54 protein-coding genes and 3 tRNA genes (2 of these 57 running past the window's edge) are annotated in these 57,671 nt (G+C 35.2%); 24 read left to right on the top strand and 33 right to left on the bottom strand.

Annotation, left to right across the window (positions count from 1 at the left end; all coding sequences use genetic code 11):
• The 3 genes from FYJ80_RS01080 to FYJ80_RS01070 form a co-directional block, all read right to left on the bottom strand.
• Positions 1 to 247, bottom strand: the 5' portion of a protein-coding gene (locus tag FYJ80_RS01080) for a tripartite tricarboxylate transporter TctB family protein (RefSeq protein WP_154424274.1). The gene continues 221 nt to the left of window position 1, outside the view; only the first 247 of its 468 coding nucleotides appear in the window; the start codon lies at positions 245 to 247; its stop codon lies beyond the left edge, outside the window.
• 65 nt (positions 248 to 312) lie between these two features.
• Positions 313 to 1,272: a tripartite tricarboxylate transporter substrate binding protein gene (locus tag FYJ80_RS01075; protein WP_154424273.1), complete on the bottom strand. Its 960-nt coding sequence runs from the start codon at positions 1,270 to 1,272 to the stop codon at positions 313 to 315.
• 23 nt (positions 1,273 to 1,295) lie between these two features.
• A complete protein-coding gene (locus FYJ80_RS01070) occupies positions 1,296 to 2,342 on the bottom strand; it encodes a Gfo/Idh/MocA family protein (RefSeq protein ID WP_154424272.1) in 1,047 nt (348 codons plus the stop codon).
• Between the two features lie 140 nt (positions 2,343 to 2,482).
• On the opposite strand from FYJ80_RS01070, the gene FYJ80_RS01065 reads away from it, so the two are divergent.
• Positions 2,483 to 3,682 (top strand): ROK family transcriptional regulator, encoded by a 1,200-nt coding sequence (locus FYJ80_RS01065; protein ID WP_154424271.1) that lies wholly within the window; start codon positions 2,483 to 2,485, stop codon positions 3,680 to 3,682.
• A gap of 51 nt (positions 3,683 to 3,733) precedes the next feature.
• On the opposite strand, the gene FYJ80_RS01060 is transcribed toward FYJ80_RS01065, so the two are convergent.
• Entirely contained in the window at positions 3,734 to 5,344 is a 1,611-nt protein-coding gene (locus tag FYJ80_RS01060) for a class I SAM-dependent methyltransferase (protein ID WP_206360898.1), read from the bottom strand.
• Positions 5,345 to 5,387: 43 nt separating this feature from the next.
• On the opposite strand from FYJ80_RS01060, the gene FYJ80_RS01055 reads away from it, so the two are divergent.
• From FYJ80_RS01055 to FYJ80_RS01045, 3 genes are all read left to right on the top strand, one after another.
• Complete coding sequence (locus tag FYJ80_RS01055) at positions 5,388 to 5,858, top strand: hypothetical protein (RefSeq protein WP_154424269.1); 471 nt, start codon at positions 5,388 to 5,390, stop codon at positions 5,856 to 5,858.
• Positions 5,845 to 7,194 carry a phosphomannomutase/phosphoglucomutase gene (locus tag FYJ80_RS01050; RefSeq protein WP_154424268.1) on the top strand — a complete coding sequence of 450 codons (1,350 nt, stop codon included), beginning with the start codon at positions 5,845 to 5,847 and terminating at the stop codon, positions 7,192 to 7,194. The genes FYJ80_RS01055 and FYJ80_RS01050 overlap by 14 nt, the downstream gene beginning before the upstream one ends.
• 126 nt (positions 7,195 to 7,320) lie before the next feature.
• Positions 7,321 to 8,454, top strand: a complete 1,134-nt coding sequence (locus FYJ80_RS01045) for an RNA-guided endonuclease InsQ/TnpB family protein (protein ID WP_206360897.1) — start codon at positions 7,321 to 7,323, stop codon at positions 8,452 to 8,454.
• Between the two features lies 1 nt (position 8,455).
• Here the strand turns inward: FYJ80_RS01045 and FYJ80_RS01040 are convergent, their stop codons facing one another.
• Positions 8,456 to 9,751: a uracil-xanthine permease family protein gene (locus tag FYJ80_RS01040; protein ID WP_154424266.1), complete on the bottom strand. Its 1,296-nt coding sequence runs from the start codon at positions 9,749 to 9,751 to the stop codon at positions 8,456 to 8,458.
• Positions 9,752 to 10,012: 261 nt separating this feature from the next.
• Between FYJ80_RS01040 and FYJ80_RS01035 the strand changes: the two genes are divergently transcribed.
• Positions 10,013 to 11,260, top strand: coding sequence for a diaminopropionate ammonia-lyase (locus FYJ80_RS01035; protein WP_154424265.1), 1,248 nt, complete (start codon positions 10,013 to 10,015; stop codon positions 11,258 to 11,260).
• 278 nt (positions 11,261 to 11,538) lie between these two features.
• Here FYJ80_RS01035 and FYJ80_RS01030 read toward each other — a convergent pair whose 3' ends face one another.
• The 4 genes from FYJ80_RS01030 to FYJ80_RS01015 all read right to left on the bottom strand — a co-directional run bounded on the left by FYJ80_RS01030 (position 11,539) and on the right by FYJ80_RS01015 (position 16,661).
• Entirely contained in the window at positions 11,539 to 13,341 is a 1,803-nt protein-coding gene (locus FYJ80_RS01030) for a bifunctional metallophosphatase/5'-nucleotidase (RefSeq protein ID WP_154424264.1), read from the bottom strand.
• A 145-nt stretch (positions 13,342 to 13,486) separates the two neighbouring features.
• Positions 13,487 to 13,559: transfer RNA gene (locus tag FYJ80_RS01025), tRNA-Asn, on the bottom strand.
• Positions 13,560 to 13,853: 294 nt separating this feature from the next.
• Entirely contained in the window at positions 13,854 to 16,310 is a 2,457-nt protein-coding gene (locus FYJ80_RS01020) for a bifunctional metallophosphatase/5'-nucleotidase (protein WP_328596670.1), read from the bottom strand.
• 180 nt (positions 16,311 to 16,490) lie between these two features.
• Complete coding sequence (locus FYJ80_RS01015) at positions 16,491 to 16,661, bottom strand: hypothetical protein (protein WP_154424263.1); 171 nt, start codon at positions 16,659 to 16,661, stop codon at positions 16,491 to 16,493.
• A gap of 267 nt (positions 16,662 to 16,928) precedes the next feature.
• Here FYJ80_RS01015 and FYJ80_RS01010 point away from each other — a divergent pair.
• Positions 16,929 to 17,001: transfer RNA gene (locus tag FYJ80_RS01010), tRNA-Thr, on the top strand.
• Between the two features lie 79 nt (positions 17,002 to 17,080).
• The gene (locus tag FYJ80_RS01005; RefSeq protein WP_154424262.1) at positions 17,081 to 18,352 is read left to right on the top strand and encodes a M18 family aminopeptidase; all 1,272 of its coding nucleotides are present in this window, start codon (positions 17,081 to 17,083) and stop codon (positions 18,350 to 18,352) included.
• On the opposite strand, the gene aroH is transcribed toward FYJ80_RS01005, so the two are convergent.
• The 5 genes from aroH to FYJ80_RS00980 all read right to left on the bottom strand — a co-directional run bounded on the left by aroH (position 18,341) and on the right by FYJ80_RS00980 (position 21,842).
• On the bottom strand, positions 18,341 to 18,709 hold the full coding sequence (gene aroH, locus FYJ80_RS01000; RefSeq protein WP_154424261.1) for a chorismate mutase: 369 nt from the start codon (positions 18,707 to 18,709) through the stop codon (positions 18,341 to 18,343). The genes FYJ80_RS01005 and aroH overlap by 12 nt on opposite strands.
• A complete protein-coding gene (locus FYJ80_RS00995) occupies positions 18,706 to 19,044 on the bottom strand; it encodes a hypothetical protein (RefSeq protein WP_154424260.1) in 339 nt (112 codons plus the stop codon). Before FYJ80_RS00995 ends, aroH begins: the two co-directional genes overlap by 4 nt.
• Positions 19,031 to 19,213, bottom strand: coding sequence for a hypothetical protein (locus FYJ80_RS00990; RefSeq protein WP_206360896.1), 183 nt, complete (start codon positions 19,211 to 19,213; stop codon positions 19,031 to 19,033). The genes FYJ80_RS00995 and FYJ80_RS00990 overlap by 14 nt, the downstream gene beginning before the upstream one ends.
• A gap of 63 nt (positions 19,214 to 19,276) precedes the next feature.
• Positions 19,277 to 20,887 (bottom strand): hypothetical protein, encoded by a 1,611-nt coding sequence (locus FYJ80_RS00985; protein WP_154424258.1) that lies wholly within the window; start codon positions 20,885 to 20,887, stop codon positions 19,277 to 19,279.
• A 337-nt stretch (positions 20,888 to 21,224) separates the two neighbouring features.
• Complete coding sequence (locus FYJ80_RS00980) at positions 21,225 to 21,842, bottom strand: thiamine diphosphokinase (RefSeq protein ID WP_206360895.1); 618 nt, start codon at positions 21,840 to 21,842, stop codon at positions 21,225 to 21,227.
• A gap of 121 nt (positions 21,843 to 21,963) precedes the next feature.
• Between FYJ80_RS00980 and FYJ80_RS00975 the strand changes: the two genes are divergently transcribed.
• Positions 21,964 to 23,271, top strand: coding sequence for a DUF1015 domain-containing protein (locus tag FYJ80_RS00975; protein WP_154424256.1), 1,308 nt, complete (start codon positions 21,964 to 21,966; stop codon positions 23,269 to 23,271).
• Here FYJ80_RS00975 and FYJ80_RS00970 read toward each other — a convergent pair.
• A complete protein-coding gene (locus tag FYJ80_RS00970) occupies positions 23,264 to 23,830 on the bottom strand; it encodes an L-threonylcarbamoyladenylate synthase (RefSeq protein WP_206360894.1) in 567 nt (188 codons plus the stop codon). The two genes, FYJ80_RS00975 and FYJ80_RS00970, sit on opposite strands and share 8 nt — an antisense overlap.
• On the bottom strand, positions 23,811 to 24,287 hold the full coding sequence (locus FYJ80_RS00965) for a hypothetical protein (RefSeq protein WP_154424254.1): 477 nt from the start codon (positions 24,285 to 24,287) through the stop codon (positions 23,811 to 23,813). Before FYJ80_RS00965 ends, FYJ80_RS00970 begins: the two co-directional genes overlap by 20 nt.
• Positions 24,288 to 24,354: 67 nt before the next feature.
• On the opposite strand from FYJ80_RS00965, the gene FYJ80_RS11665 reads away from it, so the two are divergent.
• Together FYJ80_RS11665 and FYJ80_RS00955 are read left to right on the top strand one after the other, a co-directional pair.
• Positions 24,355 to 25,635, top strand: coding sequence for a hypothetical protein (locus tag FYJ80_RS11665; protein ID WP_206360893.1), 1,281 nt, complete (start codon positions 24,355 to 24,357; stop codon positions 25,633 to 25,635).
• Between the two features lie 47 nt (positions 25,636 to 25,682).
• A complete protein-coding gene (locus FYJ80_RS00955) occupies positions 25,683 to 26,540 on the top strand; it encodes an aldose epimerase family protein (RefSeq protein WP_154424253.1) in 858 nt (285 codons plus the stop codon).
• Between the two features lie 49 nt (positions 26,541 to 26,589).
• On the opposite strand, the gene FYJ80_RS00950 is transcribed toward FYJ80_RS00955, so the two are convergent.
• Complete coding sequence (locus FYJ80_RS00950; protein WP_154424252.1) at positions 26,590 to 27,600, bottom strand: hypothetical protein; 1,011 nt, start codon at positions 27,598 to 27,600, stop codon at positions 26,590 to 26,592.
• A 58-nt stretch (positions 27,601 to 27,658) separates the two neighbouring features.
• On the opposite strand from FYJ80_RS00950, the gene FYJ80_RS00945 reads away from it, so the two are divergent.
• The 3 genes from FYJ80_RS00945 to dinB are packed head-to-tail and all read left to right on the top strand — an operon-like array spanning position 27,659 to position 31,246.
• A complete protein-coding gene (locus FYJ80_RS00945) occupies positions 27,659 to 29,098 on the top strand; it encodes a Mur ligase family protein (RefSeq protein WP_154424251.1) in 1,440 nt (479 codons plus the stop codon).
• Positions 29,095 to 30,093 (top strand): D-alanine--D-alanine ligase family protein, encoded by a 999-nt coding sequence (locus FYJ80_RS00940; protein WP_154424250.1) that lies wholly within the window; start codon positions 29,095 to 29,097, stop codon positions 30,091 to 30,093. Before FYJ80_RS00945 ends, FYJ80_RS00940 begins: the two co-directional genes overlap by 4 nt.
• Entirely contained in the window at positions 30,065 to 31,246 is a 1,182-nt protein-coding gene (dinB, locus tag FYJ80_RS00935) for a DNA polymerase IV (protein WP_154424249.1), read from the top strand. Before FYJ80_RS00940 ends, dinB begins: the two co-directional genes overlap by 29 nt.
• On the opposite strand, the gene FYJ80_RS00930 is transcribed toward dinB, so the two are convergent.
• Entirely contained in the window at positions 31,211 to 32,017 is an 807-nt protein-coding gene (locus FYJ80_RS00930; protein WP_154424248.1) for an undecaprenyl-diphosphate phosphatase, read from the bottom strand. The two genes, dinB and FYJ80_RS00930, sit on opposite strands and share 36 nt — an antisense overlap.
• 72 nt (positions 32,018 to 32,089) lie before the next feature.
• Between FYJ80_RS00930 and FYJ80_RS00925 the strand changes: the two genes are divergently transcribed.
• From FYJ80_RS00925 to FYJ80_RS00910, 4 genes are read left to right on the top strand one after another with little or no spacing between them, the layout of a single operon-like run.
• The gene (locus FYJ80_RS00925) at positions 32,090 to 32,602 is read left to right on the top strand and encodes a tRNA (cytidine(34)-2'-O)-methyltransferase (protein ID WP_154424247.1); all 513 of its coding nucleotides are present in this window, start codon (positions 32,090 to 32,092) and stop codon (positions 32,600 to 32,602) included.
• Positions 32,599 to 33,381, top strand: coding sequence for a pyrroline-5-carboxylate reductase (gene proC, locus FYJ80_RS00920; RefSeq protein ID WP_154424246.1), 783 nt, complete (start codon positions 32,599 to 32,601; stop codon positions 33,379 to 33,381). The genes FYJ80_RS00925 and proC overlap by 4 nt, the downstream gene beginning before the upstream one ends.
• Before the next feature lie 4 nt (positions 33,382 to 33,385).
• Positions 33,386 to 34,666 carry a serine--tRNA ligase gene (gene serS, locus FYJ80_RS00915; RefSeq protein WP_154424245.1) on the top strand — a complete coding sequence of 427 codons (1,281 nt, stop codon included), beginning with the start codon at positions 33,386 to 33,388 and terminating at the stop codon, positions 34,664 to 34,666.
• 5 nt (positions 34,667 to 34,671) lie between these two features.
• Positions 34,672 to 36,114, top strand: a complete 1,443-nt coding sequence (locus FYJ80_RS00910; RefSeq protein ID WP_154424244.1) for a nicotinate phosphoribosyltransferase — start codon at positions 34,672 to 34,674, stop codon at positions 36,112 to 36,114.
• Here the strand turns inward: FYJ80_RS00910 and FYJ80_RS00905 are convergent.
• The 6 genes from FYJ80_RS00905 to yqeC are packed head-to-tail and all read right to left on the bottom strand — an operon-like array spanning position 36,111 to position 42,316.
• The gene (locus FYJ80_RS00905; RefSeq protein ID WP_154424243.1) at positions 36,111 to 36,821 is read right to left on the bottom strand and encodes an N-acetylmuramoyl-L-alanine amidase family protein; all 711 of its coding nucleotides are present in this window, start codon (positions 36,819 to 36,821) and stop codon (positions 36,111 to 36,113) included. The two genes, FYJ80_RS00910 and FYJ80_RS00905, sit on opposite strands and share 4 nt — an antisense overlap.
• A complete protein-coding gene (locus tag FYJ80_RS00900) occupies positions 36,808 to 37,728 on the bottom strand; it encodes a hypothetical protein (protein ID WP_154424242.1) in 921 nt (306 codons plus the stop codon). The genes FYJ80_RS00905 and FYJ80_RS00900 overlap by 14 nt, the downstream gene beginning before the upstream one ends.
• Positions 37,712 to 38,839: a glutamate 5-kinase gene (proB, locus tag FYJ80_RS00895; RefSeq protein ID WP_154424241.1), complete on the bottom strand. Its 1,128-nt coding sequence runs from the start codon at positions 38,837 to 38,839 to the stop codon at positions 37,712 to 37,714. The genes FYJ80_RS00900 and proB overlap by 17 nt, the downstream gene beginning before the upstream one ends.
• On the bottom strand, positions 38,839 to 40,107 hold the full coding sequence (locus FYJ80_RS00890; RefSeq protein WP_154424240.1) for a glutamate-5-semialdehyde dehydrogenase: 1,269 nt from the start codon (positions 40,105 to 40,107) through the stop codon (positions 38,839 to 38,841). Before FYJ80_RS00890 ends, proB begins: the two co-directional genes overlap by 1 nt.
• 36 nt (positions 40,108 to 40,143) lie before the next feature.
• Complete coding sequence (gene yqeB / locus FYJ80_RS00885; protein WP_206360891.1) at positions 40,144 to 41,631, bottom strand: selenium-dependent molybdenum cofactor biosynthesis protein YqeB; 1,488 nt, start codon at positions 41,629 to 41,631, stop codon at positions 40,144 to 40,146.
• Positions 41,624 to 42,316: a selenium cofactor biosynthesis protein YqeC gene (gene yqeC / locus FYJ80_RS00880; RefSeq protein WP_154424238.1), complete on the bottom strand. Its 693-nt coding sequence runs from the start codon at positions 42,314 to 42,316 to the stop codon at positions 41,624 to 41,626. The genes yqeB and yqeC overlap by 8 nt, the downstream gene beginning before the upstream one ends.
• 67 nt (positions 42,317 to 42,383) lie before the next feature.
• On the opposite strand from yqeC, the gene yidD reads away from it, so the two are divergent.
• A complete protein-coding gene (yidD, locus tag FYJ80_RS00875) occupies positions 42,384 to 42,665 on the top strand; it encodes a membrane protein insertion efficiency factor YidD (RefSeq protein ID WP_235899558.1) in 282 nt (93 codons plus the stop codon).
• Here the strand turns inward: yidD and udk are convergent.
• Both udk and FYJ80_RS00865 read right to left on the bottom strand, forming a co-directional pair.
• Entirely contained in the window at positions 42,662 to 43,276 is a 615-nt protein-coding gene (gene udk, locus FYJ80_RS00870; RefSeq protein ID WP_154424237.1) for a uridine kinase, read from the bottom strand. The genes yidD and udk overlap by 4 nt on opposite strands.
• Complete coding sequence (locus tag FYJ80_RS00865) at positions 43,273 to 44,238, bottom strand: aldose epimerase family protein (protein ID WP_154424236.1); 966 nt, start codon at positions 44,236 to 44,238, stop codon at positions 43,273 to 43,275. The genes udk and FYJ80_RS00865 overlap by 4 nt, the downstream gene beginning before the upstream one ends.
• 89 nt (positions 44,239 to 44,327) lie before the next feature.
• Here FYJ80_RS00865 and FYJ80_RS00860 point away from each other — a divergent pair, with 89 nt between their 5' ends.
• The 3 genes from FYJ80_RS00860 to FYJ80_RS00850 are packed head-to-tail and all read left to right on the top strand — an operon-like array spanning position 44,328 to position 47,212.
• Positions 44,328 to 45,623, top strand: a complete 1,296-nt coding sequence (locus FYJ80_RS00860; RefSeq protein WP_154424235.1) for a TrkH family potassium uptake protein — start codon at positions 44,328 to 44,330, stop codon at positions 45,621 to 45,623.
• Positions 45,620 to 46,279: a potassium channel family protein gene (locus FYJ80_RS00855; protein ID WP_154424234.1), complete on the top strand. Its 660-nt coding sequence runs from the start codon at positions 45,620 to 45,622 to the stop codon at positions 46,277 to 46,279. Before FYJ80_RS00860 ends, FYJ80_RS00855 begins: the two co-directional genes overlap by 4 nt.
• Before the next feature lie 24 nt (positions 46,280 to 46,303).
• Positions 46,304 to 47,212 carry a CsgG/HfaB family protein gene (locus tag FYJ80_RS00850; protein ID WP_154424233.1) on the top strand — a complete coding sequence of 303 codons (909 nt, stop codon included), beginning with the start codon at positions 46,304 to 46,306 and terminating at the stop codon, positions 47,210 to 47,212.
• A gap of 52 nt (positions 47,213 to 47,264) precedes the next feature.
• Here FYJ80_RS00850 and lepA read toward each other — a convergent pair whose 3' ends face one another.
• The 7 genes from lepA to ispE form a co-directional block, all read right to left on the bottom strand.
• A complete protein-coding gene (gene lepA, locus FYJ80_RS00845; protein WP_154424232.1) occupies positions 47,265 to 49,076 on the bottom strand; it encodes a translation elongation factor 4 in 1,812 nt (603 codons plus the stop codon).
• Positions 49,077 to 49,078: 2 nt separating this feature from the next.
• Positions 49,079 to 51,061: an ATP-dependent zinc metalloprotease FtsH gene (gene ftsH / locus FYJ80_RS00840; RefSeq protein WP_154424231.1), complete on the bottom strand. Its 1,983-nt coding sequence runs from the start codon at positions 51,059 to 51,061 to the stop codon at positions 49,079 to 49,081.
• A gap of 50 nt (positions 51,062 to 51,111) precedes the next feature.
• A complete protein-coding gene (gene tilS, locus FYJ80_RS00835) occupies positions 51,112 to 52,377 on the bottom strand; it encodes a tRNA lysidine(34) synthetase TilS (RefSeq protein WP_206360890.1) in 1,266 nt (421 codons plus the stop codon).
• Positions 52,374 to 52,931, bottom strand: a complete 558-nt coding sequence (pth, locus tag FYJ80_RS00830; protein ID WP_154424229.1) for an aminoacyl-tRNA hydrolase — start codon at positions 52,929 to 52,931, stop codon at positions 52,374 to 52,376. Before pth ends, tilS begins: the two co-directional genes overlap by 4 nt.
• Positions 52,931 to 53,563, bottom strand: a complete 633-nt coding sequence (locus tag FYJ80_RS00825) for a 50S ribosomal protein L25 (RefSeq protein WP_154424228.1) — start codon at positions 53,561 to 53,563, stop codon at positions 52,931 to 52,933. The genes pth and FYJ80_RS00825 overlap by 1 nt, the downstream gene beginning before the upstream one ends.
• 146 nt (positions 53,564 to 53,709) lie before the next feature.
• Positions 53,710 to 53,781, bottom strand: a tRNA-Gln gene (locus FYJ80_RS00820).
• Positions 53,782 to 53,812: 31 nt separating this feature from the next.
• The gene (gene ispE / locus FYJ80_RS00815; protein WP_154424227.1) at positions 53,813 to 54,655 is read right to left on the bottom strand and encodes a 4-(cytidine 5'-diphospho)-2-C-methyl-D-erythritol kinase; all 843 of its coding nucleotides are present in this window, start codon (positions 54,653 to 54,655) and stop codon (positions 53,813 to 53,815) included.
• A gap of 48 nt (positions 54,656 to 54,703) precedes the next feature.
• Here ispE and FYJ80_RS00810 point away from each other — a divergent pair, with 48 nt between their 5' ends.
• The 3 genes from FYJ80_RS00810 to FYJ80_RS00800 form a co-directional block, all read left to right on the top strand.
• Positions 54,704 to 55,465: an HAD family hydrolase gene (locus FYJ80_RS00810; protein ID WP_154424226.1), complete on the top strand. Its 762-nt coding sequence runs from the start codon at positions 54,704 to 54,706 to the stop codon at positions 55,463 to 55,465.
• Positions 55,466 to 55,600: 135 nt separating this feature from the next.
• Positions 55,601 to 57,313 carry an AMP-binding protein gene (locus tag FYJ80_RS00805; protein ID WP_154424225.1) on the top strand — a complete coding sequence of 571 codons (1,713 nt, stop codon included), beginning with the start codon at positions 55,601 to 55,603 and terminating at the stop codon, positions 57,311 to 57,313.
• Positions 57,314 to 57,374: 61 nt separating this feature from the next.
• Positions 57,375 to 57,671, top strand: the beginning of a protein-coding gene (locus tag FYJ80_RS00800) for an amidohydrolase family protein (RefSeq protein WP_154424224.1). The gene runs 984 nt beyond the window's last position; the window shows 297 of its 1,281 coding nt (coding positions 1-297); the start codon lies at positions 57,375 to 57,377; its stop codon lies off the right edge, out of view.

The raw sequence follows: 57,671 nt of genomic DNA, 5'->3' as shown, positions 1-57,671 counted from the left end.
GAAGTAAAAATTTTCTATTTATCTCTTTAAATGCTATTAATGGAATTCCTTTGCATGACACAACAACACTAATTAGCTGTATAACACCTAAAATAAATAGTATTGTACAAATAAACTTTGGATAATCACCTGGACCAATACCTTTAGTAGCTCCTGGCATCTTATCTGCTGTCATATAAAGGAAAGCTGAGAGTGCAATTAAAATAATAGAGATAATAAAATCTGCAGCTTTTTTTGTATCCTTCATTGTTGTCCCCTAAAGAAAAGAGGGAAAGATGCCTCCTTCCCCCTTTACTACTTAATAGTTAATTCTTAAAGAGTTGCAGCGAGCTCAGCGAATCTCTTGTCTTCGCTCTTCATAAATGCTGTTGCCGCCTTAGAATCCTTATAAGTTACTTCAACACTTAATGATGTCATTGCATCAACAAACTGAGGATCTTCACAGCACTGCTTGAAAATATCAGCGAGCTTTTCAACGATTTCATCTGGAGTTTCCTGTGGAACTACAACTGTTCTCCACTGTGGAAGTACACAATCAACACCACATTCTTTACCTGTAGGAACCTCTGGAAATGCTGAATATCTATTTTCAGAGAATACTGCTAAGATTCTGAGCTGACCATTTTGTACGTTAGCAATACCTTCTGGAGCATTAGCCATAACACAATCAACCTCACCTGCTAAGAGACCTGTAATAGCTGGGCCACCACCAGAATATGGAACGTGTGTTAATTCAATACCAGTTTCCTTCTGGAAAATAAGAGCTGCTAAGTGGTTACCACCGTTTGCACCAGCGTTACCACAAGTTATCTTACCTGGATTAGCTTTAACGTCAGCAAGGAAATCCTGTAATGACTGGTACTTGCTATCTTCTCTTACTACGAGGTAGTTGTAAGATGAAACAACCTGACAAACTGTCTTAAATGTGTCTGCACCCTTGATAACTGTCTCTGAAAGGTGTGTCTTAGCCATTGAAGCATTGTTCCAGTGCATTACTGCATAACCATCAGCAGAAGCATCTAAGAATTCAACTGCACCTGTAATACCAGAAGCACCAGGAACATTCTTAATAATCATTGTCTGTCCATTAGCATACTTTGGGAATACATCAGCAAGAGCTCTAAATACGATGTCTCCACCACCACCTGCTGACCAACCTACTGTTGCTTCAACAGTCTTTGATGGGAAAGAAGCTGCTTCTGATGCGCCCTGTGCAAAAAGCCCAGACATCAATACTGCTGCCATTAGCAGAACCAATAAACTTTTTTTCATAATTTATCTCCTTTTAAATAATTTCAAACCTTAACGACCTTACCACTCTTAGAGCTTTCATAAATTGCTGTGATAATCTTTACAGCCTCACTAGCACTTTCAGCACTAACAGCTGGTTCTCTCTTTTCAATAATTGCTGATGCAAAATCATTAAATTGCTTCTCATGACCAAGTGTATTAATTGCCTTTGGATCACTTGCTCCGCCACCAGCCTTAGTCATATTCTCAAAGCGCTCTCTAATCTGGGCATCCTCAGGTCTTTCATTCTTAAAGCTCCAAACCTTTAAGGACTCCTCCTCAAGAACTACAGAACCCTCTGTTCCACAAATTTCAATCTTCTTTAAAAATCCTGGATAAACACTTGTTGAACCTTCAATTACTCCAAGAGCTCCATTTTTAAACTTAACTACAGCAACTCCAGTATCCTCAACCTCAATTCTTTCATGAGCAAGTGTTGCAGTAAATGCTTGAACCTCTTCAGCCTTTCCACAGAACCACTGAAGTAAGTCGATTGCATGTATTGATTGATTCATCAACGCACCACCACCATCAACCTTCCAGGTTCCTCTCCAAGCACCAGAATCATAGTACTCTTGGCTTCTAAACCACTTAACCTGTGCATCACAAAGTGTTAATCTGCCAAATCTATTTTCTTCAATTGCCTTTTTAATTAGCTGAGGTGCATCATAGAATCTTGACTGGAAAACACCTGTAACATAGACACCCTCTTTTTTTGCAGCATCTATAATCATAGCTTCTCTTTCTGGTGTTATTTCCATTGGCTTTTCGATAATTACATGTTTCTTATGCTTAATAGCAGCAAGTGCTGGCTCTAAATGATACCCAGAAGGAGTTGCAATAGTAATTGCTTCAATCTCAGAGTCTGATAAGAAGCTCTCTAAATCATCATAGGCCTTACCCTTTCCATGTCTTTCACAGAAAGCCTTAGCCTTACCCTCAACAGCATCAAATGCAGCGATAAATTCACAATTTTCATTATTTTCAATTGCAATAAAATGGGTCTCTGCAATTACACCTAATCCGATGATACCAAAACCTACTTTTTTCATCTCCTTTTGCTCCTTTAATTCTAGACTAACACATATTTCTAATTAGTCAATCAATTTTACAAAATATTTTTGCTACCTCAAAACCATCCATAAATACTTTTATTTCTTGAATATTAAGCTTTCGTAATCTAGAATTAATTATGCGGTTCGAAGATCTAGAATTTGTAAACTTTAAAAACATAATTGAAGCTATTCAAAATATAGATAGTCCCTCTAGAGCTAATGTAGCTAAGGTATTAGGGTTATCAAAAACGACTGTATCATATGTAGTTTCTAATCTAATAGAAAAAGAAATTGTAGTTGAAACTGAGGCAGAGGATAACGGAAAAAGAGGACGCCCAGGACTTGGCTTAAAATTAAATGAAAAAAGATGGAGCGCTATTGGAGCCAGCTTTGATTCAAATAGATGGAGCTATGTAAGAACAACTCTAAGTGGTAAGGTTATTTCTAAAGAGCTAGGTGAGCTAGTAGAAAACCCTACTCCTGAAACTATGATAGAATCTCTTGTTAATGAAATTAAGAAGCACATTAACGAGATTGATGATTATACACTTCCAGCTATTGGCTTAGGCTTACCTGGTATCGTTGATACAATACAAAACAAAATAATAATTGCAAACGACCTTAAGTGGCATAACCAAGTTAATATCGGCGAGATAATTGAAAATGAATTAAAGCTTAAGGTTTTCTCTGCAAATAGATTTACTGCTGCAGGTCTTGCTGAGTTTAGATATGCAAATCCTAACAATGAGAAGAATTTAATCTACATTGGACTTGGACATGGTATAAGATCTGCAATTTTTATTGATGGTCGCTTACTTCAAGGTGAAACCTTCTCTGCAGGAAGAGTTTCACACATAGTTGTTGATGAAAATGGTCCACTTTGTGACTGTGGAAAACGTGGATGCCTATTAACTGTTGCAAATAGTGAAGCGCTTGAAGCAAAAGCAAATGAATTAAGAAAAGAAAAGAAGTATCTTTCAAGTAGACTTAATAGCGAAAATATTAAAATCGATTCAGATACTATATGTCGTTTAGCAGATGAATATGATAGCTGCGCGATGGCAGCCTTAGATTCTATTGTTGTTCCTCTATCAAAGGGGCTTGGAGAGATTTGTGATATAGTTAATCCGAAAAAGCTCATTATTGGAGGACAATTAGGCTCCTCATCTCAGTATCTAGTTTCAAAGCTAAGAGAGAATATGGAATCAAAGATGAGCTTAGAGCTCCCTGGAAGCCACATTCAAGTTGAACAGGCAAAATTAAGAGAATTAGGCTCTGCCTTAGGGGCAGCTTCCTTAGTCTTAGAAAATAAGGCTGAGCTTTTATTTGAAATGTAAAAAATAGGCAATAGCAAATTGCTACTGCCTAAAACTTAATATTAAAATAAATTATTCATCATCGCGCCAGAAGAAGGTATCTTCATCTCTACTACGGCTCTTTTTAATTGAATCATAGCCATATGGCTTTACACTTCTTCTTTCACTCTTAGGATTTGACTTAGAGAAATCTCTATCATTTCTCTTGCTATCAAAGGACCTATCATCTCTACGTCTTCTATCATCATAGCCTCTATCACGACTTGGACGATCATCGAAATCTCTTCTAGGTCTATCATCCCATCTTCTATCCTGACGATTAAAGCCTCTCTCCTCATCTCTTCTTGGATATGAAGGTCTATCATCAAAGCGATTATAGGAGCGTCTATCATCATCTCTGCCCTTAGATCTTCTATCATCATAGGAATATGATCTTTTTTCATCATCTCTTCTATGATAAGACTTTCTGCCTTCATCATGATAAGAGCGTCTGTCATCATCTCTTGAGAAGGATTTCCTATTACTCCTACTATCTTCACTTCTGTTAAATCTAGGTCTATCTTCTCTTCTACTTTGTCTATCATTAGACCTTTCTTTACGGTCTACTCTTGGTGAAGACTTTCTATCCTCATCATCTTTTTCCATTGATAGAACTAATCTCTCAAAATCCTCGTCCTTGACCCTTTCCACTTTCCTTTTCCTTATAACATTATCTCTAAAGATATCAGTTGATGCATCCTGGATCTTTTCAAAAATAAATACTCTTGATTTACCACTCTTTTTAGAGGAAAAACCAATAGGTCTTACATCATCTGTAATCTCTGTGATTTTATATGCTTTTTTAAGTTTTGTCTTATCCAAAGAGAAAGTAGCCAAATTAGTGGAAAAAATCAATATCCCTTTTTGTTTTAATACCTTACTGATTTTATAAAACCAAATATTTGCATCCTTTTTTACATCAAATGGCTTTTCCATCTTATGTGAGTTAGAAAAGGATGGTGGATCAAAAATAATTAAGTCCCACTTTTTATTTTCCTCTATTGCTTTATCAATAAATACTGTTGCATCCATAGTAATAACAGGGAATGCCTTTTCACTTAAAAAACCATTATTTTTTAAGTTTTGCTTTGCTATTTCACAGTAGGTATTTGATAAATCAACACTAGTAACGCTATCAGCACCACCAGCTGCTGCATAAACAGAAAAAGAGCCAGTATAAGAAAATAAGTTTAATACACTAAGACCAAAGGCATTTTCCTTTACGAATAATCTAGTATTAACGTGGTCTAGGAATAGTCCTGTATCGATATGAGTTGTTAAATCTGTAATAAATGAAAGTCCATTTTCCTTTACACTAACAACTACACTTCTTTCATCTAATTTCTCATGTTGCTCTTTATTTTCTCTTTTCTTTCTATCCTGGAAAATTATTTTTTCTCTTTCTACATAGACCATTCTAGAAACAATATCGATTGCTTCTTCACAATTCTCATCACTCAGGTTCTCATCATAGTTAACAATTTTTGCATACTTTCCATAAAGCTCAACAGTAAGCTGCAAAGATTCAATATTTCTATCATAAATTCTTGCAACGTCACTATCGCTTTGGTTCATCCATCTTCTTGCTTCTAGTGCATTTGCCTTTAAAATCTTGGCAAAATCTTTTTTTACATACTCTTCCATAATTTTGATATAATATATCATAATTTGATTTTGGAATATTCAAATGGATAGAGAAGCAATAGAATTTATTAAAGAAAAGGAATCACAAATAGGAGCAAAGATAGGCTGGCGTACCTTTTCCACCTGGTTTGGGTCAAATAATGGAATTTTAAGAGAATACGGAGTATTCCTTTGCGCTTTTGATGATTCTTTATATTTTGAAGATTTTGAACGATTACCAACCTTTTTAGGTTATCCAATTCAAAGAAAAAAGAAAGTAGAATATGTTAGATATGATAGAACTATTAAGGCCTCTGATATCAAAGCTATTACTCTAGTAAGGAAAAGGGACGCTGAAAAAGCAATAAGAGAAAAAGCACTTAATCCTCTTCCAAAGGCCAATAAGCTTATTAGTCTTTTTGCAAAGACTGTAACTCAGGTTGAATTATCAAGTGGTGAGCTACTATATTTTGAGCTCATTAGTATTAAAGAATTTGAAAAAATAGTTAAGGAGTTAAAGAATGGGAGCATTTAAAGCCTATGATATTCGCGGTGTATATAACGTGGATTTTGACAAAAATACAGCATATAAGGTTGGTTATTTCCTACCTTCATTATTAAATGCAAGCTTCGTAGCAGTAGGACGCGATGTAAGAGTAAGCTCTGATGAGATTCACGATGCCTTAGTAAAGGGTATCACAGATAGTGGTGCAGATGTATATGATTTAGGACTTGCAACTACTCCAATGGTTTATTTTGCTACTACATTCTTAGATGCTTCAGCATCTGTACAAATTACTGCAAGCCACAACCCACCAAAGTATAATGGCTTAAAAATTAGTAGAAAGGGAGCTCTCCCAGTTGGTGGTGAAACAGGCTTAAAGGATCTTGAAAAGCTTGTTAATGAAGGTGAAGTAAAGGTTGCTGAAAAGAAGGGTCAGGTTTTTGATAGAAGTGATGTTAAGGATAGCTATGTTGAATTCCTCCGCAACAAGGTAAGTGATTTATCAAATTTAAAAATATCTATGGATTTATCCCATGGAATGGCTAACCTTGTAATAAAGGATGTTCTTAAGGAATATAATGATAATATCCACTACCTATATGATCACTTTGACGGTACCTTCCCTGCTCACGAGCCAAATCCATTAGAGGTTGAAAACTGTAAGGATTTAATGAAAGCAGTAGTAGAGGATAATTCTGATTGTGGTGTTATCTATGATGGTGATGCAGATAGAGTAATGTTTATCGATGAAAAAGGCAGATTTATCCAGCCAGATTACATTACTGCTGTAATTGGACTTTACTATAGCAAGAGTGAAAAGGGTAATGTATTACAGGATATTAGAACAAGCCGCTCAACTTCAGAGTATCTTGAGAAGCTTGGATTTAATGTTACTACTTGGAAGGTTGGACATGCATTCGCAAAATTAAAGATTAGAGAAATTAATGGTATCTTTGGTGGTGAATTAGCAGGGCACTATTACTTCAGAGATTTTGGTAATTGTGATTCAGGTGTATTAGCATCTCTATTAGTACTATCTGTAGTTTCAGATCTTAAGAGAAATAATAAAACACTTTCATCATTAATCGATGAAATAATTAAGTATCAAAATAGTGGTGAAGTAAACTTCAAGCTTGAAAACAAGGATGCTGCTATTAATGCTCTATACCAAAAATATGTAGTAGAAGAAAAAGCTAATAAGGTATTAGATTTTGATGGCTATAGAATCGAGTTTGATAGCTGGTGGTTCAATGTTAGAAAGAGTAATACTGAGCCTTATTTAAGAATTGTATTAGAAGCTCAAACAAAGGAAGAGATGGAAAAGCATCTTAAGGATATCTCTGATATTATTCATAAATTTAATTAAGCTTTATTAGGGGCACAAAATTGTGCCCCATATTTACAAATTAACCGCCAGAAAAGCCCACGCGCCTTGGCCGTGAGATGAAAGGCGTTAATGCGTAATGCCACAAAAATGTGCTATAATGATGTCATGCGGACACTGACAGTAAAACTGTACAATAGCGATGACTTCGGATACCTTAGTGATATGATAAATATTGCTGGGATTATATACAACACAGCACTGACAATTATACAGGACTACTATACCGAAACAGGGAAGCTTATGGATAAATACGAACTCCAGAAACAGCTCCGTGGTCTTCGCAACATGGATGAAAACCACCACTGGCGATATGTGGGAAGTCAGGCGGTACAGGAGATAACCGACAGGATATACAGGGCGTACCGGCTGTTTTTCACTAACAGGGAGAAGGGAGTCAAATGTTCGCCACCGCGTCGTCGCAAGGTCAAAAAGTACAAAAGCGTCACCTACAAACAGGCGGGATACAGATTCCTTACTGGCGGACGTATCAGCATAAATGGACACATCTACAGATACTGGGACTCCTATGACGGACTCCTGGAACGGATCAAAATCAAGACCGTAACGGTAAAGCGCAACATACTCGGAGAGTTTTTCGTCTACGTCACCACCGACAGCCCCGTCACCATGCTTGAAACCAGGGACGGGCGCGGTGAGGTCGGCATGGACTTCGGACTCAAGATGTTCCTTTCGCTGTCTGACGGCAGTGTGATCAGATCCCCGGAGTTTTTCAGACAGGGAGTAAACGAAGTCCGAAAAGCCAGCCGTGCCCTGAGCCGTAAGGTGATGGGAAGCAACGGATACGACCGTGCACTGAAGGCACTGTACCGCAGGCACCAGGACATCGCCAACAGGAGAAGAGACTGGTTCTGGAACCTAAGCCACGAACTCTGTTCAAGGTACGGCGTCATAGCCATAGAAGACCTTAATATCAAGGGTATGGCGAGGCTCTGGGGACGCAAGGTCCACGACTATGCGTTTTCGGAGTTTGTAGAAATCCTGGAGTGGTGTGCCCGAAAGTACGGGACCAGGGTCATCAGGATTGGACGGTACTACCCGTCGTCCCAAACCTGCTCCGCATGCGGACATGTGTGGCCGAGCACCAAAGACCTCAGTGTCCGTGAGTGGACCTGCCCGAAATGCGGGGTGTATCACGACAGGGACGTGAATGCTGCGGTGAACATACTCGCTGAGGCAAAGCGTATCATGAACCGAATGGAACAGGCGAAGGACGCCTAGACTATAAGGCGAGGCCGGACGGGTCTCGCGGGCCAGAGACGGTGTAAGACGCCCTTTGGGGTGCAACCTTCGTTACCATGGCCAGATTCCCATGGGCTTGCCCGTGGGAGTACGTCAATAGATTTATTCCCATACCAAGTGTAGCTGATAGTCCAACTATAGATGTATTTCTATAGTTCATATCCTCTGTTGCAACTAGCTTCATTCCTGTCATTGCAATCGATGCAAATACAGAGACTGTAGCTCCACCTAATACACATTGAGGAATAGTAGTTAGAAATGCACTAAACTTTGGAATTAATCCGGCTACTAATAAAAAGATTCCACAAAGTGATAGTACTCTTTTATTTACAACCTTAGTTGTTGATACTATACCAACATTTTGTGAATAGGTAGCATTTGGAAGACCTCCAAATAAAGAAGATAGAACATTAGAAACTCCAAAGCCAATAATGCCACCTCTAATTTCATCACTAGTTGGTTCTCTATCTAGTCCACCCATAGTAGTTGCATTGAAGTCTCCAATTGCCTGGACACTATTAATTACAAATAAAATTGACATTGTGATAATAGAGCTTATTTCAAATTTAATACCAAATGGTACAACTCTTAGAGGTGCAATAATTTCAGATCTCGATATTGCAGAGAAATCAACTAAACCAAAGAATAGAGAGACTATGTAGCCACAGATAATACCAATTAATATTGATGCAAGCTTAAACATTCCCTTTCCATAGTGATTAAGAGCTGTAACGATTATTAAAGTAAAAATAGCAATGCCCCAATTTGTTAAGGATCCAAAATTAGGGTTACCACTTCCACCTGCCATATAAATAATTGCTGTAGGATAGAGCGATAAGCCAATTGTAAATACTACTGTTCCTGTTATCAAAGGAGGGAAAAACTTATTAAGCTTTTTTGATGCTATACCAAATAATATTGCAACTATACCACCAACCAATTGGGCTCCAAATACATACTCAAGGCCAAAGGCAGTGCTTATTTCTATCATTACAGATAAATATGCAAAGGAAACCCCTATAATTACAGGCAATCTTGCACCACAAAATTTTGTAACACCAAATAGCTGAAGTAATGTTGAAATTGCGGCCAACACTAAGGACGACTGAATTAATACAATACTCATCTTCTCATCTAAGCCTGCAACAGAGCTAATAATAATTGCAGGAGTAACACAACCTACTATCATTGTCACTAAATGCTGAGCTGCAATAGGAATTGCATTCTTCAAAGGTGGCATTTTTCCATTTAACTCAAATAATCTGCTCGATTCCATAACAACTAGTTTACTATATATTTATGATTTTAAAAGTTTTTTCTTTAAATATTTTCTAAATCATAAATTTTAGTTTGATGTTTTTACGTCAATTTCGTTTTTTATCAAATATTATTCATAATTATTACAAAAATATTTATTTTTACATAAATTTTTTAATATATTTCTTCTGATTTCATCATTTTACTATAAATTAATTTTTGATATTGATATTTTATTTTAATATGATTATAGTATAGCGGAATTATTAAGGAGAAACACATGCACGCAGAGAAATTAGACTTCGAATATATCCTTAAATCTTATGAAAAAAAGGATACTTCATTAGCAGATAAGTTATTCAACGTAAATATTGCAAGAACAGCAAGAAACTTTCATAGACAGATTCCTACATTTAGACAGACACCACTTTATCCTCTTTCACAGCTAGCAGATATGTTAGGTGTAGAGAATATATTTATTAAAGATGAATCTCAGAGACTTGAATTAAATAGCTTCAAGGTAATGGGTGGCTCCTTTGCTATATATCGTTTCCTACAGAAAAAGCTTGGCTTATCAGATAAGGAAATGAGCTATAAATATCTTTTAAGTAAGGATTGCCATGATAAGCTAGGAACTATTACATTCGCTTCAGCAACAGATGGTAACCACGGAAAGGGTATTGCATGGGCTTCTAGAATGCTTGGACACAAATGTAATATTTACGTCCATAGAGAGACGAGTGAAGCTAGAATTAATGCTATTAAAGCCTTTGGTGCTAATGTCACAGTTGTTAATGGTAACTACGATGATGCAGTACGCCAGGTAGCAATTGATGCAGAAAAGAATGGATGGGAAATCATTAGTGATACATCTTGGCCAGGATATACAGAAATTCCAACTTGGATTATGCAGGGTTATACAACAATGCTATTAGAGGCACAGGAGCAGCTTTCTGGAATGGGATATTTCAAGCCTACTCACGTATTTGTCCAGGCAGGTGTTGGAGCCTTAGCTGCCTCAGTAATTGGCTTCTACGCTTCTCTATTTAAGGAAGATATGCCTAAATTTGTTGTAGTCGAGCCTAATAAAGCTGCATGTATCTATGAGTCAGCTAAGATTAATGATGGCAATCCTCATACAGTTACAGGAGACTTAGACACTATTATGGCAGGTTTAGCTTGTGGTGAGCCTTCTCCTATTGCATGGTCTGTATTAAAGGAGCTTGTAGATGCTTACGTTTCAGTACCTGATTATATTGCAGCACGAGGTATGAGAATTTTAGCTACACCTCTTAAGGATGACCCAATGGTTATTTCAGGTGAATCAGGGGCAGTAACACTTGGTGCTCTATATTCAATGCTTACAGAAAAAGAAATGTGTAAGGATTTAATTGAGCATCTAGGAATTGATAAGCACAGTCAAATCCTATTTATCAATACTGAAGGTAATACAGATCCTAAGCACTTTAGACAAATCATTTGGGATGGCTGTGACCCTGTTCCAAAAGAATATTGGACCCAACGTTAATAAAACAATTATATAGGCTGTTAAGTTAATTAGCAGCCTTTTTTTGTCTTTAAGTTTTCAATGCTCAACTACACTTCACTATTTTCTAAACTTCAAGAATGAGTTACCACATTAAAGTGTAATGACCTTATGATTTAGCTTATACGAAATGAAAGGAATTACAAAGATTTTGGCATTATACATTTCTTTTCTTTGCGTTCTAGCTTCTTTTTAACTGTTAAAACAAATAAACCCCTTCCAATAAAACAGGAAGGGGTATAATTAAAATTTAAATAAGATTACTCAATAATACTCCATGTTGAATCATATCCATGTGATACTTTATCGCTTGGAGAAACAACACCCATAGCCTTTACATATTCACCAATCTGTGTTGGCACAGGAGCTCTATCAGAGCCTAAGTACTGGCTAGCTGTCCAGAAGCAATCTGATTCACTCTTACCTGTTGCTTCAGCAAAGCCATAACCACCAGAGAGTCTATAGGAATTTAAAGCAACCTTAACAGAGCTAATCTCTCTTACATCAACTCCATTAATCTCTGCCTTAACAAGCTTTGAGTCATTTTCCTTAGATGGATCAATTTCATAATCAACACCGTAGAATGTATCAAGACCATAAATTGATACACCTTCTCCCATTGAAACCTTTCCATCCTTAATACTATACATATTAGCAACGCAATTCATCCAATTATAAAGCTCTTGACCTGTAAGCTCTACTGCACATAAAAGGTTGTTAGAATATCTATAGAGCTTAGAAAGCTCAAGTGTTGAAATTGTATCACCATCAGCTGGAACAAAGCTTAATTCCTTATTAGCATTTGTACCGAATACAGGAGAAGCAAATGAAACTGTTGCACCTTCAACACCTTCACTCTGCCATGTACACCAAATCTGAGCCTTATGGATGAAATCCATTAAAGCAGTTTGTGAAAGAATCATATCATTATTACTCTTTCCTTCTGCTTCAGCTTTAAAATTATTCCAACCATTATCAAAGCTACCAATTGGAGCACTTGCCCACTGATATGTTTCGTTGTACCACTCATCCATCATCTGGCTAAGAGTTTCATCTGGAGTAACACTATCAAGAGATGTAAGTGATGATTCAATACTAAGACCTGTAACCTTACCCTTCTCAAAATCAATAGTTAAAATACTCTCTGTAAGAGCCTTTCCACCACCATTTACGATTGTGACATCCTCTCCTACACTGTTCTTAGTAATTGTAATATTTGCTTGGTGATCATGACCACAAATAATCAAATCAACACCACTAGTTGCTTGTGCAGCCATTAATGTCTGACTTTCTAAGCTAAAACTATCAGCACTTCCAAGTCCACTGTGTACAGCAACAATTACGATATCAGCTTTTTCTTTATTTCTTACAACATTAACCCACTTATCAATTTCATTTGCAAGAATTCCATCTTTATTTTCTAATGAAGAGAAAGATAAGTTAGGATAGTTAGTTGCTAAATCCCAGTTAGCATTTGCAGCATTACCAAGACCAATTACTGCAACCTTTGCCTTTAAACCATCATCAAATTTAAATGTAAAGATTTCATATGGCTGATAGAATGGATCCCCTGCCTTAGCCTTGTCACCATGTACATTTAAACCATCCTCAAGAAGAGTAACATTTCCACTTAAGCAGCTAATACCTTCTTTTTCAGCAAAAAGTACTTGAGTATCTCTTTGATTTGGAAGGAAGTTAAATTCATGGTTACCCATAGTCCAAACGTCATAACCGATATATGCCATAGCACTAACCATTGGGTTAATAACATCAATCTTAAAGTTAATAGCATATTGAGCTAATAGATTGCCCTGAATTGTATCACCATTATCGATGACAAGCATGCTATCACCAAAGCTTTCTCTAACAGCTTCTACAGCTGTAGCAACTCTTGGCATTGAATTGATATCTTCCTTACCTGTTGCAACATCTTTACTTGCAGCTCTTCCGTGCATATCTGTTGTTGAAAGAACAGCAATCGAATGGCTTGTAGGCCCCATTTCAACACTTGCACATGAAAATAGCAAGATCAAAGATAAAGTTAGCAATAATAGTTTTTTCATTTAAAACTCCTTTATAGAGAAGTGTATGTAAATAAATATATAAGTTCAATTGCATATTATAGAAAGCAGTAAATATAATGAAAAAAAGTATAAATAAATTACTAAAGCTTAAAAATAAAAAACCTCGGATATTATCCGAGGCTTGCTCCCCCTGCAAGATTTGAACTTGCGACAGGCGGATTAACAGTCCGCTGCTCTACCGACTGAGCTAAAGGGGAATGCTTTTTATCAGCAACGAGTAGTAATCTACAATATTCATAAAAAAGTGTCAACATATAATTAAAAAATATTTAAAACTTTTCATGAAAAAATTTATTACTACTTTTTATTTTATTATGTTACAAATAATTAATAATAATCAACTAAATATAATTCCTTTAATATAGCTATGCTCAGGTCTATAACTAAGAGAATACTATTAATAGTGTAATTACAAACTAATAATTGTAGGAAGCTTTATATCAAAAAAGACCACTTCAGAAGAAGTGGCCTTTAATTCTAATTAAGAATTATTACTTAACTGGATATACCTTTGCGAGATAATCAGCAAATACTTCATTAAGCTGTCTACCTAACTGTACGATCTTACCGAACATTGTAAATCCGTCACCACCAGCTGCTAAGAAGTCATTTGTAGCAACTAAGTATGTCTTATTCTTGTCGATAACTTCACCATTAGGAAGAACTACTCTCTTAATTCTTGAACCTGCTGGGCTGAACTTAGAGTATACAACCTTAAGGTCTGTCTGAGTAAATCCACCATTTGTCTCTGGGAGCATTCTGTAACCGAACTCGAGAGCTTCGTAAACCTGTGCACCTGTGATTTCACATACAGCAATTGTATTTGTGAATGGGAGTACATTGTTTACATCACCGAGAGTTACCTTACCAGCCTTGATAGATGCTCTGATACCACCACCGTTAGTGATTGTGAAGTCAGCACCTGTCTCATCTGTCATTGCCTGACAAACAAGCTTAGAAAGGTTAGTCTGCTTTGTTCTTACATTAGCTCTTTCACCATCAAGGTTAACAGGAACTTCAGCAATTACAACATTGAGGATGTCGTTGAGCTGATCCTGTGCCTTAGCAATATAAGCTGAAACTTCAGGATCATCTGGAACTTCTGTAATACCAAATGACTTAGCTAAGTCACTATTAGCAGGGTCAAGAACATCAGCTGCTGTAATGAGCATTGGATATGTAGCTGTTACCTTACCATCCTTTACATGGATCTGTACGAGACCAACATTCTTAAGGTACTCACCAGCCTGTACGATTAATGTATCACCAACCTTAAGTCCTTCTGGAAGAGTTGTGTGGCTGTGACCATCAACAAAGAGGTCGATACCCTTGATGTTTTCACATACATACTTACTTGTGATACCACTTGAACCATCTTCATCAAGACCGAAGTGACCAAGTACGATTACGTAATCACAATATTCATTAGCTAAATCAACTGCATACTGAGCTGCTGCAAGTACTTCATCAGACCAGAATGTTAAGCCTTCTGTATACTTTGGATGAGCCTTAGTCTTTGTATCAGGTGTTGTGAGACCGAATACACAAACCTTGAATCCATTGAAGTCATAAATCTGATATGGCTGGAATACATTGTAACCATCTTCAGTAAGGATGTTTGCAGAAAGAACTTTTGGTCCGCCAATTGCTTCAGAAAGCTTAGCAAGCTCTTTAAGGTTCTCTGCACCATAGTTGAAGTCATGGTTACCTGGAGCTACTGCATCATAACCAATCATTGCAAGGATCTCACCAACTGTCTGGCCCTTGAACATATTAGCTAAGTTAGTTCCGTGTGTAACGTCACCAGCATCAAGTACGAGGATGTTATCTGTAATAGCCTTACCTGCTTTTACTAATGTAGCAAGCTTAGCATAACCCATACCACCATCAGCTGGAACAATTCTAGCATGAACGTCATTTGTATGAACTACAAAGAGGTCAAATTCTGTATCACCCTGAGCATTCTTTACAATTGCCTTAACGCCATATGGATATACAACCTCTGGTTCCTCAACAACTGCTGGTTCTTCTGCTACAGGCTCTTCAACTACAGGAGCTGGTTCTTCAACAGCTGGAGCAGCAAATAAGCCAGTTACATAGTCAACTAAATCACCAGCGAGCATGCTAGCAACTGCTAAAAGATCATCAAAAGAAGCATCCTTTGAGAAATAAAATTCAACACTTGAATCACCAGTAAGCTTGTATGTAACTAAATTAGCATATGCGCTATATCTGTTAGCAATAAAAGCAAAGAATGATGTTGCATCTTCATCAGTAATAAAGCTTGGGTAATCAATGAATACCTTACCGAGCTGAGCTTCATAGCGAACAGGATATCCAAATACAGAAACTGAACCTGAATATTTTGTTTCAACTGGAGCTGGCTCTTCAACTACAGGTGCTGGTTCTTCAACAACTGGAGCTTCTTCTACTGCTGGAGCAGCAAATAACTGGTTAACATATTCAAAGAGAGTATCTAATGCTAAACCACCAACTGTCTCGATATCAGCATATGATGCAGCCTTATCGAAATAAACATTTACAGTACCTGGTGCAGCAATTTCGAATACAGTACCTTGAACTAAAGCACCATACTTGTCAGCAAAATAGCTTAAGAAATCAACTACTTCTTCATCTGTAACGAATGAAGGATAGCTAATTGTAGCCTGACCTGTTACAACTTTATAAGAAATAGGATAGCCATAAACAGAAACTGATCCATAAACAGGCTGTTCTTCAACTGTTGGTTCTGGTTCTGGTTCTGGTTCTGGAGCTACTACTGGTGCTGGTTCCTCAACTACAGGAACTTCAGCTACTGGTACAGCTTCTGGAACTACAATTTCAGGTGTAACCTCTACTGGAGCAGATGTACTCTGACAACCGATAAGAGAGAGGGCAACCATAACGACAAGAACTAAAGTTGACAGTGTTTTAGTAAAACGATTCACGTGTCTTCCTCCTAACAACGAACGATTGTTTATTTTTGTTTTAAGAAAATGTTCTCTGTTACAATATAACACGAAGAGTCAAATTAAGATACGAAAAAAATATTAAAAATTAGAAAATTTTTGATACAAAAAAACCTGTCGACGTCTCGACAGGCTGAAAAATTTCATATTGCAAAAAAATTACATAAGATCTTTTGCTTTACGAGCTGTATTACCAGATTTTTCACATACAGCGTAGTGGCGAAGCTTACCATTTTCGAATACACTCTTCATCTTAATTTCACCACCCCATCTGCTGAGTAATACCTTAGCACCTTCACGGTGAGCGTTCTTAGAAACATTACCGGCCATTTTATTATTCCTCCGTAAATGACATGTCTTGCATATAATACACAAACCAAGACCCTATGTCAAATAATCTTTAAATTTAACTAAAAGGGAGAATATCATTTAAGTATTATTTATATCAAGCTCAAATTCAAAAATTTTTTTTGAGTATATTATTTGATTATATAAGAAATTAAATTAATTATGAAAATTTTTTGAAAATTTTTTTGAAAAAGTAGTTGCAATTATTTTTGATTACAGGTAGTATCTCGATTGTTCAGTTGAACAAGTGCCGACTTAGCTCAGCTGGCAGAGCAGCTGATTTGTAATCAGCCGGTCGTTGGTTCAAATCCGACAGTCGGCTAAGACCTCAGAAATGAGGTCTTTTTTTTGTATTGTCCACTCTTTAATTTTGACTTATCATTCCTCTTCAGAGGTATAATATGGAAAACTACATTCAAGATACTAAGGAATTATTAGAATTTATTAAAAATAGTCCCTCCCCTTTTCATGTTGTTTCTAATATGAAAAGAGAGCTTATTAAAGCAGGCTTTAAGGAACTAATAGAAACAAAACCATTTAATATAGAAAAGGGCTCTTCATACTTCATTACTCGTAACTCATCTTCTCTTATTGCTTTTACAATCCCAGAAAGCTTTAAAGGTTTCTCTGTAATATCTGCACATACAGATAGTCCAACCTTTAAAATAAAACCGAACCCAGAGATAGAGGCTAATGGCTATATTAAATTAAATATTGAAAAATATGGTGGAATGCTTCTTTCTCCATGGTTTGATCGCCCACTATCTGTAGCTGGTAGAGTATTTATTAACAATAATGGTTCAATTGAGGAAAAACTAATCAATATTCCAAGACCACTATTATCAATAGTTAACTTAGCTATTCATCAAAATAGAACAGCTAATGATGGAATAAAATACTCAGTTCAAAAGGAATTACTTCCAATCTTTACACAAGGTAATGATAAGAAAGCCTTTACAGATCTTATTGCTAAGGAAGCTAATTGTAAGTCAGAAGAGCTTTTAGATTGGGATTTATTCCTATATAACATGAGTGAACCTACTATTTGGGGCTTAAACAATGAATTCTTCTCTTCACCAAAGATAGATGATTTACAATGTGCTTATTCTGCATTTAAAGCAATATTAGATAGTAAGCCAAGTGATAGAATTGCTATTATCTCATTATTTGATAATGAAGAGGTCGGAAGTGGAACAAGACAAGGTGCTCTCTCTGATTTCTTAACTTCTATTATGGAAAGAATAATGTTTGCTTTACATCTTAATGAGGATGAAAAATATATAAATATCGCATCTTCATTTATGATTAGTGCAGATAACGGACATGGTGTTCATCCAAATTACTCAGATAAAAGCGATGTAACAAACCTACCAAAGCTAAATAATGGTATATTAATAAAATACTCTGCAAATCAGAAATATACTACAGATGCAGCAACAGGAGCATACCTTAAAGCATTGCTCCAAAAGAATAATATACCTTATCAAGTATTTGTAAATAATTCAGATCAGCTAGGTGGTTCTACACTAGGAAACCTATCTATTCAAAAAATTAGTATTCCTACCTGTGATATCGGAGTTGCACAACTAGCAATGCACTCACCATATGAGTGTGGTGGAACTAAAGATACCACCGCACTTTTAAAGCTTTTTAAATCCTTCTTAGCGCTTTAAATCAGGTCTAAGATTACTAGCTCTATTCAAGTAGACCATTTTAGGTTCACTTTTTCTAGGATGGTTTACTTGAATTAATACTCTAATTACTTTATCAAGCATTCCATTAATTTCAGCCTCTTGAACACAAAATAGAGGAACAGCAGAGCAAAAACCAGCCTTTCTAACAGCAGCTGCTGCATTTCTAGATTTTAAATCAGATGTTTGAGAAAAAAGTACAAAAGAAATCTCTTCTTCTGTGAGATTATTTTGTGCAAGAATCTCAGTAAATAATTCCTTTACAGCCTCATCGATTCCTGCAACACTGTCAAATTCTACAGTTGTAGCACCTCTAATTGCATAAATTGCTTCACTCATAAACTTACTCCTGTACTTACTACTTTTTCAATTAAATCAGAAAAGGTTGCTAACAAAAGTACAATCAAACATCTTAGTATAGTCAATAGAGCAGGAGAAAAAGCCAATACTTTTGTATAGAACAACTGATAAATTGAGGCAAAGATTATCCATACACCAAAGAAAATCATAGTCCAACTTATTAGTGTCATTGAATATGAAATAAAATCTAATAAAAAATTATCAACTGGTGTAATAAATGTAAAAACAAACATTAAAAAGAAAAATAGATATAGCACTAATAAATATGTATGCACTCTAGATGAAAATGCTAAAACACGTCTAAATTGAAGCATATCTATTCCCTTTTTCTTTTTTATTTATACTGACTACTCCCACGGGCAAGCCGGTGGGGTTCTGATTACCAAGAGTATCTTGTAATCGTACATCATTTTCAGACTTTGGAGTTACAAGTGTAAGCCTATTTGAATCAGGACTTTCATTATCAAGCAGTCCTACGACCACATTAGCGATAAATTTCTGCTTTTCAGCAAGGAAGTACAGTCATTCTCCCTGTTATTAATAGTTTTAACCTATTTTAATTCCACTATTCAATACTTTAATCTTATTAACCTTAATCCTTTCTATTAGTTTTTTCTCCATATTGTAGAATCTTCCAAACTCCATATTGCATTTATTTTTGTCTATGCTGTTTGTTCTATAATCGTAACAATAGAGTAAGAATGATGAATACCAATCTCTCTGCACCTCGGTACCACTACGAAGTTTATACAATCTATCAGATAGCTTCTTCTTGATATAATCATCCGCAGTATGGTCATATTGTGATGCTCTATAATTATTAGAAACCTCGATATATGTACCGCCTGTCACTTCAAATTTCTTTTGTACAGTGGTCTGAAATTTAGAAGGACACCTGTTCTTTATTGTTTTGCCAAATCTCTTTTTCTTATTGAATTTACCTTTTTCATTTTTTGTGGTTTCTTTAGCTCGCTTCATGAGCTTGCTTGCATTTTTCTCTTCAGTTACAAATGTATTAGCTAAACTACGTAAATGATTTGCATCCTCGTTTATTGCAAGTTGTCTATTTACTGCATTGATTCGACATAATTCATAATATTTGTCTTTCAGCTTTTTGTAATGATTTGAATATTTCCAATCCTTACGACCTTTTTTAATACTACCATCATCGTTATAGTTTTGAGGATTAGTAGCTCGTCTTGACCTATCCATCGCACGATGGAGTAGTCGTTCTTTCCTCTCTGATGTTTGAATACTATTGCCACGCTCTGAAAGATTTTTCAAGCCTACCTCTGTATTAGATGTATACGCAACAGTCTGTGTACCAATATCAGCACCTATAATACCTTTACCATACTTATGTCGGAGACTGCCATCCCTGTTGTATTTTGGTTTTGACTTACCTTCAATGGCCAGGTGTAAATATACCCTGTATTTGCCTCTTATTATTTTAGGTACAAGCGTTGCATAACATGGCCTGTATGTGTCTATGCAACGGCCATCTTCCTTGAAAGTATTAACCGCTTTTCTATCTATGCTTTCAGATTCAGCAAGGTAGGACACAATTGCATTAACCTCATCTCGTTGAAATCTATCAACTACCTTTATTCCAAAATTAATCTTACCAAGTTTGAATTGTAGCTGCTCTTCCTTTACAGACATTGGTATACCACGATTTATCTGTTTTGATCTGATGCAAGGCAGTTCTCCGTATTTAGAGAAGTGAATTGTTGCTCCTCTCCCATACAAGCATTTCTCTACACCTCCCCAAATATCCTCAGCTTTAGTTAAGGCAAAAACAGCATCTATTCCATATTTTTTACCTATTGGAATCATGGATTTTCTACAATAATCCCATGTGACATTATAGTCTTTCTGCATTTCGCTAAGCTGATTAGCTAAATCCTTACGTTTATTTTTATCTCCGGTGTTACCATACAAAACAAGTAGCTTGCGGTATCTCTTTGTACGTAGAAGTTGCTCATAATTCTTTCTCATAAGAGCTACAAGTTCGTTTCCTGCTTTTCGTATTTTATCTGAAAGAGTTACAACTTGAAGTATATCAGAATAAGGCATATCACTTTCAACGGCTAAAATATGCCTCTCTGAAACCTTATGATATTGTTTTAGTATCTTATTATACTCTTCATCAATCATGGTTTTTCCTTCCTCAACTGAATAGATTCAAGCAAGGTTTTCAAGTTCGGTTTTCCATTCAGAGGGAACTGAAATATTGATTTGTACGTTATTGCTTTTAGGACGAGCCATTACTATTATCTTCCTCCACGATTTGAATGATATGCTGAATTATCAGTATTTCATTGATTATTATGATGGTTACTATTTTCTGTGTATGCTTGTATTACTTATTCCCCTTTTATTTCCTTTCTAGATTTATTATACACATAGAATATTTAATTATCCTAGTTAATTTTCAAGGTAAAAAAAACTGCTTCCATCCCACACGCAAGCGTGAGGGTTTTTCGCAGCATATTTATAACATTTTTTCAAAAATAGACAACAGCTGAATAGGTAGACGTATAAATACAGGTTTACTTGTGTGAATTACAACCTCTTCCTTTTCACTCCTATTTGAAAGCGATATAGAGCTATTTGAAATAGTATATCCACCTAGCTCCCATTTTAACCCATCGGAATCAACCTTTGCTGGGCTTGATATTGGCATAATACTAATATCACTTCCAATTGGAAGATTTAATTTTACCGTTTTATCACACCTAATAATAATATCATCTGCTGTTATCCAAAATTTAGGAGCTGGATAGCGATAGAATAAAGCCATTATTGCAAGCAAGTGGTCAATTCTTCCTCCTCCACCACCAATTAAAATATATTCATCACTTTCAATGTGCTTTATTGCTAATTCAGTATCTGAGTAATCCTTATCTCGAGGATAAAAGAGAGCTCCACTATCTTTTATTTCTTCAAGATAGTTAGTAGAATCCATATCACCCAGGACCAAATCCGGTACAATATTTAATTCTTTAGCTTTATCATAGCCACTATCAGATGCTATAACAAAGTCATAGTCCAAAGATACGGGAATATAGTTTGGGCCTTCACCCCCTGTGATTATCAATGTTACTGCCATAGACATATGATAATAGAGGAATTACATAGTATTCAATTATTATTTAAATATTTTTCTTGTGAAAAACTATTATTTATGCATATGATATTTATGGAAATACTATTTTTTGTTGAGGTATTTGATGAAAAAAGAAATTTTAAATGAGTTCAAACAAATTGGAGCTATTCCTACAGACATTTTAATTCCAAACGTTGGAATTGATCAAAAGAAATGGGCAGTAGTAGCATGTGACCAATTTACTAGCCAAAAGGAATATTGGAAGGAAGTAGAAGAATATTGTAAGGGTGCGCCATCCACAGATAATCTTATCTTCCCTGAGTGCTACCTTGAGGATAGTGATAAGGATGAAAGAATTAAAAGCATTAATGATGCAATGCAAAAATACCTTGATGAAGGTGTTTTTAGAACCCTTAACGATTGCTTTATTTTAGTTGAAAGAACTACAGAAAGTGGTACTCGTTATGGCTTAATGGCAGCACTTGATCTAGAAAAGTATTCATATGCACCAGATTCAGTAACCCCAATTAGAGCAACTGAGGGAACAATTTTATCAAGAATTCCACCTAGAAAGGAAATTAGAAAAAATGCTCCACTAGAGCTTCCTCACATTATGGTATTGCTTAGTGACGAAAGAAGAAAGATTATAGAGCCTTTAGTAAGTAAAAAAGCTTCACTAGAGGTTGTATATGACACTCCATTAATGATGAATGGTGGTCATCTTAAAGGATATTTAGTTAATAAGGAAGAAGATTTCTTATCAATCCTCGAGGGCTTTAAAGAATTAACTAAATCCCTAAACCCTAATAACCCTTTACTATTTGCAATGGGAGATGGTAACCATAGCCTTGCAACAGCTAAGAGCCAGTGGGAAGATATAAAAGCAAATCTTAATGAAGCTGAAAAGGAAACAAATCCTGCTCGTTATGCATTAGTAGAGCTTGAGAATATCTTTGATGAAGCTCTCTTCTTCGAGCCAATTCATAGAGTCTTCTTTAATTTAGATAGAAAGGATTTTGATGCCTCCCTTGAAAAGACTGCAGAAGGCTTTAGCGTAAAGGAGGTAAAGGATCTTGAAGAAATAAAGAGTGAAATAAACAAGGGCTCACAAAGCTTTGGATATATCGATAGCACAGGATACTTTGTTTATACAATGAAAAATCCAAATAGCTCTACCTCAGCAGGTACTATGCAGCTTGTTATTGATGATTTAGTTCCAAATAAAAAAGCTGACATAGACTATATCCATGGTATGGATGTAACTGAGGAGCTTGGACGAAAGAGCAATAATGCAGGTATCATATTACCAGAGGTATCAAAGGAAACCTTCTTTGAATCTATCCTGCATGATAGAGCATTCCCAAGAAAGACCTTTAGTATTGGGCATGCAAATGAAAAGAGATACTATTTCGAAGCAAGAAAGATTAAATAAGATAAGGCTTTATATCAAAGGATCCTTGTCTTAGAATCTTAATTTCACTGCTTGAAAAATCAACTAGGGTCGATGGTAATCCTTTCGACCCTATATTCTTTTTAACTATAAAATCTACTTTACTATCAAAGACAGCTAATATTTCATCAAAGGTAGTTAAGCTTGGCTGACCTGAAATATTTACACTAGTTGACCAAATTGGTCCAACCTTCTTAATAATCTCACCTATAAAGCTATCATTAGGGACTCTAACTGCAACAGTATTACCACTATCCTCATCCCTTAAAATTGCTGTTAAAGGTGCAGGATAAATATCATAGAGTATAGGAGGTACAATTAAAGAGGATTTCTTTAATTCATCAAGGCTCATAAGTGTAATAAGATTTTTACTTTGAGGTCTTTGCTTTATTTCAAAAATATAATCCTTTGTAATCTCATTAGCTATACCAGAAAAGCCATAAATAGTATCACAAGGAATAGCACCTATTTTATTATCTACTAAAAGCTTACAAACACTATCAATTATATTATTGCAAGAATCAAAAATCATAGTCTTCATGATAATTATCTCCTCTATAAACATCACTCTCATCATTACTCTTGTGCCTAAATAGCACTAAAATTAAAATAGAGCAAACAAAGCAAATTGCTAAAGAAATTAAAAAAATTAAAGATAAACTCATACCATGGTATATTTGAGGTAAATCATCCTTATATACAGTATTTTCACTATATTCTACATCGGGTTCCTGGAAATAAAAGACCTTCTCCCCTTCTCTATTGTAGCCAAGAGAAAGAGCTAAATCATCCATAGCACTGTTTTCATCTAGCTGTTCATATTGCTGAGTTAATGAAGCAACTTTAACTAAATATAGCTCTTCCTTTTGCTTTAAAGCTTCATATCTTTTTTCTAGGCTACGGTTGACCAAATAACCATTTTCACCAAAAATTGTTATGAGAAATACACATGGAATAAGAAAACACAATAGCATCAATAAAAGTTTTTTTATTGTCATAGATTCCTCTCATATGTATAATAATAATAAGTACCTATGTTTGTATAGAACTTTGGAGGCCTTTTACATGTCTAAAACAAAAAGTACGGCTAAGCTTGTTATTACAAGCGTTATATTATCCTTGATAGTATTGGCAATATTTACTTTAGTATTCCTAAAATATATTGTTCCTGTGTATAATATAACAGAAAAGCAAGTATATGATGTACTTGTAAAGTTATTTCCAATCCTTGTTGGACTTGCTCTTATTCAAATTGGAATAATTACAGGAAAACAAAACGAGGAAGATTTTAAAGATCAGATTGATAAATTACCCCCTAATTCATATTCAAACTCAGTTTCATCAAGTACAAATGATGACCCAGATAATATATCTTTAGGAGCGGCCTCATTAAAGATTGAAAAAACAGCTGTTGATAATACTGAACCAATAATTAAAGAGGTTCCAGTTGAGGTTGTTAAAGAGGTTGTAAAGGAAGTTCCAATTGAGGTTGTTAAGGAAGTTCCAGTAGAAGTTATCAAACAAGTAGTAAAAGAAGTCCCAGTTGAAATTCTTAGAGATGTAACTAAAGAAGTCGAAATTCCAATAGAGGTTATTAAAGAGGTTCCTATTGAGGTACTTAAGGAAGTACCAGTTGAGGTTCTAAAGGAAGTACCTGTAGAGGTTATTAAGCCTATTGAGGTAGTTAAAGAACCACCAGTTGAAGTAGTTAAGGAAGTTGAAGTTCCTGTAGAGATTATCAAAGAGGTACCAGTTGAAACTATAAAGGAAGTCGAGGTTCCAGTAGAAGTTATAAAAGAAGTACCAGTTGAGATAATCAAAGAAGTACCTGTTGAAATTTTAAGAGATGTACCTGTAGAGGTTATTAAAGAGGTAATTAAGGAGGTTCCTGTTGAAGTAATCAAGGAGGTTCCTCAAGAGATTATCAAGGAAGTTATTAAGGAAGTACCAGTTGAGGTATTAAGAGAGATCCCTGTAGAAGTTGTTAAGGAAGTTGAAAAAGAAGTTTATGTTGAACCTAAAGAGGAGATTCTTGATCTTAATTCATTCCTTGATAAGGAAATTGCATTTGCAAGAGAAAACTTTACAGACCTTACAGTAGTAGCTATTAGAAAGTCAAATGAAATAACTGCAGATAAGCTCAACCTAACACTTAAGGAGTACTCATTTATCTTCGAGCAGGATGATGTATTTATTTTAGTATTCTGCTTTGCAAACAAGGCGGAGGTTGATGAAATAATCAAGAGTCAGGAGTTTAATCTTGGTCCTATTAACTATTCATCAGCTGCTCTTAATGATAAGAGTACACCAGAAAGCTTAATAAATGAGGTTAAAGCTTTAGTTTAAAAATTTAACAGCTCTAATTTAGAGCTGTTTTTAATAAAGGAGATAAGATGTTAACAGTATTAAAAAACCAAAATAGTTCTTTAACTATATCAACTCTTGGTGCTGAGCCACAGAGCTATATATTAAATGGAATTGAATATATTTGGTCTGGTGATAAAGCTCATTGGCCACGAAGAGCCCCTCTTCTATTCCCTGTTACAGGACCTCTAAGAGAAGATTCTATTGCAGTAAATAATGTTAAATATAAGATGCCTGGTAATGGCTTTGCTAGAGATACTGAATTTGAGTTAATTTCTGTTACAGAAAATAGTGCAACCTATAAGCTAACAGATAATGAATCAACAAGAGTATTCTACCCATTTAGCTTCTCATTAACTGTTACATATACATTAAAGGATCAAGCATATGAAGCATCCTGTACAGTTGAAGCTCCTAGTGAGGATATTTACTACACTTATGGATGGCACCCAGCATTCTCATTAGATATCAATGGAAAGGATTGTCCTCTTGATAGCTACTCACTCTCATTTAGTAATAATGAAAGGCTCGATAGAAGATATCAGGTTAATGGTATTTTTAATGTTGAGAAGGACTTCCTAGTTGGTGATACTATCAATCTTTCACGTAAGGAAACAGATAAGGGTCCTATCGCACTCTGGAATGTTACAAGTGATGAAGTAACACTTACATCAAGCTTAGGAGAACATGGTGTAACAGCTACTCTTGGATCCTTTAATACATTTGTAGCTTGGACACCAAATAACAACGCTCAATTCCTATGCCTTGAACCAATGTACTCCTTTGGTGATGCATCAAGACCATGTGAAATGAGCCAAATGTATGGAATTACTAAGCTAGAAAAAGGTAAGACAGCAACTTATACAAACGAATTTAGATTCTTCTAATACTAAATATTTTTAAATCGATAAGCCCGTAGCGATGTCTATGGGCTTTTTACATAAATAGAGATGCTTTAATTATTAATTTGTATTTATTATCTTTTAGGAAGCTATTTTGAAATTGGATAGATGTATAAAGCTTATCATAATTTAAGGTTAGACCAAGTCCAATATAAGATGAAGAATCATTAACCTTTAAGATACTATTTTTACTTCTCTCATCACCATATAAAGCTATAAAGCTTAAATTTCTATTAGGTAAAAATTGTAGAGTTAACTCTGCAGTAGCCTCAAAGGTAAAAATATCAGAGAAAATATTCTTTAAAGATAGTCCTGCTCTTGGTCTATAGAAGCTTAGCTCTCCAGCTGGAGTATACTTCTCTCTTCTTACAGAAAAACCAAAGGTTAATGTATCTAAAATATTACTTAGACTAACAGATAAATCCTTTGATTGGTCGAGTGTTAAAAGTGAGTCTGTATATAGTCCAAAAGAAAATATATTAATATGATATTGAGCTCCTAGACCCATACTAAAATAGTTACTACCATCTAGGTTTGTATATTCAGCTAATAAAAAGTTTTGAAAAAAGCCTAAGTAATCACTAATTACCTTATTATCTCTAATTGCACTACTTCCACCCTTAATTCTAATACCAGCAGCAAAGTCTTTTATTCTATATCCCCAATCAAGCTGAATATTATTACTTGAAATAAAATCGTAGGAAACTCCATTATCTAATAGCTTTCTATCACTAGTTCTATAGCCAAAGGCAGCAGAAAAGAGCATTTTAGCTCCACCAAAGCTAATATTAAGGTTGCTATCTAAAGCTTGTACCAAAGCTAAAGGCTCTTTGATTATTGTGCTATCAAGAGTATCACCATAGGTAAAGCCAATGATAAATTTACTCTTCAAATCCTCTCTAAATGCTATAGCAGCTGGATTAGAATACACATTAAATACATCAGAATAAAAGGATACATTATCGGGAAAGACTGTAAATACAGCAGCACTTAACGAGAAAAGAGTAAAAAATAATACAATCAAAAGGGATAATGTTTTCTTCATAAAATTATGATAACACATAGTTCTTTTTTCAAAAAGCTTATCATGGTACAATAAAAATATGATAAGCATTAATGAGCTTGCAGCAAGCCTTACAGGAAGGCTAATTAACCCAAGTGATAGCATCCTTACAAGCTTGGAATATGATTCAAGATTAGTCAAAAAGGCTTCATGTTTTTTCGCATTTGATGGGATACATTGTAATGGCTACGATTTTATAGATGATGCAATAAAAAGTGGCGCAACTATGGTAGTTGCAAATAAATGTCCTGAGACAATACATGATAATGTTTCATATCTAATTAGCGATGAAAGCATTCGATTACTATATGCTAAAGCTAGCTCACTATTTTTTTCAAATCCTCAAGCAAAGCTTAAGATAATCGGTGTAACAGGAACCGATGGAAAAACCTCAACCACAGATTATACATATCAGTTACTAAATAGCTTTGGTCATAAAACAGCCTTAATATCAACAGTTTATGTTGATGATGGAAGTGGTAAAGCTTTTTCAAAAACAAGACAAAGCACTCCTGAAGCATTTTATATTTACTCATTTTTAGATCGCTGTGTGAAAAACAACGTTGAATACGTTGTAATGGAGACTACCTCCCATGCACTCTCAAAAGAGTATTGTAGAGTATATGGAATTAATTTTATCTCATCTATATATACAAGCGTATCAAGTGAGCACCTAGAATTTCATAAAACACTTGAAAGCTACTATGATGCTAAGACTAATCTTGCTAGAAATACTTTATCTAATATATTCATCTATAATGATTGTCCACTACTCGATAAAATTAGAAATGTTGCAAAGCATAGAGTAATTGAGCTAACTAAGCCAACTATTACAAAGAGAACAATTTCTTCAACAAGCTTTATATATAATGATAGAGAATATGATGTTCCATTATTTGGCCAATATAATATTAATAATCTCTATGAAGCAGCTATGCTGACAGCTAGAGTTATTAAAGTACCAGTAGAGTTAGTATTGTCAAAATGTAATACCATAAAGCCAGTTGAAGGACGCTTCAATGTAATAAATGCATTAAATCATCAAGTAATAATTGACTTTGCTCATACACCAGATAGCTATGAGCAGCTATTCTCTTCCTTTAGATCAGTTGATAAAGACTCTCCTATCACAGCTGTTTTTGGCTCAGCAGGAGATAGAGATAAAAGTAAGAGAAAGGGACTTGGCATAGTATCTTCAAAATATGCAAATACAATAATTCTAACAGAGGAGGATCCAAGGAGCGAAAGCGTAATTGATATCTCATTAGATATATTAGAGGGTGTTAACAAAAATAAGGTACATATCTACACAGAAGAAAAGCGTGAGGCTGCTATACGCTTAGCCTTTGAAACTGCAAAGCCTAATAGTGTTATCTTCTTACTTGGAAAGGGACATGAAAGCTCTATTTCATATAAGGACTATTCTCGTCCATACCTTGAAAGACAGGCTCTACTAGATGTTGTAAAGGAATTATCATGATAATACTTTTAATATATGGTGGAGCATCAAGCGAGCATGATGTATCGATAAAAAGTAAAGATTATATAAAGCAAATACTTACTTCGTTAGGATATAAAACTAAAGAATTATTTATTACAAAGGATGGTACATACCTTTATCAAAATAAAGAGGTTTCAATTATTCCAAATAAAGGCTTCTTTATTGATTTAAAGAAAATAGAATTTGATGTAGCCTTCCCTATTTTACATGGAATAAATGGAGAGGATGGTACTATTCAAGCATTACTAGAGATAATTAATGTTCCATACATTAGTGAAGGTATAATGACTAGTGCTATAGGGATGAATAAAGCAATATTTCATGATTTACTTAAAAGTCGTTTCCTAGTTATCCCCTCAAAAAGAATTAAAACAATCGATGATATAGATAAAAATAAATATGTGCTTAAGGTCTCAAATGGAGGCTCCTCTATTGGTGTATACCTAGTTGAAAATAAAGATGCTATAGATACTGAAGCATTAATAAATGATCTAAAAAAGCTAGATGATAATATAATAATGCAGCCTTGGATTGAGGAAGCAAGAGAGCTCGAGCTTGGAGTAATAAAGGATTTAGAATATGATTGTGAGATCGTACTTGGTCCTGTAGAAATAAAAAAGCAGAGCCAATTCTTTAGCTATGATGATAAATATAATGATTTAAATTTAAAAATCCTAAAAAGAGATGAGATAATACTTGATAAAGAAATAATTCTAAAGCTAAGAGAGCTTGCAAAGGATGTTTTTAATGCGCTAGAAGGTAATATGTATATGAGAGTAGATTTTTTACTCTCTAAGGATGGAACAATATATTTAAATGAAGTAAATACTATTCCAGGCTTAACTAGAACAAGCCACTTTATTGTATTAGCAAAGGAAATTGGCTTTGATAATTTATTTGAGCTATTAATTAATAATGCACTAATTTCATATAAGAGAAAAAATCATGGCAAATCCCCTATTCTTTCATGTTGATTTAGATGCATTCTTTGCTTCAGTTGAAATTTTAGATAACCCAAATTTAAAAGGAAAGCCTCTAATAATAGGACACAATGGCCCAAGGTCTGTTGTATCAACGTGCTCATACGAAGCAAGAAAATATGGTGTACATTCTGCGATGCCAATGGTTCAAGCTGTAAAGCTATGCCCTAAAGCAATAATTATTCCTGGAAACATGAAGCGCTATAGCCAAATGAGTCACAGAGTAATGTCAATAATGCACTCCTTTGCACCAGAGATGACTCAAGCCTCCATAGATGAAGCATATCTTGATATGAGTGGAACTGAGAAAATCTATGGTGATGGCGTTGAAAGTGCAAGAAAGCTTAAAGCTTTAATTAAAGCTGAAACTGGCTTAACTGCCTCTATCGGAGTTGCATCCTCAAAATTTATCGCAAAGCTTGCCTCTGATTTCAAAAAACCAGATGGCCTTACAGTAGTCCCACCAGGCTTAGAGCAGGATTTTGTAGATGCAGTTGGATTAAAGAAGCTTTGGGGAATAGGAAAAGCAACCTTAGAAAATCTTAATAACCATAGAATATATACAACAGAAGAGCTAAGATCTATTTCCTTAAACCACCTAGAGTCACTATTTGGTAGTGCAAGTGGTCAATATCTATATAAAATATCTAGAGGAATAGATCCTGGAATATATTCAGGAGACAGTAAAACTCGTTCTATATCAAGTGAGAGAACATTTTATCCTGATTTATTTGATCAAAATGCAATTGATTCCTTCCTCCTTGAGTTATCACAGGAGGTAATGTTTCGCTCCCTAGAGGAGAAGCTAATTGCAAAAACTATTGGAATTAAAATTAGATATGGCTCCTTTAAGACATTTACTCTACAGGTAACACCTGAAAGTGGTATTTATAGCTCAAAGGATGTTTATATTGCTGTAAAGGAGCTATTTAAAAAGAAGCATACAGGTGAAGGTATAAGACTATTAGGTGTTGGTCTATATGGCTTATATAAAGGAGAGGAGGTTCAGCAGCCTGAGCTCTTCGCTTTTGATAAAGAAAAAGAAAGAAAGCTCGAGAAGGTTATACTCGAGCTTAATAAGAAGGGTAATAATATTACTCGTGCAGCATCTTTATCTAAAGCTAAAGAAAAGCACAACGACTATTGATAGAATAATTCTATATATACCAAAGGCAGAGAAATCGTGCTCTCTAACAAATTTAACAAGCGCTTTTATCACTATTAAAGAAACTATAAAGCTAATTAGAGAACCAAGTAGTAGATATACCCACTCAATTGCGGTAAAGCCTAAACCTGATTTAAGTAATCTAAGGAGAGAGGCTCCTGCCATTACTGGAATTGCCATAAAGAATGAAAACTCAGCAACAACTGGTCTTGAGATACCACAAATAATTCCACCTAGTATTGTTGAGCCCGATCTACTAGTACCAGGAATAAGTGCTAGCATTTGAAAGGCTCCAATCTTAATACTATCGAGGTAAGTTATCTCCTCTAAAGAATTAATTCTTGTCTTAAATTTAATCTTCTTTTCTAAAATTATATAAAGAACACCATATACAAATAGCGCAAGAGCTATTACATACCATGTTGATAGCTTTGAATCGATGATATCATCTAACAGTAAGCCTGCAATAGCAGCTGGAATAGAAGCTGTTAATACCTTCGACCATAGGATAAAGGATTTCTTCATCTCCTTTTTATCACTCTTAAATGGCCAAAGCTTAGACCAATATAAAACTACAACAGCTAATATTGAGCCAAGCTGTATAACTACAGTAAAAACACTTAAAAAGCTTTCACTTGCATTTAAAGGAAATAGCTCATCAAATAGAAGAAGATGTCCTGTAGATGAAATTGGTAGCCATTCAGTAATTCCCTGAATAACACCAAGCATAAAAACTTTAATAAATTCAATCATATTGTTGATGATATCATCAATTGTATACCATTGCTAGATTACAAAAAAGTGATAAATGTGTATCATAGCTATATGCTACATATAGTTCTTTTCGAGCCAGAGATACCTCAAAATACAGGTAATATTGCACGTACCTGTGCAGCTACTAATACCTGTTTAGATTTGGTATATCCTTTAGGCTTTGATATTAGTGAAAAAGCAGTTCGTCATGCAGGACTTGATTATTGGAAGGATGTAACTATTACAACGTACAAAAATACAGCCGAGTTTTTATCAATGCATGGCACTGATGAGCTCTTCTTCTTTACTACCAAGGCAAGAAAAACTTATTCCGATGTAAAATATCCACAAGATAAAGATGTTTATTTAATTTTCGGAAAAGAAAGCAGAGGTATTGAAGAAGAAATCCTTCTTCAATATAAAGAAAGATGTGTAAGAATTCCAATGGTGGGAGAAACAAGAAGTCTAAACCTATCTAATTCAGCTGCAATTGCTGCATATGAATATTATAGGCAAAATGGTTTTTCTGATAATTTTACATTAAAGGGAGAGCTACATAGACATTCTTGGGAGGAAAATATATGAAAATAGGTTTTCTTGGGTGTGGAAATATGGGTTCCTCTATTGCCCTATCCTTAATAGGACAATATGAAACTCTAGTATTTGATACAGATATTGAGAAAGCTAAGGCTATTACAGGTGCCAAAGTATTTTCAGATGTAGATGAAATGCTCTCTCAAGCTGATATCATCCTAATTGCTGTAAAGCCACAAATATTACCAATCTTATATGATTTGCTTAGTAATTATAAAAATAAGAAATTTATCTCAATTGCAGCTGGTGTTCCTCTTGAGGTATTAGAAAGAAAAATTGGCTCAAGTAATATCGTAAGATTTATGCCAAACCTTGCAGCTAGATCTAAAAATGCAGTAACAGCTGTTGCAGCAGCAAAGCAATGTGATAAGGATTTTCTTTCAATTGCATTAGATGTTGCCAATCACTTTGGTTCAGCATTTATTTTAGATGAAGCACTATTCCCAGCCTTCATCGGTATATCAGGCTCTGCAATAGCATATGTATTTGAATTTGTTCATGCATTAGCAATGGGTGGAACAGATCAAGGCATTAGCTACACTCAAAGTGTAAAGATTGCAACAGATACTCTATTAAGTGCTGCATCACTTTTAAAGGAAAGTGGTAAAAATCCAGTTGAGCTGATGAGTATGGTTTGTTCAGCAAAGGGAACTACAATAAAAGGCATGAATGAGTTATATTCTAATGGATTTGATAATGCTGTTATAAAGGCAGTTATCAGCGCAAGTGAAAAAAGTAAAGAATTAGAGCAAATAGCTAAGGAGAAGTAATAAAATGATAGATGTAAAGGAACTTAAATCACGCTACGACGAGATTAAAGCTAACATTGAAAACCGTTATATGAAGGTAGACCTTGATAAAATTATCGAGGACCAGGATAAGAGAGCCGCTCTTCTCCTTGAGATCGAGACACTTCGTGCAAAGAGAAATGAAACAGCTCAGAAGATGAAGGCAAAGCTCACTCCTGAGGAAAGAAGTGTTTTAATTAACGAAGGTAAAGCAATTAAGGATGAGCTTGCTTTAAAGGAAGCTGAATTTGCAAAGATCGACACAGAATTTGCTGAGGAAGCAAGAACAATTCCTAACTATGCACATAAGGATGCTCCAATTGGTAAAGAGGATAAGGATTCTTTAGCAGTTAAATTCCATGGAGAGGTTCCAACCTTCTCATTTAAGGCAAAGGACCACGTTGAATTAGGTGAAGCATTAGACATCCTCGATTTCGATAGTGGTGCTAAGGTTGCAGGACAGAAGTTCTACTACATCAAGAACCAAGCAGTAATCCTTCAGATGGCACTTGAGAGATATGCTATGGATATCGTAATCAAGCATGGCTTTACACCATTTATCACACCAGATATCGCTAAGGAAGAAATCCTTAATGGTATTGGCTTTAACCCTAGAGGAGCTGAGTCAAATATCTATACTATCGAAGGAACAGGTACATGTCTTGTTGGTACAGCTGAAATTACACTTGGTGGCTACTACCAAAATACAATCCTCGACAAAAAGGATCTTCCAATAAAGATGACAGGACTCTCACACTGCTTTAGAAGAGAAGCAGGTGGTGCAGGTCAATATTCAAAGGGACTATATAGAGTACACCAATTTAGTAAGCTTGAGATGTTTATTTACTGTCTTCCTGAAGAAAGTGATGACTTCCATCAGCAAATTCTTGCTATTGAGGAAGAAATCTTCTCTGGCCTTGGACTTGCTTATCGTGTTGTAGATACAGCAACAGGTGACCTCGGTGCTCCTGCTTATCGTAAGTTCGATATCGAAGCTTGGATGCCAGGTAGAGGTGACAATGGTGAATATGGTGAGGTAACAAGTACTAGTAACTGTACAGATTACCAGGCAAGAAGCTTGAACATTAGATATAGAGACGATGATGGTAAGATCAAGTTTGTACACATGCTCAACGGAACAGCTGTAGCACTTTCTAGAGCAATGGTAGCAATTCTTGAGAACTATCAGAATGAAGATGGCTCTATCTCTATTCCTCCAGTTCTCGTACCATATTGTGGTTTTGACAAAATTTCTAAGAAAGGTTGAATAATATGAAATCTGCATTGATCACTGACTTTTATGAACTAACAATGATGCAGGGTTACTTCATTAAGAAGCACAACCCTAGAGTTGTATTTGATGTATTTTATAGGAATAATCCATTTAATGGAGGATACACCATCTTCACAGGCTTAGAGGAGGTGATCGATGCTCTCGAGGGCTTTAGATTTTCAGATAATGATATTGAATATCTAAGGAATTTAAATCTTTTTAGAGAGGACTTCTTAGACTATCTATCAACATATCATTTTTCTGGTGACCTCTATGCCTTTGAGGAAGGAACTCCAGCCTTTCCTGGAGAGCCATTAGTTAGAATCGAAACTAACCTGATGGATGCTCAGCTAATTGAAAGCTTTATCCTAAACCAGCTTAACTTCCAGACTCTTATTGCAACTAAGGCATGTAGAATGACATATGCAACTAAAGGTAAGGGCTCAATCATGGAATTTGGTTTAAGAAGAGCTCAAGGTGAGGATGGTGCTCACATTGCATCTCGTGCATCCTTTATTGGAGGTACTAAGGTAACAAGTAACACATATGCAGGAAGAAAGTACAACATTCCTGTAGCTGGTACTATGGCACACTCCTGGATTATGAGCTTTGATAGCGAGGAAGAGGCTTTTAGAGAGTTTGCAGAGATATATCCAGATAATGCAATCTTCTTAATTGATACCTACGATACACTTGGTAGTGGTATTGATGCTGCAATTAAGGTTGGTCTTGAATTAAAAGCTAAGGGTAAGAATATGGGTGTTAGAATCGATTCAGGAGACCTCTCATATCTACCTAGAGTAATCAGAGATAGACTTGACCAGGCAGGCTTAGATGAAGCTACAATTTGTGTTTCTAACGATTTAACAGAAGAAATTATTCAAACTCTAGTTTCAGATGGTGTTCCTATCGACTCATGGGGAATTGGTACTCACCTAGTAACAGGTGGTAGTCAAGCTAGCTTAAATGGTGTTTATAAGCTTGCAGCTAAAGAGAAGGATGGTGTCTTTGAACCAACTATGAAGATGAGTAATAGCTTTGAAAAGACTACTAACCCAGGTATTAAGCAGGTCTATAGATTCTACGATGCTTCAGGAAATGCATTAGCAGATCTAATTGCTTTAAATGATGAAAAGATAGAATGTGGTAAGGCTTATACCTTCTATCATCCATTTAGTATGGCAGATTACTTCGTTATGAAGCCACAAAACTACCATACAATTAGACCTCTTTTAAATTTAAAGATGAAGGATGGTAAGAGAGTAAGTCAAAAGAGAGATATAAGAGAAATTCAAAACTTTGTTCAAGTATCCTTACTTCAGTTCCATAAGAGCTATAAGAGACAGATAAACCCTCATATCTATAAGGTTTCACTCTCTGAAAATCTTAAGGAGCTAAAGCTCAATTTAATTAAAGAGCTCAAAGCAGAACAGAATAATTAAAGTGATCTAATGGCCGATGCAATAGCATCTGCCATTTTTTTCTGCCATTCTGGATTAATTAAATTACTTCTATCATCTGAATTAGTAATAAAGCCAAGCTCTATTAGAACTGCAGGCATAAAGGTTTGGTTTAAAACATATAAATTTCCTTCCTTAATCCCACGGTTTTTATATAGAGGGAAGGCTCTTTTTATAGAGCTTTCAATAGTAGAAGCAAGATACTCATTTACCTTATTTATATATTGATTAACCATAATATTATTGTATGAAGAGTATTTGCTAATAAGAGTTGAGGATGTAGCTTTTGAAAGAAGAGATAGCTTTTTCTCATCATCCTTTATATAGAGCTCAAATCCATTTGCACTTTCTGAGGTAGCTGCATTAACATGAATTGAGATAAATATTGGGTATCCATTAACATCAAAGGCTTGGCTATTTGCGATATCACAGCGTTCCTGAAGCTCTAGAAAGATATCATTATCTCTTGTTAATACACAATTATAATCACTCTTTAGGTTATCATATAAATATTTAGAAACTGCAAGGACAATATCCTTTTCATTTATTTCCCCACTTAAAGCACCTGGATCCTTACCACCATGTCCTGCATCAATAACAATAAGAGATACATTTCCACTAAAGGGATTTGCAAATAAAAAGGATGAAATAAAAATAAAGAGAATTAAGAAAAGATTAATTTTCTTCATGGTCCCAATCCTTAATTAAGGTGAAGAAATCTGTTTTTTGTAAAATAACCTGCTTACTCTTAACCTCTTCCTTTAAAAGCTTCTTATCAACATAAGGCTTCCACTTCTCTACTACATTCTTACCAGCTATTCTATGAATTGATAAAGCTCTAGTATAGCATCTTTCCATACCCTCACATTGAGTTCTATCCTCAATTATTGAATGCTTAGTAGAAAAACGAATAGCGAAATCAGAGAATGTTAAAATGCAGTAGCCAAAGAGGTGCATTCTAATTCCTAAATCAAGTAGCTGGTAATACTCTCCCATAATCTCTTGGTCAAAACCTCTAAGACGCTGAAACAGCGCTCTATCATAGAGCCCAAGACCCATAACTGGATATAGATTTAATACTGTCTGCCCTATTTCGAGTGGTGGCTCAAAGGAAAGTGGACATAGCTCACGCCCCTTAATATAAGGCTTTCTTATTGTTGGTAGAACCTCCATATCGCAGTTAAGCATAATAGGAGTAATACATGCAGGATGTCTCTTATCCTGCATTAGACTTAGTAATGAAGAGCCAGTAAAACCAATAATTTGGATATCAGAGCGAACAACTAAGAAATATGTAGCATAGCACTCATTAGCAAAGACATTTATCTGCTCTCCGAGGCTTACTAAGGATTTAAAAAGAATAAAGGATACATCAGGATAGAGCTCTCCAAAGGAGTACTCCTCAAACCTATCCTCCTGCATAATAACATGAATAGCACAATTCATATTTTGAATGTACCAATCTATAGTTTCCTTAAGCTCATCGACACTAGACACATCAAAGATTCCAATAGATAGCTGCTGCTGTCTATAGAGTGCAGAGATACGCATGCCAATATCTTGTTTTCTTATTTCTGTTCTATAATGACTCTGCATCGTTTAAAAATACCACATCCTCAGGTCTAAAGATACAATCTTTTTTACCTTCTCCTAATATTGCCTCGATTTCATGAGTTTTATGTCCCATCATCAAAGCAACCTCAGTAGAATTAAAATATGGAACAGCCTTTGCAAATAGTCTTCCATCTGGGCCTGCTATTGCAACAACGTCCCCCTCTTCCCAAATTCCTTCGACCTTAATTATTCCAGAAGGTAGTAGGCTTCTATGACCAAATAGAGCCTGTCTTGCACCTTCATCAACAACAATCGTTCCAACATGAGAATTATTAATTATCCAACGCTCTCTTTGGTTTAGGCGTCTTCCAGGATGGATATAGCTACCTATCTCCTCTCCATTCATAATTTTAATTAATACATCCTCAACATAACCAGAAGCAATGATAGTTCCACAATATGCCATAGATGCAATTGATGCAGCTAAAAGCTTAGTCTTCATACCACCTGTTGAGAAGGTTGAGCCCGCACCCTTTGCATATGCCATAATTGTTTGATCTATCTTATTAATATCCTTAATTAAAACAGCCTTTTTATCTATTTTTGGATTACCAGTATATAAGCCATCAATATCGGTAAGTAATATTAATAAATCTGCATCGATTTTTGATGCAACCATTGCACTCATTCTATCGTTATCACCAAAGGCAGAACCTATTTCAGCAGTTGAAATTACATCGTTTTCATTAAATATCGGTACAATTCCAAGTGCTAATAGAGTAGAAACACTGCTTCTTAAATTATTATAAGTCTTTCTATTATTTAAATCATTTCTAGTTAATAGAACCTGAGAGCATACTATATGATGCTCACTGAAGGCCCTCCTATAATGATCCATCAATATTGGTTGTCCAATCGCTGCACAGGCTTGGCGAATTGGAATATGAACTACTCTATTTTTATGCTTTATTTCCTTAGCTCCAAGACCAATAGCTCCAGATGTAACGAGTAGAACCTGAAAGCCCATCTCCCTTAGCTTAGCAATTTGAGCACATAGCTTATTTATTCTGCTTTCATCAATTCCATCGGCAGAAGATAGTAAATTGGTACCAACCTTAACAACAACTCTTTTAAAGGAGGAAAAATCTCGCATTACATTAGCTCCTTATGAGTAAATTGTTTAGTGCCAGCTGCATAATCCTTTACTATTTGACCACTACCGCTTAGCTGATATTTATATGTAGTTAGTCCTTCAAGACCTACAGGACCTCTAGCATGTAGCTTACCAGTTGAAATACCAACCTCAGCACCTAGACCAAATCTAAAGCCATCTGCAAAACGAGTTGAGCAGTTTGAAAATACATCTGCTGAATCAACAGATGAATAGAAAGTATCAATTTCCTTTTGATCTGTACTTATTATACAATCTGTATGGTGAGAGGAATGAGCAGCAATATGATTTATTGCCTCCTCGATAGACCCAACAATCTTAATATTAAGCTCTAAAGCTAAATACTCTCTATCATACTCATCCTCTGATGAAGGAATACAATCGATAATAGCGCTTACCTCTTCATCACCATGAATTTTTACACCCTTCTCCTCTAAAGCCTTCTTTAAAACAGGAAGGTATGATGAAGCAATATTATTATTAACCAATATTGTCTCAACTGCATTACAGGCAGCAGGGTATTGTATTTTACTATCAACAATTATAGGAGTTGCAAGCGCTAAATCAGCCTTATCAGAGACATAGATTGAGCAAATACCATCAGCATGCCCCATTACAGGAATATTTGTATGGTCCATACAATACTTAACAAATTTATTTGAGCCTCTAGGAATAATTAAATCGATATCCTTATCCATTTTAAGCATATCATCTACATCCTGATGACTCTCCAAAAGTAATATGTAATCATCACTCTTTAGCTTCTCATGGATAACTTTTCTAATTGCTCTATTTGTGTTAAATGCTTCACTTCCACCCTTTAGAATTATTCCATTTCCACTTTTTAATGCGAGCGATATAATTTGAACCATCGCATCAGGACGAGCTTCAAATACCATACCAATAACACCAAGCGGGTAAGTAACCTTTTCAAGTATCAATCCCTCATCGAGCTCTCTTTTAGCTATTATCTTACCTGTAGGGCATTCAAGCTTCTTTACTGCTATTAGTGATGATATACAGGAATTAATTTTTGAATCATCAAAGACTAAACGATGCAAAACAGAATCACTAATTCCCTTTTCCTTAGCACTAAATAAATCCTTTTTATTTTCTTCAATCAAATATTCTCTATTAGAATCTAATGCATCTTTAATTTTATCGATTAAAGAATTTCTCTCTTGATCACTCATCAAAGAAAGAGTAAGAGCACTCCTTCTTACATCCTTAATCCTTTGTTGTGTTTCCATATTAAAAAGCATATTCCTTTTTATATCTTTTAACAATTACATTGCTCTATTGAAAAATGAATCAACAGCCTCAAGAACTCCACCTGCAATAGCTCTAGCCTTATCGCTAGGCTCATTATATTTAATGCCCTCTCCTCTTGGGTCTATATCAGCAACCTTAAAGCCCTCAGTTACCTCAAGATTACTTCTAAGCATACCTCTAACCATTCCATCGATTGTAGCTAAAATTGGAGTTTCATCGACATAAGCAATTACATCGCCCTTTTTAACTATATCGCCAAAGGTCTTAACTCCCTTAAACACACCCTTACAAGGACTTCGTAATACTCTTTCCTTTCCATAGCCCATAATTAAGCCTGGGATACCTGTATTATCTTGAGCTCTTCCCTTTTTAATAATTTGACCTAAGGAGTGTCCTCTATTAGTTTCAATTACAATATGGCAATCAACACCAGCCTCAAAGCCAGGTCCAAGTGCAATTACAAGAGGTGCCATATCAAGCTTAGTTCCTAAATTTCTCTTTGCAATTATTGCATCAATAATTACAGCAGGCTTTATTTCATTTAGCTTCTCAAGCTTCTCATCTACTAATATTGGAATAATACTATCCTTCCAAAGGTCAAAACGCTCCTCAACATTATTTATTTTCTTTGCTTTAACACCCATGACACTCATTTCACCCTCATAGATTGCTTCAGCAAAGCTAACATTTCTTCTAATTTGAGTAGGCTTTTCTAAATCAACTCCAAGAACATTATAGCCCGCATTGTGTAGCCTTATCATAACAGCAGTAGCTAAATCACCACATCCACGAACTAGAATACACTTTCTAATATCTCTAGATATACTTACACCACTCTTTTTATTCTCAGTCTTTAATATCTCAGCGGCAACACTAATTGCTATCTCCTCAGGATTTTCAGCTCCAATATCAAGGCCCATAGGAACAAAATAATTTGGTTCATACTTTATCGCACCAGCTCTTGATGATAAAAAACCAACATAAAAAGCCTTTGATAAATCTAAGTGCTTTAAAATCTCTTCCTTTTCATGTGTAGTAATTACTACTGCACAATCCTCATCAAGCTCTATGCCCTCTAATAGCTTATCCCAGCTATTTGCAATTTTTATAGCTGCAGCATATGGACACACCTTTTCCTCTCTATCTAGGATGTGGATACTATATCCACAATCATACATAAGCTTTCCAATAGCTTTTCCAACGTGTCCATATCCAATTATATATAGCTTTCTATTCATCTTTACTAAATCTATAACCATCTCAACCTCCCCCTTTGGAAGCTTATGAGAAATATATCTATTCTCTTTAGCTTTAAATGCAAGCTGTGTCTCTTTTATTGCATTTCTTTCTAAGTCACCACCACCGACAGTTCCATATGAAGAGCCATCTGGAAGTACAACCATTCTTCCACTCTTTCTAGGAACTATTCCCTTAGTTTTTACGATAGTAACTAATGCAAAGGATAAATTTAAGCTCTCAAGCTTAGAAGCAATTTCAAACATATATTTCATCCTTTAATATTGAACCTAAGATAATTGGGCAAGGAGCATGAAGAGAAAGAAAAGCATTTCTATTCTCTACAGCATCACACCCATTTATTAAGATTAATGTTTTTCCTTTAGCTCTCTTTAAAACTCCTTCTCTATTGTCTATTAGCTCTTGATAAAATTCTATATCAACAATACCTTCACCATCTAAACCGAAGCATACATTATCCTTGCTACACCCTAATGCAGAGGCACCCATAATTGCTAAGGTTGCAGTAGTTTCATCAATTATTACAGGGTCTCTTTCACTATGAAGCTTTAAAGGAAGCATCTTAGATCCATCTGCTTCTATTATTGTTACATCAAATCTATTTACTAATATTGATAAAATCTCTAAACGTGGAGATGTATATTTTTTCATATCAACTAAATTAAAGTGTGCAAAATATACAGCCTTCCCCTTCTTTACTTCATGGTTTAAGACACTAGCCTCATCTGAGTAATAGTAATCACAATCCCAATCAAATTGCTTTGGACCTTGGAATTTAGTTGTCGTAGTAATTAAAACAGAAAGTCCCCTTTCTTTAAATTTTTTTGCTAACAACCTTAACGTTGAGGTCTTTCCACCTGCCCCGCTAACTGAAATAACACTATGCTCACCGCTATAAAGAGAATCTATCAACCTATCACTTAACTTCATATATTTGATGATACTTTCAAAGAGTGGTGTGTTGCAACAAAAGAAAAAACATCTTACTGTGAGGGTAATGAAGAGAATCCTTAGACAGATATTCTTAATTCCAATATATTTTTATCGTCTCTATCTATCTCCAATCATGGGTATAGGTAAGTGTCGTTATATACCTACCTGTAGTAGCTATTTTATTCAAGCAGTTGAAAAGCATGGAATTATAAAAGGAACTATATTAGGAGCCTCTAGACTCCTTAGATGTAGAAATAGCTTTCTAGGAGGTGTAGATGAGGTCCCAGAAAGCTTTTCCTTTAAGCAAATTAAAGAACAATTTATTATTTTTAAAAAGAAAAATTAAAGCTGGTTAGCAACAGTTTGAATGTACTTAATTATTACATCCAATGCATGCTCATTATATCCTCCCTCAGGGATAATAAGATCAGCATATTCCTTACAAGGCTCGATAAAGTTAAAGTGTCCTGGTCTAACAACATTTATATATTGCTCAACTACAGACTCAACTGTTCTACCTCTTTCCTTAATATCACGCTGTAAACGACGAACAAAGCGAATATCAGATGGAGTATCAACAAAGAGCTTTAAATCCAGTAAATCTCTAATTCTCTTATCGTAAAGTACCATCAAGCCATCAACAATTATAATTGTTTTAGGCTCAATATGCTTTGTTTCTGGCTTTCTTTGGTGCTTAACAAAGTCATATTGAGGCATATCAATAGCCTTACCAGCCTTTAGATCCTTAAGATTTTCAACCATCAAATCCATATCAAAGGCATCTGGATGGTCAAAGTTAAACGCCAAAATATTATGGTTATTTACAAAGGAAGCACTTTTATAGTAATTATCCTGAGCAATACAAATACTATCAGGATGAGCCTCTGAAATCTTTCTTACTACTGTACTTTTACCACTACCGGAGCCACCAGTAATACCGATGAGCTTTACATTCATTTCTTAATCTCCTTTAGAGAATAGGAGGTTATGGATCTGAAAATCTCACCATGCTTTAGCAGTACCTCCTCAATTCTATCGCAATTCATTGGATCTATGTGGGAACTAGTTTCAAGAGCTAAAGCCGCAAACGCACCACCATTTCCTCTTGCCTTTCGAGAATCAAAGAACTCTCCAGTATATAGCTGTATACAAGGTCTATCTGTAGTAACTGTCATTTCGAGGTCATCTCCTCTTAAAATAGCAGCTCTACCAGAATTAAGCTCGTAGCAGGTATCATATATACCATCTCTTCTATCTCTAATTCTCCTCATAGTCCTAAAATCATAATCCTCATTAACAGGATCAACAGATAGAGGGATTAAATCTTCATCTGTTCTTGTATATCTATCTGCATCAATCATGATGCTTTGTTCACGTGCATCACTATTTTCACCATTTAAGTTAAAATAGACGTGGTTAGTAGGATTAATTACACAATCTCTATCAGCTGACATAGTATAATTAATCGAAAGTGTATTATTTGATAATGTGTACTTTACAGTAATACCAATATTACCAGGGAAACCACCACCTAGATGCTTAGTAGAGGTATTTAATACAACACCATTAGGCGTTTTGAATAAAACATTCCAAACATCATATCCAGTATTTGCACTACCACTATGAAGATTATTTTTTCCATTATTCCTTTCTAATTTATATGTTTCATTTTTCATAGAAAAGGTTGCGTTTCTAATTCTATTAGCAAATGGAGCAACTATCTGGCCCTTATATGTTGAATCATCGACATAGCTATCTAAGTAATCACTTCCTGAAATGATTTCTCTAACAGATCCATCTGATAATTTATATTTAAAGGACTGAATTATAGCGCCAAGTGTAAGGATTGATACTTCACAGTTACCATCTTTAATAGTAATTTTTTCTACTTCTCTATTATCTTGAAGTGTTCCAAACATATTTAACCTCCACTAATATTTTACGCACTTTTCATTCTTAAACAACAAATACTTATACATTAAATTAAAAAAAAGCTATAATAGCTTTCATGGGTATTTCACACATACATCAAAAGCTTAAAAAGCTGCCATCATCCTTGCTTTTAGCTTTAGGATTTTTTTGTATTATCCTTTTAGGGACATTTCTTCTAATGCTTCCCTTCTCAGCTACTAAAACTATATCTCCAATTGATGCTTTATTTATAGCAACCTCTGCTGTGTGTGTTACAGGATTATCACCAATTGAAATATGCTCAACTCTAACGCTGTTTGGTCAAATTGTACTAATGAGCCTATTCCAGATTGGAGGACTAGGTTATGCAATTCTTTTAGTTAGCTTAATATCTATCACTAATGGAACACTTTCATTTAAGAATAAGCTTCTAGTAAGAGAATCCTTTGGTGTTGATAACAGAACTAATACAAAGGAAATAATTAAGTTTGTATTAATCTCAACCTTTATTTGTGAAGCCTTAGGAACTATATTACTCTCAGTTGCTTTCTTTCCCCAATATGGAAATAGAGGAATATTTATTGCACTATTTACTGCAGTTTCAGCCTTTAATAATGCAGGCTTTGACCTATTTGGTAACTCATTAATCGCTTACAATAATAGTGCTTTAGTTCTACTTACAGTTGCAAGCTTAATTATTATTGGTGGCTTAGGCTTTTTAGTTCTTAAAGAGTTAATAATTCCTCAGCGCCATAGAATTCGATTAAGTGTCCACACAAAAATAGTACTATTAATGACAATTATTTTATTACTATTAGGTACAGTGGGCTTTATCATTACTCAAAAGCTATCTGTGTTAGAAGCTTTCTTCCAAGCAGTAACTACTAGAACAGCGGGCTTTTGCTCCTTTGACCAAAGTATATTAACTCCTAAAGCATATGTATTAACTATATTTTTAATGTTTATTGGAGCATCCCCATGTTCAACAGGTGGTGGTATTAAAACAACTACTCTTTTTACAGCACTTGGTTCATGCTTCTCTCTTTTAAAGGGAAAGGATTTTATCGTATTTAAACGCTACATTAGTAAGGACACTGTGATTAAAGCCCTCTTTATCTTTTTAATTGCAGTATTGATGATCTTTTTCTCATGCATGATTTTATCCTTTAGTGAACCAGATATACCTCTCTCAGCACTATTTTATGAGGTAGTAAGCGCACTAGCTACAGTTGGCTTAAGTCAAAATATTACATCTTTACTCTCCGCAACTAGTAAAATAATAATTATATTCTTAATGTATATAGGTAGAGTTGGTATTTTAACTATTCTTAGCTGTTTCTCTAGTGAAGCTAAGCATATAGAATATCTTGAAGGAAAGGTAATTGTAGGATGAAAAAATATAGAACTTTTGCAGTTATTGGATTAGGAAGATTTGGCTTCCAGGTTGCAAAAACACTTCTTGAGATTGGACAAAATGTAATTGCAATCGATAAAGATGAAACAATTTTGGAAGCTATAAGTAAATTTGGTGCAGATGTTTATATAATAAATAGCATTAATAAGGATGCTCTAACTGAGTGTGGAGTAAAGGATGCAGATGTTGTAGTAATCGGTATCGGTAAGGATATCGAAGCAAGTATCCTAGCTGCATTAAATGCTATAGAGCTTGGAGTAAAAAGAGTTATATGTAAAGCCAACAGTGATGACCATGCAAAGATTCTTGAAAAGATTGGAGCAGAAATAATCTTTCCTGAAATTGATATCGCAACTAGAGTTGCATACTCAGTTTCAAATGCACTAACAGAGGATATACTCCCTCTCTCTGATGATTTCTCAATCGTCCAAATGAAGGTTCCTTATATCTTCGATTCTAAGACAGTAAGTGAAATTAACTTAAGACAAAAATATAATTTAAACCTTATTGCAATAGTACATGATGGAAAGGCAACAGGTAATATTACTCCAAATACTATGCTCTACTCTAAAGATAGTATGTATATATGTGGAACTAATAAAAGTATTACAGCTTTCCAAGATCATCTAAAGTAAAAAACTATTTTTGAGGGTGAAAAAATGTCAAAAACACAATTTAAAGTCAATGTTAGCTTTGTGCTCTTATTATCGGTTATTCTTTTATTTACTTCTTGTGCTACTAGCTCCTCAACAAGTGTTAAAGCAGAAAAAGGTGGCTCTATAAACAGAAGTATTGATAACACTGCTCCTAATCTCAAAAAGTCTATCTATGTTCAAGAGTTTTCAACTGAAATGTCAGCTAATAATAGCGCTGCATATGCAAAGGCTGCTCAAGATACAATAGTAAACATGTTACAGGCTAGTGGAAAATTTCTAGTATTTGATACAGCTAGTGGAAATACTTATACACAATATAAGCTCATCGGTTCAGTAAACTCAGTTGCAAGCAAAACTACTGGCGGAAGCTTTATGGGGCTTTCATCACAATCTACATCTGTAGAAGCTTCTGTTACAATTAGATTAGTTGATACAGAAACTAATCAAGTTATTTTTGCAGAAGAAGGACAAGGTACTTCTAAAAATACTTCTGCTGGATTAAATGTAATGGGTATATCTGTACAAAGTTCAGGATATGATCCTAACTCTTTAGAGATAAAAGCAATTGAAGCTGCTATTGATAGTTTGATTAACAATATTATTGAAAAATGTAATGAAAATCCTTGGCAATCGAATGTAATCGTTGATAACGGTCTGATGTATATTTTTGGAGGAGAGTCTATCGGTATTAAGGCTGGTAGTTCCTTTGATATATACAAAAGAGGAAGTAAAATTACTAACCCTCTAACAGGTGAAGCCACTGAATTACCAGGAGAAAAAGTTGGAGAAGTAGTAGTTGAGAAAACTTATCCAGGAAACACTCCTGAAAATGAAATATCAGTAATCAAGATTAAAAGTGGAAGCTTTGATATTCAAAATCCAAACGATTATGTAATTAGAGAACAATATTAAATTATTAATAAAAGTCTATTAAAAATAAGCTCCTCAACTGAGGAGCATTAATTTACTGCTTATCTTCGTTAGTTTTTAAAACTGCTAAGAAGGCCTGCTGTGGAATTTCGACGTTACCAACCATCTTCATTCTCTTCTTACCTTCCTTCTGCTTTTCAAGGAGCTTTCTCTTTCTTGAGATATCACCACCATAACACTTAGCAGTTACATCCTTTCTATATGCAGAAATAGTTTCACGAGAAATGATGTTACCTCCAATAGCACCTTGTATTGCAATCTTAAACTGCTGACGAGGAATTTCATCCTTTAACCTTTCGCAAACCATTCTACCACGTGATTGAGCATTATCCTTAAATACTAGTTGTGATAAAGCATCAACAGGCTCTGAGTTTACGAGAATATCGAGTCTTACTAGATCTGTCTTCTTATACCCAATGACTTCATAGTCAAAGGATGCGTATCCACGAGAAATACTCTTTAATCGATCATAGAAATCAAATAGTACCTCTGCTAATGGCATCTCATAAACAAGCTCAACTCTCTTCTCATCGAGGTAGTTCATTGCACTCTGAACACCTCTCTTTTCAAGACAAAGAGATATAATAGGACCAACATATTGTGTTGGAGTAATGATATTAGCTTGTATATAAGGCTCCTCAGAATAATCAATTCTCATAACCTCAGGATACTCTAGAGGATTATCAATATAGAGAGTTTCACCATTCTTCATATGAACGATATATCGTACAGATGGAGATGTAAAAACAATTGATAAATCAAATTCTCTCTCTATTCTCTCTTGAATTACTTCAAGGTGTAGCATTCCTAAGAATCCACATCTAAAGCCAAAGCCAAGAGCTGCAGAGTTATCCTTTTCATAGACAAGGGATGCATCATTAAGCTTTAATCTTTCAATAGCTTCCTGAAGCTCCTCATAGTCATTGCTATCAACTGGGTAGATAGATGAGAATACTACAGGCTTTACTTCCTTAAAGCCAGCTAATGGCTCAGAAGCTGGATTTTTAATTCCAGTTACTGTATCACCAACTCTAATATCACTTATTGTCTTAATACCAGCAATGAAATAACCAACATCACCAGCCTTAAGCTCACCCTTAGTTACTAGCTGGAGCTGGAAAATACCACAATCCTCAACCTTGTATACAGCATCAGAGTGCATAAACTTAATTTCATCACCAGTTTTTAAGGTTCCTGAGAATAATCTACAATGTACTATTACACCACGATAAGGATCATAGTGACTATCAAAAATTAATGCCTTTAGTGAGTTATCATCACTTCCTTCAGGAGCAGGAATATTCTTTACTATTGCTTCATAAAGACTATCAACACCCTCACCTGTCTTTGCAGATACAAAGCATGTCATATCAGGGTCTAAGCCAAGGTCATGGTCAATTTGATGTAAGCACGCTGGGATATCTGCACTAGGCAAATCAATCTTATTTATTACAGGAATAACCTCTAGATTATGCTCCATAGCAAGATATAGATTTGCTAAGGTTTGAGCCTCTACACCTTGTGATGCATCTATAAGTAATAAAGCACCCTCACATGATGAAATCGCACGGCTTACTTCATATGTAAAGTCAACGTGTCCCGGAGTATCAACCAGGTTTAGCTCATATTCTTGGCCATCTGCTGCTGTATAAGGAATAGTTACAGCTTGGCTTTTAATGGTAATACCCCTCTCCTTCTCGATATCCATATTATCGAGAAGCTGGGTACCCATTGGACCTCTACTAGTTACCAAGCGGGCTTTCTCTATGAATCTATCAGCAAGAGTACTCTTACCATGGTCAATATGAGCAATGATACAGAAGTTTCTTTTGTGTTTAATATCCATTATCAGACTAACTCACTTTCACTTTTATGTGGTTCAAAACCAAGTAAAACTCTAATTTCACTATCATCTAGAGTTTCCTTCTCACAAAGCTCATCTGTAAGCTTATCAAGCTGGTCACGATGAGTTGTAAGAATATCACGGCAGGTTGCCATACAGGAGGTAAGAATCTTCTGAACCTCCTCATCAATTCTAGTAGCTGTCTTATCTGAGAAATCCTTCTTCTGAGTAATCTCTCTACCTAAGAATAAAGGCTCGCCCTCACTAGCTAATGAAATGAATCCAAGGTCACTCATACCCCACTCTGTTACCATACGATGTGCAAGATCTGTTGCCTGCTTGATATCATTGCTTGTACCTGTTGTGGTCTCACCATAAACGATATCCTCAGCAACATAACCACCCATACAAATTACTATTCTATCTAAGAGATAACCCTTACGCAGTGTATACTGGTCCTTTTCAGGAAGTGAAATAGTAAGACCAAGTGCTCTGCCATGAGGGATAATAGTAACCTTATGGAGAGGATCTGTATACTTAAGGTAGTAGTGTAGTAAGGTGTGTCCTGCTTCATGGTAGGCTGTAGCTTTCTTCTCATCCTGAGTCATGAAACGGCTTTCTCTTGCAACACCAAGGATGATCTTATCTCTAGCCTTTTCATAATCTGCCATTGAAACTGTCTCTCTATTATCACGAGCTGCGAAAAGAGCTGCTTCATTAACAAGATTTGCTAAGTCAGCACCAGAGGAGCCTGGTGTTGCTTTAGCTATTCTTTCAAGGTCTATATCACCCTCACTCTTAACCTTCTTTGAGTGAATACGTAAAATATCTAATCGCTCTTGAACATCAGGAAGATCAACAACTACCTGACGATCGAAACGACCTGGACGAAGTAGTGCTGGGTCAAGTACATCAGGACGGTTAGTTGCAGCAATTACAATTACACCAGGGTCTGAAGAGAAGCCATCCATCTCAACAAGTATTTGGTTAAGAGTTTGCTCTCTTTCATCGTGTCCACCACCTAGTCCACTTCCACGAGAACGACCTACAGCATCAAGCTCGTCGATGAAGAGAATACATGGTGCATTCTTTCTACCTGTTTCAAATAAATCTCTAACACGAGCAGCACCCATACCTACAAACATCTCAACGAAGTCTGAGCCTGAGGTGTGGAAGAAATTAACTCCAGCTTCACCTGCTACTGCACGAGCAAGTAAGGTCTTACCTGTTCCTGGAGGACCTACTAATAAAACACCTTTAGGAATTCTTGCACCGATTTTTACAAAGCGTTCAGGGGACTTTAAGAACTCTACAACCTCCTGTAGCTCATACTTACTTTCCTTTTGGCCTGCTACATCTGCAAATGTAACCTTTTTATCCTTTGAGCCATATTGATGAGCATTACTCTTACCAAGAGAGCCCATCATGCCCTTACCACCAGCAGCACCTGTTTGGCGATAGAGGTTGAACATAATAAAGCCAAAGATAAGCCAAGGGAAGAGCTGTAAGAATATATAGAGGAAGGATACACCCTGTACAGAGCCTACAACCTCTACATTATTATTCTTTAAAAGCTCCATTAGGCTTGAATCATAGTAAGGTATTCTACAAATTGCAGTAGTACCATTTAAGGTTGTAAATGTTACCTGTGCCTCATCCTTGATATCTGCTTTAATTACGCTTCCATTTTCTACAGCCTTAATAAAGGAGGAGTAGGTTACCTCCTGTGGCTTTGTAGCACGTGATTCATTGAAAAATAAAAATCCAAAGCTTAATACTAAGGCAATAAAAATGAAAAGAGTTAGCTTACCCTTAGGGCCACCCTTAAAAAACCCATCATCATTTTTATCACTACCCCAATATTTATATTGGTCATAGACATTATCTTTTTTCTTTTTTTCGTCAGACCCCTTTTTAGGAGTATTCTCAGGACCATTACTATTAGGCTCTTGGTCCTTTATTGGTTCTTTATCTTTATTTTCGTCCATTAGCTTTCCTATAAGATTTCAATAATATTCTAAATATAAAGAAATATGTATCAGAATTCAAGCAACGTTGAAGAAATCACATCATAACGTTGGTGTTGTTCATAATTAGGAAGGTAAAATTCTTTAGAAATTCTATTTTTACCGCCAAAGCAGGCTGCAAAAACCCCAACAATTCCTTCTTTAGAGCAAACAACTAAACAGTAAGGTATTTTCATAGCGCTTAGTAAATCCTTTACTTTTGTCCTAGCTTTTACAGTTTCTATTTCATCACCTTCCTCATTAACTCTTATTATAAAATCATAACAAGGAAGGACTAAAGCATCCTTACTATCGCTTTTAATGAATTTTAACCCCATAAATTCATCATCAACTCTTAACCGAGCTGAATAGTAGAATTTAGGAGGATAAATTCTTATTTCACTCTCAGTGCAAGTAATTATATAGTCATTATTTTCAATAGCTTTTTTCTTTTTAATATTGTCCTTAATACTCTCAAGCTCTCTCTTTGATACCCTATCCTGAGTATAAAAGGAGATAAAATTTAAAATTGTAATATCAGCTTCTATCTCAATTAATGATAAAAATTCTTTTCTATCAAGTGTTCTATAAAAGCCCTTATTGCTTGAAGCTAAAATATTTATTCTATCTAAAAAGGCAGATATATTATTACTAATATTTACTAAGGACTGCTTTAATTCATCATTAAGAGCTGGAGCTACTAAATGTCTAATTTTATTTCTTAAGCAAAATAGCTGAGAATTAGTAGAGTCATAAGAAAAAGTTAGATTATTTTTAAGACAATAGCTTTCGATATCACTCTTTTTAATATCTAAAAGTGGTCTTATATATTTACCTCTTTTTCTTCTAATCCCAGCTAAGGATTGAAATGTTGAACCAGATAATAAGCGCATAAATACAGATTCAACCTGGTCATCATAGTTATGTGCAGTTGCAACAAATGAATCAAGAGAGTCAAAGTAGGAGTAGCGTAATAATCTTGCAGCAGCTTCAACTGTAATTCTATCAGCTTTACAAAGCTTATTAACCTCACCCTGCTCTAATGTATGAATAATTAATTTACACCCAAGTTTATGACAGTTTTCTATATTTCTTTGAATTTCAAGGTCTAATTCAGCTCTATTTCTTAGATTATGATCAACATACACTGCAATAGGAGGTGTAGTCATTACTTTAGATAGAATAGCAAGTAAAGCAAGACTATCAGCGCCTCCACTGAATGCAACATATATTTTTTCATCTTTAGCAATTCTATATGCTTCTAAATAAGAATTGACCTTTAATTCTAAATCAATCAAGAACAACTCCAGCTATTAGCTTCACCCTGTAGTATAGCAAAGGTTTGCTCATTACATAGTAGCTTTTCTAATATCTCAGCGGCTTTATCCTCAGCTTTTTCAATCAAAGCTCTATCTTGCTCGCTAAAGCGTGATAGTACATGGTCTGGGACACTAATTCCTTCCTGAGGACGACCAACTCCAATGTACATTCTAATAAAGTTTTGAGGGTAAGCTTCTAGCATACTCTTTAAGCCATTGTGTCCAGCAGAGGAGCCGCCTCGTTTAAGTCTAATTTTTCCACAAGGAAGGTCCATCTGATCACAAATGACAATTAGCTCATCAAATTCTTTTACAGTCCTATTTACAACCTTACCTGATCTATTCATATACGTTAAGGGAAAGACTAGCTTTATATTTTCATTAGCTATTGCTTCTTCATAAGAAGAAAAGCAGCGCTTTTTCAATTTTACTTGAAAGTACGCTGCCATCTTTTGAAGTGTTTCCACTCCAACATTGTGTCTTGTCCCTTCGTATTTAAGACCAGGATTACCTAGCCCAAATACTACAAACATTATTTTGCTTCTGTTGTAGCTGTTGTAGCTGTTGTAGCTGCTGTAGCTGCTGCATCATCAGTAGCAGGAGCTGCTTCTTCCTTAACACCCTTAACTGTTGCAACTGTAGCATTAGCATCTGTAAGGATCTTAATCTCTGCAGGTACTTTGAGGTCAGATACTCTGATACCTTCATTGATTTCAAGAGAAGTAACATCTGCTGTAATTGATTCTGGGAGGTGTCTTGGGAAACATTCGATTTCAACTTCATGGATAACCTGATCAAGAACACCGCCAACCTTACAACCATTAGGAGTACCTGTGAGTTCAACTCTTACGTGAGTCTTAACAAGAACACCAAATGTAACTTCGTAGAAGTCAACGTGCTTAACAATACCCTTTAATAAATCTTCCTGATATGTCTTTACAAATACCTTGTGGTCAGTACCATCAACATTCAATGAAATAAGAGTTGATTCACTGAAGGTATGCTTCTTCATCATAAACTCTTTTGCATTGATTACTACGTGGATTGGTTCCTGCTTTCCGTAGATAACTGCAGGGATAAAACCTGCGCGAACAAGACGACGTGAACCTGCTGAACCGAAGTCTTCAGTTCTTAGGCGAGCCTGGAGGCTTTTTTCTTCGCTCATTTTTTTCTCCTTATACTCTCATTGGTAAATACCAATTACCATGGATATTAATTAATGTGCTTAAGCACAATATTGGATAATACAAAAAGATAAAAAAAATTACAATAAAAAAATTTAGCCCAAAGCAATATGCTCGGGCCAATAAGCTGGGAAGGCAGGATTCGAACCTACGATGCCGGCACCAAAAACCAGAGCCTTAACCTCTTGGCGACTTCCCAAATTCAAATGAAAAGATATCAGAAGAAGTTTTTAATGTAAAGTGCTTTTTCGAAGCTTTGTTACTAACATTTCATAACTACACCTCAAAGAGAGGAAATTATTTAATTGCTTATCACTTTCAAAAACTAAAAATTGACAGCTTCCACTACCACAGGTTGAATCAAAAGAAGCATTTGATGATAGTTTTTTAAACTCATCCTCTGCACGAATTGGCTGAATAATATCAAAATCATTAACTAAATTGTTTTTCCATAGCTCTAATTTTAATGGCCATGAAGGAAAACTGCTTGAAATACATTTTCTCTCATCAAGCTTTTTAAACGCTTCCTTTGTTGATACTAAGGAGCCCTTCTTCTTTAAAATTACAATAGGATAGCTTACTCCCTCAGCCTCCTTTAATAGCTCTCCCCTACCTTCTCCATACGCTGCATCAAAGCCTGTAATAAAGAATGGAACATCAGAGCCAAGCATTAATGCGATTTTTAATAGCTCTGCTTTTGTTAATACATTATTAAAATGCTTATTTAAGGTTAATAAAACAGTAGCACAATCACTTGAGCCACCCCCAAGACCTGCCTGGAATGGGATTTTTTTATCTATCTTTATTTCAATATCAAAGTAAATATTCGTTTTATCGGAAAAAAGGATACAGGCTTTTTCCATTAAATCTACATTAGAGCCAATATACTCTTCATTTCCAAATATTTTAACCTTTAAATTATTACTATCACTAATTTTTAAAGTAATATCATCAAATAAATTGATTTTATGAAAGATTGTCTTTACAGGATGAAAACCATCCTCTCTCTTTTGAAGTACTCTTAAACCTAAATTAACCTTTGCATAAGCTCTTTCATTATATATTGCACTCATAGTCCTTGAACTATAGCACAAAGCTAATTATTTATGTAATCTTTAGCTATGGCTAGCACCAATATAAAGGGAATAATATTTGATAAAGATGGAACGCTCTATGACTATGTCCAGGTATGGGCACCAGTTATAAATAATGCTGTTAAAACCATCTTTATATCATTAAATATAGAGCATAGTGAAAAAGCAACTTCACAGCTATATGAGATTATAGGTATAGATAATAATTACAATATCTATAAGGATGGTATTGTATTTAATCATCATAAGGTCGTAAGAGCTTTTTTCAAGCTCCTTGGATTTTGTTTTAGATACAAAGTAAATCCATTTTCATTTTATAAGATGATGCAAAAGCTTTTGCTCCGTCCTGCAGATATGATTAAAGAGCAGCTTGATTTAATCGATTTTAAACCAGTACAAGACTTAATGGATCGCTTAAAGAAAAACAATATTAAAATTGGTATCGTCACAAATGATACAACAGCTAGTGCAAGAGTTTGCTTTAAGATGATGGGGATCACAGATGATATTGAATTTCTTAGATCAAAGGAAAGTAACTGTCGCAAGAAACCAAATCCAGAGGCTATTAAGCAATTTTGTAATGCCTTTAATTTAAAGCCTGAGGAGGTTGCTGTCGTTGGTGATGCTACAAGCGATATGGATTTTGCTAAGAATGGAAGCTGTGGATACATTATAGGACTCATGACAGGTAATAAGGATAGAGAGGGCTTAATTAAGCATGGTGCACATATCATTTATGATGATATTAAGTGCTTAAATAATGATAAAAGGATATTTTCAGGCGATTAACTACCCTAATAGTGAATAATCACTACTTATTTTTTTCCTTTGCAGACATTGAATTATTTTTTTATTGACAAAATTCTATTAGATTGTAAGAATACAAGCTATAGTAATTCTTTATCATATATAAAGGGAAAGAAAATGAGCGAAACAATTCAAGAGCTTGCTCCATATAAAGGAAAATTCTTTGAAGGAGAATGGCCAACCATTACAGAGATGTTCAATATTACACTCTCTAGATTTCCTGAAAGAACATGTTTTACAGTATTTGAAAAATCAAAGAAAATAAGCTTTAACTACACTCAGGCTCATGAGATTATTCAGAATGTTGCTTCTTATTTAAATCAAAAAGGTATTAAAAGAGGTGATAAGGTAGTATTAACAGGAAAGAACTCTATTGGATGGGGTGTTTCTTATTTTGCTATTAACTACGCTGGTGCTGTAGTAGTTCCTATCGATGCACAGCTTCCAATTGAAAGAATGCTAAAACTTGCAGCCTTTGCTGATGCAAAATTCTTAATCACAGATGGTGATGTTTTTGCAAAGATTCCAAGTGATAACGAATGGTATAATTCAATTAATGGTAAGCTTTCTTTAAGTGGTGAGGTTGAAGGCATTGAAAATGTACTCACAGTTAAAACAGAAAAAATCATTGATTACGTAAGAATTACTGAAAATGATTTAGCAGCTATCCTATTTACAAGTGGTACTACTGGTAATGAAAAGGGTGCAATGCTTACTAATAGAAATATCATAAGTGATGTTTACTTAGTTGCAGATGGAATGGGTGTTGATGAAACAGATGTATTATATGCACTTCTTCCACTTCACCACTCATATTGCTGTACAACAGTATTATTAGAGACTGTAAAGCATGGTGCTAGCTGTCTATTTGGTCATGGTATTGTCATTTCATTAATGATCAACGATCTTAAGAGAGGTGGTGTCACAGTATTTATGGGTATTCCACTTCTTTACAACAAGCTCCTTGCTGGTATCATGAAGAAAATTAAGGATAAGGGTGCATTTACTTATGGCCTTATCAGAGCTCTTATGTGGATTAACGGTATCTTCAAGAAATATTTCCACACAGCTCCATTAAAGGGCTTCTTTAATAAGAAAATCCTCTCTAACCTTGGTCTTGGCCATTCAAAGATATTAATTTGTGGTGCAGGTCCACTATCTCCTACAGTATTTAAGCAATACCAGCAATTTGGCTTAGACTTTTTGCAGGGCTACGGATTAACAGAAACAGCTCCTGTATTAACACTAAATCCAATTAAGCACTTTAAGCTTGATTCAGTTGGTAGAGTACTCGGTCAAATGGATTTAATCATTGCAGATAAGGATGAAGCTGGAATTGGTGAAATTAGAGTAAAGGGACCAAATGTAACTCTAGGTTATTATAAGGATGAAGAAAACACTAAAGAGCTCTTTGATGAAAATGGATATCTTAAGACAGGTGACCTTGGCTATAAGGATAGTGAAAACTATGTGTACCTCAAGGGTAGAGCTAAGAACCTAATCGTAACAGAGGGTGGTAAGAATGTTTATCCTGAAGAAATTGAGGATGCTTTCCAAACCTATGCTAATATCGAGCAGATTCTTGTAAGAGGCTTCCAGCAGAAGAAGGATGTACCTTGTGAATGTATCGAAGCTGTAATTTATCCATCTAAGGATTATTACAAGGAAAAGGGCTTTGATAAGGATCAGATTAAAGCTGATATCGAAGAGACTGTAAAGACAGTTAATGCTTCATTAATGATTTACAAGAAGATCGAGAAGATTACTATCCTTGATGAACCAATGGATATGACAACAACAAAGAAGATTAAACGTAATCTTGTAAAATAACCCATTCACTTAAGCAAGCTCCACTATTGTTTGGAGCTTGTTTTTTTTATATATTCAACTTATGAAAACACTTTTAAAGAATGCAACAATTATTCCAATGACAAAGGAAGATTACTTCTTCCACGGGGACTTAGTAATTGAAGATGAAAAAATATATTATGTTGGTCCATCATATCAAGGTGAATATGACAAATTTGTAGATGCGTCCTCATATATAGCTTTACCTGGCTTTGTAAATGCTCATACACACTTAGCAATGACTTTAATGAGAAATTACAAGGATAGCCAGGAAAACCTTCAAGCCTGGCTCTCTGAGATCTTTCCAATTGAAGATAAGCTAAATGAGGAAGATATTTAT

Source organism: Bullifex porci, from assembly GCF_009695635.1.
Lineage (GTDB): Bacteria > Spirochaetota > Spirochaetia > Sphaerochaetales > Sphaerochaetaceae > Bullifex > Bullifex porci.
The sequence above is the reverse complement of the archived record's forward strand: the minus strand, read 5'-3'. Positions and strand labels throughout refer to the sequence as shown.

Bases quoted from the DNA above. Each gene is read 5' to 3' on its own strand.
- FYJ80_RS01075 (WP_154424273.1), bottom strand. From the start codon at position 1,272: ATGAAAAAAAGTTTATTGGTTCTGCTAATGGCAGCAGTATTGATGTCT.
- FYJ80_RS01070 (WP_154424272.1), bottom strand. From the start codon at position 2,342: ATGAAAAAAGTAGGTTTTGGTATCATCGGATTAGGTGTAATTGCAGAG.
- FYJ80_RS01065 (WP_154424271.1), top strand. From the start codon at position 2,483: ATGCGGTTCGAAGATCTAGAATTTGTAAACTTTAAAAACATAATTGAA.
- FYJ80_RS01060 (WP_206360898.1), bottom strand. From the start codon at position 5,344: ATGGAAGAGTATGTAAAAAAAGATTTTGCCAAGATTTTAAAGGCAAAT.
- FYJ80_RS01055 (WP_154424269.1), top strand. From the start codon at position 5,388: ATGGATAGAGAAGCAATAGAATTTATTAAAGAAAAGGAATCACAAATA.
- FYJ80_RS01050 (WP_154424268.1), top strand. From the start codon at position 5,845: ATGGGAGCATTTAAAGCCTATGATATTCGCGGTGTATATAACGTGGAT.
- FYJ80_RS01045 (WP_206360897.1), top strand. From the start codon at position 7,321: ATGCGGACACTGACAGTAAAACTGTACAATAGCGATGACTTCGGATAC.
- FYJ80_RS01040 (WP_154424266.1), bottom strand. From the start codon at position 9,751: ATGGAATCGAGCAGATTATTTGAGTTAAATGGAAAAATGCCACCTTTG.
- FYJ80_RS01035 (WP_154424265.1), top strand. From the start codon at position 10,013: ATGCACGCAGAGAAATTAGACTTCGAATATATCCTTAAATCTTATGAA.
- FYJ80_RS01030 (WP_154424264.1), bottom strand. From the start codon at position 13,341: ATGAAAAAACTATTATTGCTAACTTTATCTTTGATCTTGCTATTTTCA.
- FYJ80_RS01015 (WP_154424263.1), bottom strand. From the start codon at position 16,661: ATGGCCGGTAATGTTTCTAAGAACGCTCACCGTGAAGGTGCTAAGGTA.
- FYJ80_RS01005 (WP_154424262.1), top strand. From the start codon at position 17,081: ATGGAAAACTACATTCAAGATACTAAGGAATTATTAGAATTTATTAAA.
- aroH (WP_154424261.1), bottom strand. From the start codon at position 18,709: ATGAGTGAAGCAATTTATGCAATTAGAGGTGCTACAACTGTAGAATTT.
- FYJ80_RS00995 (WP_154424260.1), bottom strand. From the start codon at position 19,044: ATGCTTCAATTTAGACGTGTTTTAGCATTTTCATCTAGAGTGCATACA.
- FYJ80_RS00985 (WP_154424258.1), bottom strand. From the start codon at position 20,887: ATGATTGATGAAGAGTATAATAAGATACTAAAACAATATCATAAGGTT.
- FYJ80_RS00980 (WP_206360895.1), bottom strand. From the start codon at position 21,842: ATGGCAGTAACATTGATAATCACAGGGGGTGAAGGCCCAAACTATATT.
- FYJ80_RS00975 (WP_154424256.1), top strand. From the start codon at position 21,964: ATGAAAAAAGAAATTTTAAATGAGTTCAAACAAATTGGAGCTATTCCT.
- FYJ80_RS00970 (WP_206360894.1), bottom strand. From the start codon at position 23,830: ATGAAGACTATGATTTTTGATTCTTGCAATAATATAATTGATAGTGTT.
- FYJ80_RS00965 (WP_154424254.1), bottom strand. From the start codon at position 24,287: ATGACAATAAAAAAACTTTTATTGATGCTATTGTGTTTTCTTATTCCA.
- FYJ80_RS11665 (WP_206360893.1), top strand. From the start codon at position 24,355: ATGTCTAAAACAAAAAGTACGGCTAAGCTTGTTATTACAAGCGTTATA.
- FYJ80_RS00955 (WP_154424253.1), top strand. From the start codon at position 25,683: ATGTTAACAGTATTAAAAAACCAAAATAGTTCTTTAACTATATCAACT.
- FYJ80_RS00950 (WP_154424252.1), bottom strand. From the start codon at position 27,600: ATGAAGAAAACATTATCCCTTTTGATTGTATTATTTTTTACTCTTTTC.
- FYJ80_RS00945 (WP_154424251.1), top strand. From the start codon at position 27,659: ATGATAAGCATTAATGAGCTTGCAGCAAGCCTTACAGGAAGGCTAATT.
- FYJ80_RS00940 (WP_154424250.1), top strand. From the start codon at position 29,095: ATGATAATACTTTTAATATATGGTGGAGCATCAAGCGAGCATGATGTA.
- dinB (WP_154424249.1), top strand. From the start codon at position 30,065: ATGGCAAATCCCCTATTCTTTCATGTTGATTTAGATGCATTCTTTGCT.
- FYJ80_RS00930 (WP_154424248.1), bottom strand. From the start codon at position 32,017: ATGATTGAATTTATTAAAGTTTTTATGCTTGGTGTTATTCAGGGAATT.
- FYJ80_RS00925 (WP_154424247.1), top strand. From the start codon at position 32,090: ATGCTACATATAGTTCTTTTCGAGCCAGAGATACCTCAAAATACAGGT.
- proC (WP_154424246.1), top strand. From the start codon at position 32,599: ATGAAAATAGGTTTTCTTGGGTGTGGAAATATGGGTTCCTCTATTGCC.
- serS (WP_154424245.1), top strand. From the start codon at position 33,386: ATGATAGATGTAAAGGAACTTAAATCACGCTACGACGAGATTAAAGCT.
- FYJ80_RS00910 (WP_154424244.1), top strand. From the start codon at position 34,672: ATGAAATCTGCATTGATCACTGACTTTTATGAACTAACAATGATGCAG.
- FYJ80_RS00905 (WP_154424243.1), bottom strand. From the start codon at position 36,821: ATGAAGAAAATTAATCTTTTCTTAATTCTCTTTATTTTTATTTCATCC.
- FYJ80_RS00900 (WP_154424242.1), bottom strand. From the start codon at position 37,728: ATGCAGAGTCATTATAGAACAGAAATAAGAAAACAAGATATTGGCATG.
- proB (WP_154424241.1), bottom strand. From the start codon at position 38,839: ATGCGAGATTTTTCCTCCTTTAAAAGAGTTGTTGTTAAGGTTGGTACC.
- FYJ80_RS00890 (WP_154424240.1), bottom strand. From the start codon at position 40,107: ATGGAAACACAACAAAGGATTAAGGATGTAAGAAGGAGTGCTCTTACT.
- yqeB (WP_206360891.1), bottom strand. From the start codon at position 41,631: ATGTTTGAAATTGCTTCTAAGCTTGAGAGCTTAAATTTATCCTTTGCA.
- yqeC (WP_154424238.1), bottom strand. From the start codon at position 42,316: ATGAAGTTAAGTGATAGGTTGATAGATTCTCTTTATAGCGGTGAGCAT.
- yidD (WP_235899558.1), top strand. From the start codon at position 42,384: ATGAAGAGAATCCTTAGACAGATATTCTTAATTCCAATATATTTTTAT.
- udk (WP_154424237.1), bottom strand. From the start codon at position 43,276: ATGAATGTAAAGCTCATCGGTATTACTGGTGGCTCCGGTAGTGGTAAA.
- FYJ80_RS00865 (WP_154424236.1), bottom strand. From the start codon at position 44,238: ATGTTTGGAACACTTCAAGATAATAGAGAAGTAGAAAAAATTACTATT.
- FYJ80_RS00860 (WP_154424235.1), top strand. From the start codon at position 44,328: ATGGGTATTTCACACATACATCAAAAGCTTAAAAAGCTGCCATCATCC.
- FYJ80_RS00855 (WP_154424234.1), top strand. From the start codon at position 45,620: ATGAAAAAATATAGAACTTTTGCAGTTATTGGATTAGGAAGATTTGGC.
- FYJ80_RS00850 (WP_154424233.1), top strand. From the start codon at position 46,304: ATGTCAAAAACACAATTTAAAGTCAATGTTAGCTTTGTGCTCTTATTA.
- lepA (WP_154424232.1), bottom strand. From the start codon at position 49,076: ATGGATATTAAACACAAAAGAAACTTCTGTATCATTGCTCATATTGAC.
- ftsH (WP_154424231.1), bottom strand. From the start codon at position 51,061: ATGGACGAAAATAAAGATAAAGAACCAATAAAGGACCAAGAGCCTAAT.
- pth (WP_154424229.1), bottom strand. From the start codon at position 52,931: ATGTTTGTAGTATTTGGGCTAGGTAATCCTGGTCTTAAATACGAAGGG.
- FYJ80_RS00825 (WP_154424228.1), bottom strand. From the start codon at position 53,563: ATGAGCGAAGAAAAAAGCCTCCAGGCTCGCCTAAGAACTGAAGACTTC.
- ispE (WP_154424227.1), bottom strand. From the start codon at position 54,655: ATGAGTGCAATATATAATGAAAGAGCTTATGCAAAGGTTAATTTAGGT.
- FYJ80_RS00810 (WP_154424226.1), top strand. From the start codon at position 54,704: ATGGCTAGCACCAATATAAAGGGAATAATATTTGATAAAGATGGAACG.
- FYJ80_RS00805 (WP_154424225.1), top strand. From the start codon at position 55,601: ATGAGCGAAACAATTCAAGAGCTTGCTCCATATAAAGGAAAATTCTTT.